The 54,016-nt window shown below is 65.1% G+C and carries 57 protein-coding genes and 1 riboswitch; of the genes, 23 read left to right on the top strand and 34 right to left on the bottom strand.

All coding sequences use genetic code 11. The features are described 5' to 3' along the window. On the bottom strand, window positions 1-826 hold an 826-nt coding region (gene gcvT / locus JDO7802_RS08755; RefSeq protein ID WP_055084568.1), incomplete at its 3' end, for a glycine cleavage system aminomethyltransferase GcvT. Window positions 827-937: 111 nt separating this feature from the next. After that, window positions 938-1,028, bottom strand: a riboswitch (glycine riboswitch). A gap of 45 nt (window positions 1,029-1,073) precedes the next feature. On the opposite strand from gcvT, the gene JDO7802_RS08750 reads away from it, so the two are divergent. Beyond that, entirely contained in the window at window positions 1,074-1,607 is a 534-nt protein-coding gene (locus JDO7802_RS08750) for a gamma-glutamylcyclotransferase family protein (RefSeq protein ID WP_306455355.1), read from the top strand. A gap of 2 nt (window positions 1,608-1,609) precedes the next feature. On the opposite strand, the gene JDO7802_RS08745 is transcribed toward JDO7802_RS08750, so the two are convergent. Further along, the gene (locus JDO7802_RS08745; protein ID WP_055084567.1) at window positions 1,610-3,613 is read right to left on the bottom strand and encodes a protein-disulfide reductase DsbD family protein; all 2,004 of its coding nucleotides are present in this window, start codon (window positions 3,611-3,613) and stop codon (window positions 1,610-1,612) included. 155 nt (window positions 3,614-3,768) lie between these two features. On the opposite strand from JDO7802_RS08745, the gene JDO7802_RS08740 reads away from it, so the two are divergent. Beyond that, window positions 3,769-4,503, top strand: coding sequence for a DsbA family protein (locus JDO7802_RS08740; RefSeq protein WP_055084565.1), 735 nt, complete (start codon window positions 3,769-3,771; stop codon window positions 4,501-4,503). On the opposite strand, the gene JDO7802_RS08735 is transcribed toward JDO7802_RS08740, so the two are convergent. From JDO7802_RS08735 to JDO7802_RS08720, 4 genes are all read right to left on the bottom strand, one after another. Further along, window positions 4,482-4,898, bottom strand: coding sequence for an ACT domain-containing protein (locus tag JDO7802_RS08735; protein ID WP_055084560.1), 417 nt, complete (start codon window positions 4,896-4,898; stop codon window positions 4,482-4,484). The two genes, JDO7802_RS08740 and JDO7802_RS08735, sit on opposite strands and share 22 nt — an antisense overlap. After that, entirely contained in the window at window positions 4,895-5,317 is a 423-nt protein-coding gene (locus tag JDO7802_RS08730; protein WP_055084558.1) for a PaaI family thioesterase, read from the bottom strand. Before JDO7802_RS08730 ends, JDO7802_RS08735 begins: the two co-directional genes overlap by 4 nt. Continuing rightward, on the bottom strand, window positions 5,314-5,793 hold the full coding sequence (locus JDO7802_RS08725) for a PaaI family thioesterase (protein ID WP_055084556.1): 480 nt from the start codon (window positions 5,791-5,793) through the stop codon (window positions 5,314-5,316). The genes JDO7802_RS08730 and JDO7802_RS08725 overlap by 4 nt, the downstream gene beginning before the upstream one ends. A gap of 66 nt (window positions 5,794-5,859) precedes the next feature. Next, complete coding sequence (locus JDO7802_RS08720) at window positions 5,860-6,723, bottom strand: methylenetetrahydrofolate reductase (protein WP_055084863.1); 864 nt, start codon at window positions 6,721-6,723, stop codon at window positions 5,860-5,862. A 103-nt stretch (window positions 6,724-6,826) separates the two neighbouring features. Between JDO7802_RS08720 and JDO7802_RS08715 the strand changes: the two genes are divergently transcribed. Then, on the top strand, window positions 6,827-7,732 hold the full coding sequence (locus JDO7802_RS08715; RefSeq protein WP_055084861.1) for a LysR family transcriptional regulator: 906 nt from the start codon (window positions 6,827-6,829) through the stop codon (window positions 7,730-7,732). Here the strand turns inward: JDO7802_RS08715 and JDO7802_RS08710 are convergent. Beyond that, window positions 7,729-8,295, bottom strand: a complete 567-nt coding sequence (locus JDO7802_RS08710) for a TetR/AcrR family transcriptional regulator (protein WP_055084554.1) — start codon at window positions 8,293-8,295, stop codon at window positions 7,729-7,731. The genes JDO7802_RS08715 and JDO7802_RS08710 overlap by 4 nt on opposite strands. A 76-nt stretch (window positions 8,296-8,371) precedes the next feature. On the opposite strand from JDO7802_RS08710, the gene JDO7802_RS08705 reads away from it, so the two are divergent. Beyond that, the gene (locus tag JDO7802_RS08705; protein WP_055084552.1) at window positions 8,372-9,040 is read left to right on the top strand and encodes a glutathione S-transferase family protein; all 669 of its coding nucleotides are present in this window, start codon (window positions 8,372-8,374) and stop codon (window positions 9,038-9,040) included. A gap of 25 nt (window positions 9,041-9,065) precedes the next feature. On the opposite strand, the gene radC is transcribed toward JDO7802_RS08705, so the two are convergent. Next, the gene (radC, locus tag JDO7802_RS08700; RefSeq protein WP_245624149.1) at window positions 9,066-10,013 is read right to left on the bottom strand and encodes a RadC family protein; all 948 of its coding nucleotides are present in this window, start codon (window positions 10,011-10,013) and stop codon (window positions 9,066-9,068) included. Window positions 10,014-10,157: 144 nt separating this feature from the next. Here radC and JDO7802_RS08695 point away from each other — a divergent pair, with 144 nt between their 5' ends. From JDO7802_RS08695 to JDO7802_RS08685, 3 genes are all read left to right on the top strand, one after another. Beyond that, window positions 10,158-10,952 (top strand): inositol monophosphatase family protein, encoded by a 795-nt coding sequence (locus tag JDO7802_RS08695; protein WP_055084549.1) that lies wholly within the window; start codon window positions 10,158-10,160, stop codon window positions 10,950-10,952. A gap of 114 nt (window positions 10,953-11,066) precedes the next feature. Next, complete coding sequence (gene deoC / locus JDO7802_RS08690) at window positions 11,067-12,020, top strand: deoxyribose-phosphate aldolase (RefSeq protein WP_055084547.1); 954 nt, start codon at window positions 11,067-11,069, stop codon at window positions 12,018-12,020. 47 nt (window positions 12,021-12,067) lie between these two features. Then, window positions 12,068-14,377: an aldehyde dehydrogenase family protein gene (locus JDO7802_RS08685; protein WP_055084546.1), complete on the top strand. Its 2,310-nt coding sequence runs from the start codon at window positions 12,068-12,070 to the stop codon at window positions 14,375-14,377. Between the two features lie 11 nt (window positions 14,378-14,388). On the opposite strand, the gene JDO7802_RS08680 is transcribed toward JDO7802_RS08685, so the two are convergent. Beyond that, window positions 14,389-15,135 carry a TSUP family transporter gene (locus JDO7802_RS08680; RefSeq protein ID WP_055084543.1) on the bottom strand — a complete coding sequence of 249 codons (747 nt, stop codon included), beginning with the start codon at window positions 15,133-15,135 and terminating at the stop codon, window positions 14,389-14,391. 48 nt (window positions 15,136-15,183) lie between these two features. Then, window positions 15,184-16,104, bottom strand: a complete 921-nt coding sequence (locus tag JDO7802_RS08675) for a hydrogen peroxide-inducible genes activator (protein ID WP_055084541.1) — start codon at window positions 16,102-16,104, stop codon at window positions 15,184-15,186. A 98-nt stretch (window positions 16,105-16,202) separates the two neighbouring features. Here JDO7802_RS08675 and JDO7802_RS08670 point away from each other — a divergent pair, with 98 nt between their 5' ends. The 8 genes from JDO7802_RS08670 (at window position 16,203) to JDO7802_RS08635 (ending at window position 23,004) form a co-directional block, all read left to right on the top strand. Further along, on the top strand, window positions 16,203-18,440 hold the full coding sequence (locus tag JDO7802_RS08670) for a putative monovalent cation/H+ antiporter subunit A (protein ID WP_055084539.1): 2,238 nt from the start codon (window positions 16,203-16,205) through the stop codon (window positions 18,438-18,440). Beyond that, on the top strand, window positions 18,437-18,856 hold the full coding sequence (locus tag JDO7802_RS08665; protein ID WP_055084537.1) for a Na+/H+ antiporter subunit B: 420 nt from the start codon (window positions 18,437-18,439) through the stop codon (window positions 18,854-18,856). Before JDO7802_RS08670 ends, JDO7802_RS08665 begins: the two co-directional genes overlap by 4 nt. A 1-nt stretch (window position 18,857) precedes the next feature. Continuing rightward, complete coding sequence (locus JDO7802_RS08660; RefSeq protein ID WP_055084535.1) at window positions 18,858-19,217, top strand: Na+/H+ antiporter subunit C; 360 nt, start codon at window positions 18,858-18,860, stop codon at window positions 19,215-19,217. Beyond that, window positions 19,214-20,722, top strand: a complete 1,509-nt coding sequence (locus tag JDO7802_RS08655) for a Na+/H+ antiporter subunit D (protein WP_055084533.1) — start codon at window positions 19,214-19,216, stop codon at window positions 20,720-20,722. The genes JDO7802_RS08660 and JDO7802_RS08655 overlap by 4 nt, the downstream gene beginning before the upstream one ends. Next, on the top strand, window positions 20,719-21,195 hold the full coding sequence (locus JDO7802_RS08650; RefSeq protein WP_055084531.1) for a Na+/H+ antiporter subunit E: 477 nt from the start codon (window positions 20,719-20,721) through the stop codon (window positions 21,193-21,195). The genes JDO7802_RS08655 and JDO7802_RS08650 overlap by 4 nt, the downstream gene beginning before the upstream one ends. Before the next feature lie 13 nt (window positions 21,196-21,208). Beyond that, the gene (locus JDO7802_RS08645; RefSeq protein ID WP_222836399.1) at window positions 21,209-21,547 is read left to right on the top strand and encodes an MrpF/PhaF family protein; all 339 of its coding nucleotides are present in this window, start codon (window positions 21,209-21,211) and stop codon (window positions 21,545-21,547) included. Further along, window positions 21,544-21,888 (top strand): monovalent cation/H(+) antiporter subunit G, encoded by a 345-nt coding sequence (gene mnhG / locus JDO7802_RS08640; RefSeq protein WP_055084529.1) that lies wholly within the window; start codon window positions 21,544-21,546, stop codon window positions 21,886-21,888. The genes JDO7802_RS08645 and mnhG overlap by 4 nt, the downstream gene beginning before the upstream one ends. A 69-nt stretch (window positions 21,889-21,957) precedes the next feature. Next, window positions 21,958-23,004 carry a type I restriction endonuclease gene (locus JDO7802_RS08635; protein WP_245624148.1) on the top strand — a complete coding sequence of 349 codons (1,047 nt, stop codon included), beginning with the start codon at window positions 21,958-21,960 and terminating at the stop codon, window positions 23,002-23,004. A 12-nt stretch (window positions 23,005-23,016) separates the two neighbouring features. On the opposite strand, the gene JDO7802_RS08630 is transcribed toward JDO7802_RS08635, so the two are convergent. The 7 genes from JDO7802_RS08630 to JDO7802_RS08600 all read right to left on the bottom strand — a co-directional run bounded on the left by JDO7802_RS08630 (window position 23,017) and on the right by JDO7802_RS08600 (window position 30,181). Then, window positions 23,017-23,667 (bottom strand): DUF1523 family protein, encoded by a 651-nt coding sequence (locus JDO7802_RS08630; protein WP_055084524.1) that lies wholly within the window; start codon window positions 23,665-23,667, stop codon window positions 23,017-23,019. An 11-nt stretch (window positions 23,668-23,678) separates the two neighbouring features. Continuing rightward, window positions 23,679-23,945, bottom strand: coding sequence for a hypothetical protein (locus tag JDO7802_RS08625; protein WP_055084522.1), 267 nt, complete (start codon window positions 23,943-23,945; stop codon window positions 23,679-23,681). Window position 23,946: 1 nt separating this feature from the next. Further along, window positions 23,947-25,266: a DUF6638 family protein gene (locus JDO7802_RS08620; protein ID WP_055084520.1), complete on the bottom strand. Its 1,320-nt coding sequence runs from the start codon at window positions 25,264-25,266 to the stop codon at window positions 23,947-23,949. 421 nt (window positions 25,267-25,687) lie between these two features. Further along, entirely contained in the window at window positions 25,688-25,999 is a 312-nt protein-coding gene (locus JDO7802_RS08615) for a hypothetical protein (protein WP_055084518.1), read from the bottom strand. After that, window positions 25,996-27,912 carry an AAA family ATPase gene (locus JDO7802_RS08610; protein ID WP_055084516.1) on the bottom strand — a complete coding sequence of 639 codons (1,917 nt, stop codon included), beginning with the start codon at window positions 27,910-27,912 and terminating at the stop codon, window positions 25,996-25,998. Before JDO7802_RS08610 ends, JDO7802_RS08615 begins: the two co-directional genes overlap by 4 nt. A gap of 33 nt (window positions 27,913-27,945) precedes the next feature. Next, complete coding sequence (locus tag JDO7802_RS08605) at window positions 27,946-29,061, bottom strand: hypothetical protein (RefSeq protein WP_055084514.1); 1,116 nt, start codon at window positions 29,059-29,061, stop codon at window positions 27,946-27,948. A 49-nt stretch (window positions 29,062-29,110) separates the two neighbouring features. After that, the gene (locus tag JDO7802_RS08600; RefSeq protein ID WP_055084512.1) at window positions 29,111-30,181 is read right to left on the bottom strand and encodes a GumC domain-containing protein; all 1,071 of its coding nucleotides are present in this window, start codon (window positions 30,179-30,181) and stop codon (window positions 29,111-29,113) included. A 126-nt stretch (window positions 30,182-30,307) separates the two neighbouring features. On the opposite strand from JDO7802_RS08600, the gene JDO7802_RS08595 reads away from it, so the two are divergent. The 7 genes from JDO7802_RS08595 to JDO7802_RS08565 all read left to right on the top strand — a co-directional run bounded on the left by JDO7802_RS08595 (window position 30,308) and on the right by JDO7802_RS08565 (window position 36,242). Next, window positions 30,308-31,576 carry an acetylornithine deacetylase/succinyl-diaminopimelate desuccinylase family protein gene (locus JDO7802_RS08595; protein WP_055084509.1) on the top strand — a complete coding sequence of 423 codons (1,269 nt, stop codon included), beginning with the start codon at window positions 30,308-30,310 and terminating at the stop codon, window positions 31,574-31,576. 36 nt (window positions 31,577-31,612) lie between these two features. Next, window positions 31,613-32,251 carry an endonuclease III domain-containing protein gene (locus tag JDO7802_RS08590; RefSeq protein WP_055084507.1) on the top strand — a complete coding sequence of 213 codons (639 nt, stop codon included), beginning with the start codon at window positions 31,613-31,615 and terminating at the stop codon, window positions 32,249-32,251. A gap of 55 nt (window positions 32,252-32,306) precedes the next feature. After that, window positions 32,307-32,753 carry a hypothetical protein gene (locus JDO7802_RS08585; protein ID WP_055084505.1) on the top strand — a complete coding sequence of 149 codons (447 nt, stop codon included), beginning with the start codon at window positions 32,307-32,309 and terminating at the stop codon, window positions 32,751-32,753. Then, window positions 32,750-33,310, top strand: coding sequence for a hypothetical protein (locus JDO7802_RS08580; RefSeq protein ID WP_055084503.1), 561 nt, complete (start codon window positions 32,750-32,752; stop codon window positions 33,308-33,310). The genes JDO7802_RS08585 and JDO7802_RS08580 overlap by 4 nt, the downstream gene beginning before the upstream one ends. After that, window positions 33,310-33,888 (top strand): SCO family protein, encoded by a 579-nt coding sequence (locus JDO7802_RS08575; RefSeq protein ID WP_055084501.1) that lies wholly within the window; start codon window positions 33,310-33,312, stop codon window positions 33,886-33,888. The genes JDO7802_RS08580 and JDO7802_RS08575 overlap by 1 nt, the downstream gene beginning before the upstream one ends. A gap of 60 nt (window positions 33,889-33,948) precedes the next feature. Beyond that, window positions 33,949-35,406 (top strand): ABC transporter substrate-binding protein, encoded by a 1,458-nt coding sequence (locus JDO7802_RS08570; RefSeq protein WP_055084499.1) that lies wholly within the window; start codon window positions 33,949-33,951, stop codon window positions 35,404-35,406. A gap of 131 nt (window positions 35,407-35,537) precedes the next feature. After that, window positions 35,538-36,242: a TspO-related membrane protein gene (locus JDO7802_RS08565; RefSeq protein WP_055084855.1), complete on the top strand. Its 705-nt coding sequence runs from the start codon at window positions 35,538-35,540 to the stop codon at window positions 36,240-36,242. On the opposite strand, the gene JDO7802_RS08560 is transcribed toward JDO7802_RS08565, so the two are convergent. Next, entirely contained in the window at window positions 36,223-37,002 is a 780-nt protein-coding gene (locus JDO7802_RS08560; protein WP_055084497.1) for an SDR family oxidoreductase, read from the bottom strand. The genes JDO7802_RS08565 and JDO7802_RS08560 overlap by 20 nt on opposite strands. A gap of 143 nt (window positions 37,003-37,145) precedes the next feature. Here JDO7802_RS08560 and JDO7802_RS08555 point away from each other — a divergent pair, with 143 nt between their 5' ends. Further along, on the top strand, window positions 37,146-38,138 hold the full coding sequence (locus tag JDO7802_RS08555) for a Hint domain-containing protein (protein ID WP_187298114.1): 993 nt from the start codon (window positions 37,146-37,148) through the stop codon (window positions 38,136-38,138). 2 nt (window positions 38,139-38,140) lie between these two features. Here JDO7802_RS08555 and JDO7802_RS08550 read toward each other — a convergent pair whose 3' ends face one another. The 16 genes from JDO7802_RS08550 to JDO7802_RS08475 all read right to left on the bottom strand — a co-directional run. After that, window positions 38,141-38,590 (bottom strand): molybdenum cofactor biosynthesis protein MoaE, encoded by a 450-nt coding sequence (locus JDO7802_RS08550; protein ID WP_055084493.1) that lies wholly within the window; start codon window positions 38,588-38,590, stop codon window positions 38,141-38,143. Then, window positions 38,590-38,835 carry a molybdopterin converting factor subunit 1 gene (gene moaD, locus JDO7802_RS08545; RefSeq protein ID WP_055084853.1) on the bottom strand — a complete coding sequence of 82 codons (246 nt, stop codon included), beginning with the start codon at window positions 38,833-38,835 and terminating at the stop codon, window positions 38,590-38,592. Before moaD ends, JDO7802_RS08550 begins: the two co-directional genes overlap by 1 nt. A gap of 2 nt (window positions 38,836-38,837) precedes the next feature. Beyond that, window positions 38,838-39,506, bottom strand: a complete 669-nt coding sequence (gene pgsA, locus JDO7802_RS08540; protein ID WP_055084490.1) for a CDP-diacylglycerol--glycerol-3-phosphate 3-phosphatidyltransferase — start codon at window positions 39,504-39,506, stop codon at window positions 38,838-38,840. 68 nt (window positions 39,507-39,574) lie between these two features. Continuing rightward, window positions 39,575-41,443, bottom strand: a complete 1,869-nt coding sequence (gene uvrC, locus JDO7802_RS08535; protein WP_055084489.1) for an excinuclease ABC subunit UvrC — start codon at window positions 41,441-41,443, stop codon at window positions 39,575-39,577. 305 nt (window positions 41,444-41,748) lie between these two features. Further along, window positions 41,749-42,519 (bottom strand): SDR family oxidoreductase, encoded by a 771-nt coding sequence (locus tag JDO7802_RS08530; RefSeq protein WP_083481088.1) that lies wholly within the window; start codon window positions 42,517-42,519, stop codon window positions 41,749-41,751. After that, the gene (locus JDO7802_RS08525; protein ID WP_055084485.1) at window positions 42,516-43,442 is read right to left on the bottom strand and encodes a calcium/sodium antiporter; all 927 of its coding nucleotides are present in this window, start codon (window positions 43,440-43,442) and stop codon (window positions 42,516-42,518) included. Before JDO7802_RS08525 ends, JDO7802_RS08530 begins: the two co-directional genes overlap by 4 nt. A gap of 6 nt (window positions 43,443-43,448) precedes the next feature. Next, window positions 43,449-43,610 carry a hypothetical protein gene (locus tag JDO7802_RS18245; RefSeq protein WP_055084483.1) on the bottom strand — a complete coding sequence of 54 codons (162 nt, stop codon included), beginning with the start codon at window positions 43,608-43,610 and terminating at the stop codon, window positions 43,449-43,451. Further along, on the bottom strand, window positions 43,610-44,416 hold the full coding sequence (locus tag JDO7802_RS08515) for a S49 family peptidase (protein WP_055084481.1): 807 nt from the start codon (window positions 44,414-44,416) through the stop codon (window positions 43,610-43,612). Before JDO7802_RS08515 ends, JDO7802_RS18245 begins: the two co-directional genes overlap by 1 nt. 62 nt (window positions 44,417-44,478) lie before the next feature. Then, window positions 44,479-45,594 carry a flagellar basal body P-ring protein FlgI gene (locus JDO7802_RS08510; RefSeq protein WP_055084851.1) on the bottom strand — a complete coding sequence of 372 codons (1,116 nt, stop codon included), beginning with the start codon at window positions 45,592-45,594 and terminating at the stop codon, window positions 44,479-44,481. A gap of 14 nt (window positions 45,595-45,608) precedes the next feature. Further along, complete coding sequence (locus JDO7802_RS08505) at window positions 45,609-46,610, bottom strand: flagellin family protein (protein WP_055084479.1); 1,002 nt, start codon at window positions 46,608-46,610, stop codon at window positions 45,609-45,611. A 1-nt stretch (window position 46,611) separates the two neighbouring features. Then, window positions 46,612-48,057, bottom strand: a complete 1,446-nt coding sequence (locus JDO7802_RS08500; protein WP_055084477.1) for a FlgK family flagellar hook-associated protein — start codon at window positions 48,055-48,057, stop codon at window positions 46,612-46,614. A gap of 27 nt (window positions 48,058-48,084) precedes the next feature. Beyond that, window positions 48,085-49,395 carry a flagellar hook protein FlgE gene (locus JDO7802_RS08495; protein WP_055084474.1) on the bottom strand — a complete coding sequence of 437 codons (1,311 nt, stop codon included), beginning with the start codon at window positions 49,393-49,395 and terminating at the stop codon, window positions 48,085-48,087. Between the two features lie 162 nt (window positions 49,396-49,557). Next, a complete protein-coding gene (locus JDO7802_RS08490) occupies window positions 49,558-50,373 on the bottom strand; it encodes an OmpA/MotB family protein (protein ID WP_055084469.1) in 816 nt (271 codons plus the stop codon). A gap of 54 nt (window positions 50,374-50,427) precedes the next feature. Further along, on the bottom strand, window positions 50,428-50,970 hold the full coding sequence (locus JDO7802_RS08485; RefSeq protein WP_055084467.1) for a PNPOx family protein: 543 nt from the start codon (window positions 50,968-50,970) through the stop codon (window positions 50,428-50,430). Beyond that, on the bottom strand, window positions 50,963-51,979 hold the full coding sequence (locus JDO7802_RS08480) for a lipocalin-like domain-containing protein (RefSeq protein ID WP_055084465.1): 1,017 nt from the start codon (window positions 51,977-51,979) through the stop codon (window positions 50,963-50,965). Before JDO7802_RS08480 ends, JDO7802_RS08485 begins: the two co-directional genes overlap by 8 nt. Then, window positions 51,969-54,016: FtsX-like permease family protein (locus tag JDO7802_RS08475; protein WP_083481087.1), on the bottom strand; the 2,048-nt coding region annotated here is incomplete at its 5' end. The genes JDO7802_RS08480 and JDO7802_RS08475, both read right to left, overlap by 11 nt.

Raw genomic sequence — 54,016 nt, 5'->3', positions numbered from 1 at the left:
CCCGGTCAGCCCCGGGAAAGCCGCCCGCGCGGGCCCCATCGGTGCGGCGGACCTTCTGGATCGCCCAGCCAAGCCCCGCCTCCACCGGCGAAATCTCGGCCGTCAGGTCCTGACCGTAAAGCGGCATCCCCGCCTCCAGCCGCAGCGAATCGCGCGCGCCCAGACCGATGGGCAGGACGTCATCGTGGGCCAGCAACGCGCGGGCAAAGGCGTCGGCATCTTCCGCAGGGACCGAAATCTCGTATGCCGTCTTCTGCTTGAAAAAAAAACGACTGATCCACAGCTCCGCGCCGTTCCAGACGAATGTGCGCACGTCCATGAACCGCATCGCGGCGACACCGGGCACCATCGCCTCCAGCACCGCCTCCGCCGCCGGGCCCTGCAGGGCCAGCAACGCGCGATCGTCGAGCAGGTCGACCGAAAGATCCGGCAGGCCGGCGGCCAGGATCTCCATATCGAGATGTTTCATCGCGCCGTTCACCACCAACAACAGGTGATCGCCCCGGTTCGCCACCATCAGGTCGTCTGCCACGCCGCCATTCGGCAGCATCAGCAAGCCGTAGCGTTGACGCCCCTCGACCAACCCCTGAACGTCGATCGGCAGCATGGTTTCCAGCGCCGCCGCCGCTCCGCCGCCGCGGACGACGACCTGACCCATGTGGGACACATCGAACAGGCCCGCCCTGGCGCGCACGTGCAGATGTTCGGCCATCACACCCGCCGGATACTGAACCGGCATGGAGTAGCCCGCGAAGGGCACCATCTTGCCGCCGAAGTCGGCGTGTAGGCCATCCAGCGGCAGCGTCTTCAGGGTCAGATCATCCACGTCGGCACCTCCAAGGGGTCGCGCGCGACCCGTTTCGATGCCCCCTCTGTCCTGTCGCCTGAGATCGCTATCCCTTCGGCGGCCCCGATCCGGGGCACTCTCCAGAGTGTCTTTGCACGTCAGGTCCGTTTGCCTGAGAGTTTACCGGGGCGGTTGCTCCTTCGGCCCTGTCCGTGGGATCAGAGTCTCCCGGACGTGCGCGTTTCCGATACGAAACATGCGCCTCGCGATCAAGAGAAGAATACGCATGACGACGATGAACCGCTTCTTCGGCTATGGCAGCCTGGTAAACACGCAGACCCATGCCTATCCGGGCACCGCGCGCATGACGGTGACGGGCTGGCGGCGGGTCTGGCGGGCGACGCCGATCAACCATGTCGCCTATCTGACCGGAGAGCCTGCGACCGGCGTGCGCATCGACGGGCTGGCAGCGGACGTGCCCGCGGGCGATTGGTCGGCGCTGGACACGCGGGAAACGGGATATTTGCGCAGCGCCTTGCCCGAAGGTCCGCAGATCTATCACATCCCCCACGACCTGCACGGCACGCCCGACGACATCCGCCCGATCCTGCTCAGCTATCTCGACGTGGTGGTCCAGGGTTTCCTGCGCGAATTCGGCGAAGACGGCGTGGCGCGGTTTTTCGACACGACCGCCGGTTGGACCACGCCGGTGCGCAACGACCGGGCCGCACCGGAATATCCGCGCGCGCAGATCTTGTCGTCGGACGAAACGGCATTGGTCAACGACCATCTGACCCGCGTCGGCGCGTCCCTGCTCTGACGTCAGCCGCCGGCCGTCGCGATCGCGTCCAGAACGGCAGTATCGGTCAGCAGTTCGGGCAGGACGATGCCCTGCGGCGCACCGGGGCCATAGACCGCGTCGAAGGGAATGCCGAAGCGGTCGTTGCGCCGCAGGTAATCGGCGATGGCATCATCGGGCCGTGTCCAGTCGGCCTGCAACGCCACCGTCCCGGCCAGCGCCGTGGCCACGGCACCCCGGTCCAGCACCAGTCGCTTGTTGGCCTTGCAGGTCAGGCACCAGTCGGCGGTGACGTCCACGAAGACGACATTTCCGGCGGCCACCTCCTGCATGATGCGCGCCTCCTCGAAGACGGCCCATCCGGCATCGACGGCGGTCGCCGGCCGGTCCGGCGCGGGCACGACGACGGCGGCCAGCATCACCGCCGCCAGCCCGCCCGCCACGACCGCGCCCGCCCAGCGACGTGCCGCCAGCGCGACCAGCAGCCCGGCGGCCAAACCGCCCACAATCAGGGCGTTCGTCCAGCCCGCGCTGCCCGCCAGAACCGTCACCAGCCAGACCGCCGTCAGCAACAGCACACCGCCCAGGATGCGCTGCACGGTCACCATCCACGCGCCGGGCCGCGGCAGCCGTCGGATCAGACCGGGACGGATGGCAACCGCCAGATAGGGCGCGGCCAAGCCCAGTCCCATCGCCGCGAAGACCGCCACGATCTGCGCCGGGCCGTGGGTCAGCGCATAGGTCACGGCCGTCCCGATGAATGGCGCGGAACAGGGCGTGGCCATGACGGCGGCGAACATTCCGGTGGCGAAATCGCCGCCCCAGCCGCCGCGCCCTTCGGTCCGCGCCATCGTCGTCATCGCCCCCGACGACAGGCCGACATGGAAGAAACCGAACATGCTGGCGGCGAAGACCACGATCAACCCGATCATCAGCGCCAGGAAGACCGGCTGCTGGAACTGCACGCCCCAACCGACGGCCATCCCCGCCGCCTTGGCCGCGATCACGACCCCGGCAAGCCCGACGAAGAACACCATCACACCGGCCACCGAGGCCAGGAACCCGGCCCGCACCTGCGCCACGCTGCGATTGCGCGCCTGCAACGCTCCGGCCAGCTTCATCGACAGGACCGGCAGGACGCAGGGCATCACGTTCAGGATCAGCCCGCCCAAAGCCGCCACCAGCACCATCCACCACAGCGCCGCACCCGACGCAGGGACCGCGGGCGCGGTCGCGGACAGGGTCGCATCCAGCGTCGCCGCCCGTGCCCCGTCCGTCAGGGTCAGCGTCAGCGGGCCGTCGCCCGGGGACAGGACCGGCAGGATGGCGTGCAACGTGCGGCCCCCATCGGCGAGCGTAAGCGCCGGCTTGCCGAACGAGGCCCAATCGCCATGTTCGGGAAAAATGTCGGGGGACGAGAATGGCGTATCGGAGGTGGCGAGGACCGTCAGTGCGGTTTCGTCCAGATGTACGGATTGCAGCATCAGGCCGGCCTGCGCCCCCGTGCCCGGCACCTTGGCGATCCAATCGGACAGCGTGGCGGCTGTCCTTGCGTCGATGCCCCCGCCGGCGGGCAAATCCAGCGCGATCTCCAGCGTTTCGGGCACGCAGATCTCGGCGCAGACCAGCAGGTTTGCCCGCAGGTCAAGACGCGCAGGCACGCCCGGCTCCTCCAACACCACGGTCAGGGGATAGACGACCTCCTCACCGTAGCCGAAGTTCTGGATGTCGAAGGCCTCGAACCGGGTGGGCGCGGGATAGGACAGGGTGACCGACGCGATGTTCCGCGACCCCTCCCAGTTCAGGTCGGGCGGCAGGCCGACTTCGCCCGGACTGCGCCAGTATGTCTTCCATCCGTCGTCGAGGACGACGTGCAGACCGGCCGATACCGTCGCCCCGCCCGGCCCCACGCCGTTCTCGACCGACATCAGACGGCCCTCGACGGCATTGCCGCGCACGACGTCGGACGTGGCGGCGGCCAGTGGCGTGGCAAGGATCAGGGCAAGGCAGGTCAACAGGCGGAGCATGTGATTGCAATAGGCGTCGCAACGCCGGGGAGCGAGGGGGCGGGACGGTATTTGACACGAACGTGACCATTCGCCCCGTCGATCCAAGGTTGCGCCCGCCCCCTCCGCGCGTCACCTTCGTCACGACTCCGTGACCTCCGCCCGAAGGACAGCCCATGCGCGCGCCGAACCTCCCGTTTCTTGCCACACTTGCCGTGACCTGTGCTGTCGCAGCACCCGTATCTGCGCAGCAGCTGACCCCGGAAGACGTGAAGGAGTTGGCGCTCGAGGCAATCTTGGAAAACCCCGACATCATCATGGAAGCCGTCGCCATCCTGCAGGCGCGCGACGCCGCCGAAGCCGAAGCGCAGGCCCAGGCGACCCTGTCGTCCAGCCGCGATACGCTGACCAACGACCCCAATGCGCCGGTGGTCGGCAACCCGAACGGGTCGGTCACGGTGGTGGAATTCTTCGACTACAATTGCGGGTTCTGTCGCCGTGCGGGTCCGGAACTGGAGGCGCTGATGGCCGCCGATCCGGACGTTCGCGTGGTATACCGCGAATGGCCGATCCTGTCGGAAGGATCGGTCTTCGGGGCGCGCGCCGCGCTGGCCGCGCGCGCGCAGGACAAATACGAAGAAATGCACAAGGCGCTGATGGGGTCGAACACCCGCATCGAGGAAGCGACGGTCATGCAGATCGCCGTCGAACTCGGCCTCGACGTCGACAGATTGCGCACCGACATGGACAGCGACGCCGTCAACGAACACATCGACACCACCCGCCGCCTGGCCGAATCGCTGGGCTTCACCGGCACCCCCAGCTTCGTCATCGGCGACACCCGCGTTCCCGGTTTCGTGGAGGCGGATCGTCTGCAGGAAATCGTGGATCAGGTCCGCGACGACGGCTGACCTTCGGCCCGCATCGCACGCAGGACGCGCATCGCGTCTTCGGCCCGGTCCGCCGGGATGAACAGATGGTCGTGAAAGAACCCCGCCACCGGGTTCACGCCCATCCCCTCTGCCGCCAGCCGGGTGGCAATCGGGGCGAGGAACCCCACGGCCTCCAGCGCCGAATGGACGTTCAGCGTAATCATTCGCGACGGGAAAACACCGTCCAGCCCTTCGGCCTGCGCGACCGCCTCGGTCACGATCAGGGTTGTCCCCTCCGCTTCCTCGAACCGCAAAATGGCGTCGAGGCGTGCGGCGCGGGTCCGGTCGGGCAGGGTCACGAACAGCCAGATGTCATCGCCCAGCACCGGCTCCATCCCCGCGAACAGGACGGCAAGGTCGTATTCCCCGGTCATGTCGCGGCCACGGGGACCATCGTGCCCAGCGCGGTCGCCACATGCGCCCCGTCGTCGCCGTGCACGTCGGCGGCCACCGCGATCAGCCGCCGCCCCGGCCGGATCACCCGGCCCGTCGCCACCAACCGGCCCCGCGCCGGGGCCAGAAGGGAAATGCGGAACTCGCTCGTCACCACCTCAAAGCCCTCCTCCATCGTCGTCAAGGCGGCGTAGCCTGCCGCGGAATCGGCCAAGGAGAACGTCAGCCCCGCATGCCCCACTCCGTGCTGTTGCGCGCTGCGCGGCGAGACGGTGGCGGCGATCCGCACCTCGCCCTCGATCACTTTTTCCAAGGTTGCGCCCAATGTGCGCATCAGGCCCTGCCGGGCAAAGCTGTCCGTGATGCGCGCCGGCGTCGCGTCGAAATCGAAGACGCTCATGCGGTGCCATCCATGATCAGGCAGGTCGTCGAACCGGTGGCATAGAGCGTGCCGTCCGCCGCGCCACGAATGGTGCCGTCGGCCACACCCGTCGACCGCCCACCGTGGCGAACGACGCCTTCGGCCAGGATTTCCGTGCCCAGCGGGATCGCGCGGACGATATTCACCTTGTATTCCAGCGTGGTATAGACGCGGCCCTTCGGCACGGTCGTCATGACGGCACAGGCCATCGCGCTGTCCAGCAACGTGCCGTACCAGCCGCCGTGCACGGACCCCAGCGGATTGGTATGATCGAAGGTGGGCGTGCCGGTGAACACGACGCGGCCCGCCTCGACCCCCGTCACGCAGTAGCCCAGAACACGCCCGATGGGCGGTTGTGGCAGGGTGCCGTCGCGCATCGCCTCCATGAAGTGCAGACCCGACAGCGACAGGACCCGATCTCGACTGGCAAGATCGTCGGACGACGTGGCGAACATGAAACCTCCGGGGCGGCGTGTGCTTTGCCAACCCTAGCCGCCCCGATCTTTGGGGGGAAGCAGGCGTCAGGCCACGTCGCGCAGCGCGGGCCGCGGGGCAAGACCCAAGGCGGTGCAGACATCGCGGGTCAGTTCGGGGCGGTTGAGGGTGTAGAAGTGCAGATGTTCGCATCCTTCCCCGACCAACGCGTCGGCCAGTTCGGCAGCCTGCGCGATGGCCAGCAGGTCGGCCCGATCGTCGCGCAGCGCCACGTCGAAAGCCGCGCGCAGGTCGTCGGGGATGACGGCGCCGCAGGCATCGGCGAACCGCGACGCCTTGGCCCAGTCTTCGATCGGCATCAGCCCCGGCACGATCGGCGCATCGATGCCCCCAGCCGCGCAGCGGTCGCGGAATCGCAGGAACGTGTCGGCGTCGAAGAAGAACTGGGTGATCGCCTCGGACGCGCCGGCGTCGATCTTGGCACGCAGCCAGTCGATGTCAGCCCCCGCGTCGGTCGCCTCGGGATGCACGTCGGGATAGGCACCCACCCGCACCGTGAACCCCTCGTCCGCCAGCGCGCCGATCAATTCGACCGACGTGCGGAAGCCGTCGGGATGCGGCACGAAACCGTCCGCGCCCTTGGGCGGGTCGCCCCGCAGCGCCACGATGTCCCGGACGCCTGCCTTGCGGAAATCGCGCGCCACGTTCAGCGTTTCCTCCCGGCTGGCGTCCACGCACGTCAAATGGCCGGCCACGCGCAAGTCGAATGCCTGGCCCAGCGCGCCCACAGCCTCGCGGGTCAGGTCACGGGTCGTGCCGCCCGCACCATAGGTGACCGACACCCATTCGGGGGCCAGCGGGGCCAGCGTGCTGACGCAATCCCACAGCCGGAACGACCCGGCGAGCGATTTGGGCGGAAAGAATTCGAACGACACCTTGGGCGCGGACATCATGGGGCTCCTTTGCAGTTGAACCCTTGTCGGCGATTGCGGTTTCGTGAGACAGGCTCATAATCCTCATCATCAACATGAGCCGACGCCGATGGCCGCCAGATTGCACCTCGAATTCCGCCACCTGCGCACCATCCGGGCAATCCACGATTGCGGTGGTCTGGCGCGCGCGGCGGAGCGGCTGAACATCACGCAATCCGCCTTATCCCATCAAGTGAAGAACCTGGAGGAGCAGATCGGGATGGAGCTGTTCGTGCGCCGCTCCAAGCCGATGACGCTGTCCGCAGCCGGCCAGCGGCTGTTGCGGTTGGCCAACGAAGTCCTGCCGCAGGTGGAGGCGGTCGAGATGGATTTCGACGGCCTGAAGACCGGGCGCACGGGCCGGTTGCACATCGCCATCGAATGCCACGCCTGTTTCGAATGGCTGTTTCCCGTGCTGGAGCAGTTCCGCCGCGCCTGGCCCGACGTCGATGTCGACATCCGCCCCGGCCTGCAGTTCCAGGCCCTGCCCGCCCTGCAAAAGGAGGAAGTGGACCTTGTCGTCTCCTCCGATCCCGCCGACCTGGCCGGCGTTGAATTCGCGCCGCTGTTCGATTACGAGCCGGTCTTCCTCGCCTCCGCCGCCCATCCGCTGGCGGCGAAGGATTTCGTCGTAGCCGAAGATTTCGCGGGCCAGACCCTGATCACCTATCCGGTCGAACGGCCCCGCCTCGACATCTTTTCCCAATTGCTGACCCCTGCCGGCGTCGAACCGGCGGCCATCCGGCAGGTCGAACTGACGGCCGTGATCCTGCTTCTGGTCGCATCGAACCGCGGCGTCGCCGTCCTGCCCGACTGGGTCGTGCGGGAGGTGCGCTACAATTCGGACTACGTGACCCGGCCCCTGACCGAACGCGGTGTGACGCGCAGGCTCTATGCCGCGATCCGACAGACGGATGCGGCGAAACCGTTCATGTCGCACGTCCTGCGGCTGATGCGGACCGAACCGCTCAAGCTGCAGCGCGGCTAGATCAGCCGGTCGAGCGCGGCGCGCAAAGGCTCCGCCCCCAGACCCGCCCGCGCCGCCGCCGACAGACCCATCATCGCGACCGAAATCGCCATCACCTCGGCCTCCGCTTCCGGGCGTGTGGCCCCCAGGGCGATGGCCCGCGCGATCATGCCCGCGCGCCGGGCGGCCACCAGGTCCGACAGGGCATCGCGCAGATCCGGGTCCGCCGTACTGCTCAGGGTGCTTATGACCAGACAGCCCAGCCCGGCATCCCGCAGATAAAGATCCAGCGCCGCCGTCAGGACACGCCGCCTGAGATCGGGCAGGTCCGTCGCCTGCGCGATGGCCGCGTCGTACACCGCCGCCGTTCCCGCGCCGTACCGCGCAACGGCCCGGTCGAAAAGGTCGCGCTTGGAGCCATAGGCGGCATAGAGGCTGGGCGGTTTCACCCCCATAAGCGCGCACAGATCTGCCACGCCGACCGCATCGAACCCCCGCTGCGCAAAGGCGCGCAGGGCGATATCCAATCCCGTTTCCGCATCGAAGGCGCGCGGTCGACCCCGCTTTCTTTCTGTAGCGATCATTATCTTATCCTTGACCTCACCCGATTAAAGTAGCACCCGTTACACATCTTCTCAACCGACAGGCCCGGAGGCCCCGATGAAAGTCTTTTTCCACACTACGCCGAACCCCTTCAAAGTCGCGCTGATGATCGAGGAGCTGGGTCTTGCGCCCGACATCGTGCCCGTCGACACCCGCAAAGGGGAGCAGCACGCCGCCGACTTTCTGGCCGTGAACCCCAACGCCAAGCTGCCGGCGATCGAAGACGACGGTCAGGCCGTGTTCGATTCCGGCGCGATCCTGCTCTACCTCGCGCAGAAGCATGGGAAATTCCTGCCCGCCGAAGGGGCCGCGATGGGCGAGATGTTGTCGTGGTTCTTCTTCGTCGCTTCGGGCGTTGGGCCCTATTCGGGTCAGGCGGTTCATTTCACCCGCGTCCACACCGACAGCGACTACGCCACCAACCGTTACGCCAAAGAGATCGCGCGCCATTACCGGGTTCTGGACGACCGTCTGGCATCGTCCCCCTGGCTGGGCGGCGCAGATTACGGGATTGCCGACATGGCGCTTTGGGGCTGGGTCCGCGCGGCCGGCTTCGTGATGGAGAAGGACGGCGGCCTGACCAATTATCCCAAAGTCCAGGCCTGGTTCGACAAGGTCAACGCCCGTCCCGCCGCCACAAAAGCGGGCGACTGGGCCACGAAGTTCCAGTTCAAGGGCGAAATGGACGAGGCCGCGATGCGTGCGATGTTCCCGCAGAACTTCTGACGTGGCGGGGGCGGTGCGCCGCCCCCTAGTCCTCGATCAGGCCCAGCGACCGGAACGACACTTCCTCGTCCTTGCCGATGATCATGTGGTCGTGGATCACGATGTCCAACGCGCCACAGGCGGCAACTACCTTTGCCGTCATCTCGATGTCGGCGCGGCTTGGCGTCGGGTCGCCCGACGGATGGTTGTGAACGAGGATCAACGCGCAGGCGTTCAGTTCCAGCGCGCGGCGCGCGATTTCCCTCGGATAGACGGGCACGTGATCGACCGTCCCCTCGGCCTGCGCCTCGTCGGCGATGACGCGGTTGCGCCGGTCGAGGAACAGAACGCGGAACTGCTCGGTGTCGCGGTGCGCCATCGTCGTGCGGCAATAGCCCACGACGTCGGACCACGACGACAGGATCTCGCGGTCCAGAATCTTCGCCTGCCCCATGCGGTGCGCGAAGGCCTCGGCGATGCGCAGCTGCAGGAAGACCTTGGCCGTCGCCCCCTCGACCCGCAGGATATTGCGCTCGGACGCGGCGACGACACCGTTCAGATCCCCGAAAGCGGCCAGCAGGCGTTTGGCCAGCGGTTTCACGTCGATCCGGTCGATCGCGTTGAACAGCATCAGCTCCAGCAGTTCGTATTCGGGCATCGGCGCATGGCCGCCCGACAGGAAACGTTTGCGCAACCGCTCCCGGTGTCCCCAATAATGGGGCCGCATCGACCCGTCGGGCTGCTGAACCAGACCGCCACCGGCGCTTTCGCTGTCCGACAGACGAGACCGTGGCTGCCACCGCGGGGGCGTCGCTGGCTGCGTAACCGTTCCCGAAGGCGGCATCCGCGCCTCCAGATCGGAAAGGCCTTGCTGCGGTGCCTCCCGGAAACCGGGGGCCGATGGGTAGGTCGGGATCTCGGGGCGTTTGCCGCCCGACAGGCGGTCCTGAACCAGGCCGGTCAGGCGCGAGAACGTGGAGCCGTGGTGTTTCATCGATCCCTCCCCCAAGGTTCATTTTTGCGGATGCTAGGCCGAAAATGGTAAACGACCGGTTAACGCCAAGGGGCGCACGGGGGCTGGTCCCGCGTCGCGACCTCCGTTAAAGGCAGCGTCTGATCGAACCCCCGGAGCGACGAGATGCAGCAAGGCAGCGCGAACCTGAATGTGATGACCAAGGCCGCGCGCAAGGCCGGTCGCAGTCTTCTCAAGGACTTCGGTGAGGTCGAGAACCTGCAGACGGGCCTGAAGGCCCCGCGCGATTTCGTAACCAAGGCCGCCGCGTCCGCCGACGAGATCATTCGCGAAGACCTGTCCCACGCCCGTCCGAATTACGGCTGGAAGGCCGCCAGCGGAGAGAGCGAGGGCACCGACCCCACCCGCCACTGGGTCATCACACCGCTGGATGGCACCGCGAACTTTCTGCACGGCATGCCCCACTGGGCCGTCTCCATCGCGCTGCAGCACAAGGGCGACATCGTCAGCGCCGTCACCTATGACCCGCTGCGCGACGAATTGTTCTGGGCCGAAAAGGGTACCGGGGCCTGGCTCGACGGGCGCACGCGTCTTCGCGTGGCCGGGCGCATCTCCCTGATCGACTGCCTGTTCGCGACCAATGTTCCGGCGGCGAACGAGAAATACCTGCCCGCCGCCATCAAGGACCTGGCCCAACTGATGCCCGTGACCGCCGGCGTGCGCCAATCGGGTGTTCCGTCGCTCGACATGTGCCATGTCGCCGCCGGTCGCCTTGACGGGTTCTGGCAGCGCGGGCTTAACCTGTGGGATCTTGCGACCGGCACCCTGGTCCTGCGCGAAGCGGGCGGCTTCGTCGAACCCCTGCGCCCCGGACAGACCCTGTTGACCCACGGCCACGTCGTCGCCGCATCGTCGGCCATCTTCGACAGGTTCGCCGGCACCCTTCGCACCGCCGACTGACCGGGCAGCGGGGCGGCACCGCCACCGTCGCGCGGCAGCCGCGTCACGGTTGCACTCCCCCGGGGGGCGTGGCACGTCTTTTTCCCTGATGCTGCCCAAACCGACGGATCGCGCGTGACTGCAACCGACCTGCCCCGCAACGCCGGCTTGCCCTTCGACCCCGCGGTCGTCGCGGAGGTGCGCGTGAATACATCGGCCGTCGAACGGCGCGCCGCGACCCTGCCCGCGCGCCGGTCGCTCAAGAAGGACCATCAGGCCGCCTGGTTGGCCCGCGCGGTCAGCATGATCGATTTGACCACGCTGTCGGGCGACGACACGCCGGGTCGGGTGCGTCGTCTGTGTGCCAAGGCGCTGCAACCCGTGCGCCCCGACCTGCTGGACGCGATCGGCCTGCCCGATCTGACCACCGGCGCGGTCTGCGTGTATCATGAGATGGTGCCGACGGCCGTGGACGCCGTGCAGGGCCGCATTCCTGTTGCCGCCGTGTCGACCGGGTTTCCGGCCGGCCTGTCGCCGTTCCACCTGCGCCTGCGCGAGATCGAGGAGAGCGTCGCCGCCGGTGCCACCGAGATCGACATCGTCATCTCCCGCCGCCACGTCCTGACCGGCGACTGGCAGGCCCTTTATGACGAGACGGCGCAGATGCGCGCGGCCTGCGGCACGGCGCACATGAAGGCGATCCTGGCCACCGGCGAGCTTGGCACGCTCAAGAACGTGGCCCGCGCCAGCATGGTCACGATGATGGCCGGATCGGACTTCATCAAGACATCGACCGGCAAGGAAAGCGTCAACGCCACCCTGCCCGTCAGCCTGATCATGATGCGCGCGATCCGGTCCTTCGAGGCGATGAGCGGATTCAAGGTCGGCTACAAACCGGCGGGCGGCGTGTCCAAATCGAAAGACGCGATCACCTATCTGGCGCTTCTGAAGGAAGAACTGGGCGACCGCTGGCTGCGCCCCGACCTGTTCCGCTTCGGCGCTTCGTCCCTGCTGGGGGATATCGAGCGGCAGTTGGAGCATCACGTCACGGGCCGGTATTCGGCCGGTCACCGGCATCCCGCAGGCTGAAACGGACCGGCACGCCCGGCGATTTGAAAAAGCAGAGAAGGCGCAAAATGACCGTGGCCGACATCTTTGAAAGCATGGACTGGAGTCCTGCCCCCGAAAGCCGGACCGAAGCCGACGACTGGCTTGACACCCACGGGCGCGCCTTTGGACATTTCATCGATGGCAAGCGGCAAAAGCCCGGTACGACCTTCGACACCGTGAACCCCGCGACGGGCGAAACGCTGGCGCAGGTCACGCAAGGGACCGAGGCGGATGTGGCGCAGGCCGTCAAAGCCGCGCGCAAGGCCGCCAAGGGTTGGGCGGCCACATCGGACCATGACCGGGCGCGCGTTCTTTATGCCATCGCGCGGGGGTTGCAAAAGCACGCGCGGCTGTTCGCCGTTATGGAAACGCTCGACACCGGTAAACCGATCCGCGAATCCCGCGACATCGACGTCGCCAAGGCCGCGCGGCATTTCTACCATCACGCGGGCCATGCGGCGTTGCGCAGCGAAACCATGCCGAACGCAGAACCCTGGGGCGTCTGCGGCCAGATCGTGCCGTGGAATTTTCCGCTGCTGATGCTGTCGTGGAAGATCGCGCCGGCGCTGGCCATGGGCAACACGGTCGTGTTGAAGCCCGCCGAATGGACACCCCTGACCGCGCTGGCCTTTACCGACATCTGCACGTCCGCGGGCGTGCCGCCGGGCGTGGTCAACATCGTGACGGGCGATGGGGACACGGGGGCCGCGCTGGTCGCCAGCCCGATCGACAAGCTGGCCTTCACCGGGTCCACTGAAGTGGGCCGCGTCCTGCGCCGGGAGACGGCGGGCCGCGCCATGGGCCTGACGCTGGAGCTGGGCGGCAAGAGCCCCTACGTCGTGTTCGAAGATGCCGACATCGACTCCGCTGTCGAAGGGATCGTGGATGCGATCTGGTTCAACGGCGGTCAGGTCTGCTGCGCCGGGTCCCGCCTGTTGGTGCAGGAAGGCATCGCGGAGGATTTCCACGCCCGCCTGAAGGCACGCATGGCCAAGATCCGCGTCGGCGATCCATTGGACAAATCGGTCGACATGGGCGCGATGGTCCACGCCGATCACCGCGCCAACGTTCTTGCGATTCTGGAGCGTACGTCCGGCACCGTGACGCGCGGCACCTGCCCCGACGGATGCTATCTGCCGCCGATCCTGGTGACCGATCTGCACGGGGCAGATCCCCTGATGGCCGAGGAGGTTTTCGGCCCCGTCCTGGCCACCACCACGTTCCGCACCCCGGCCGAAGCGGTGCAGCTGGCCAATGACACGCGGTTCGGACTGGCCGCCTCCGTCTGGTCGCAGGACATCGACGTGGCCTTGCACACCGCACCGCGCATCAAGGCGGGCGTCGTCTGGGTGAACGGGGCCAACATGCTGGACGCTGCGGCCCCCTTCGGTGGCATGCGGGAATCCGGTTTCGGGCGCGAGGGCGGCATTGCCGGCTTGGGCGCCTATGTCCGCCCCGCGGTGGGCAAGGCGCTTGCGAAGCTAAGTTCTTCGGGTGGCGCGCAGGTGGTGTTGTCCGACGTCGACCGCTCCCCCAAGATGTTCGTCGGCGGCAAGCAGGTCCGGCCCGACGGCGGTTACACCCGACCCGTTATCGGGCCCAAGGGCACCGTCGGAGACGTCGGCGTCGCGAACCGCAAGGACGTGCGCAATGCCGTCGACGCGGCCCGGACGGCGGCGTCCTGGGCCGGATCGACCGGGCATATGCGGGCCCAGATCCTGTATTATCTGGCGGAAAATCTGTCGGCGCGGGCGGATGAATTCGATGCTCGCCTGACGGCGCAGACCGGGGCCAAGGGCGAAACGACGGAGGCGGTGCGCCACCTGTTCCGCTGGGCCGCCTGGGCCGACAAGCACGATGGTCGGACGCTGGGTGTGCCGATGGGCGGGCTGGCCCTGACGCTGAACCCCGCGATGGGCGTGATCGGGGCGTTTGCGTCCGAAGACCGTCCGTTGGTGGCGTTGGCGCAGGTGATCGGCGCGGCATTGGCGACGGGCAACCGCCTGGTCCTGGTCGCCCCTGAAAGCGCACCGCTGACTGCGACCGACCTGGTACAGGTGATCGAGACATCGGACGTGCCGGGCGGCGTCATCAACATCCTGACCGGCGACCATGCGGAACTTGCGCCGCATCTGGCGGGGCATATGGACGTCGATGCCGTCTGGAGTTTCTCCTCGGCCGATATCGCGGCGACGGTGGAACGCGAAGCGGCGGTGGACCTGAAACGCACTTGGGTCAACGACGGGCGGTCGCGCGACTGGACGGCGACGGATGCCGCGCCGTTCCTGAATGCGGCGACCGATGTGCAGACGATCTGGATCCCGTTCGGCGTCTGAGCCACGCCGCGCTATACGATCGTCCGCAGCAGGCTGAGGCTGGCCAGACCGATCAGCAGGCACAGCGCGAAGGGTTTGTAATAGGGCTCCAACGTCGGATTGAACATCCGCTTGCCCAAAATGACACCCGCGGCACAGGGCCCGGCGAGGATGGCGCCGCGCGCAAAGGCCTGGCCGGTCATCACGCCGTAGCCCAGCAACCACATCAGCGAAAAGACCGACGAGACGAATAGGAACAGGACCAGAGAGCCGCGCATCACCCGCGCCGGCCGGTCCTGTGCCAAGACGTAAAGCGCCACGACCATGCCGCCGATGGACGCGATGCCGGTCACGATGCCAGCGATCAGGCCCGTGGCATACAGGCCGCCATCCGTGGCGAGGACCGCAAGGCGGATGCGGGCGAGTTGCAGGACGGCCAGGGTGACCAGGACGGTCAGGGCCAGAACCCGCGTCGCGTCGACCGGCAGGGTCGTCGTCAAATAAAGCCCCAGCGGCACCCCAAGCGCCGAGGTGAAGGCCAGACCGAACGCGATGCGCCGATCCGCATCCGCCACCCCGCCCCGCACCATCAATAGGGACGCCGTCATTTCCAGCACCCAGCAGATCGGGATCAGCTGCGCGGGCGGCACGATCAGCACGGCCGACGCCATCACGAGAGCGGAAAGCGCAAAGCCGGAAAATCCGCGCACCAGACCGGCGGCGAAAGCAATGGCCGCCAGCAGGGCAAGGTCGGCGGGGAGCAGATCGAGGTCGGCCATTCGATCAACCTGCCCCGTCCGTATCGGCAACGATAGGGCCAGTTCGGATTAGTCGATGACCCGCACTTCGGGTGCGGTGCGCCGCAACGTGTCGCGGATGGCGGCGGCCAGTGCGCGATACGCATCACCCTGCGCGGATGTCTGTCGCCAGACCATGCCGATGTCCCGCCCTGGCGCGGGATCGGACAGCGGGCGGGCAGTCACGAGATCTTCCCGCGCCACCTCCGAGCGGACGTAGAGCGCGGGCAGGACCGACAGGCCCAGCCCGGTCGCCACCATCTGCCGCAGGGTGTCGAGCGACGTACCCTCGTAGTCGAGCGACAGGACGGCCCCCGTTTCAGTGCACAGGTCGGCCACGGTGTCGTGCAGCCGGTGCCCCGCCTCCAACGTCATCACCGTCTCGCCGCGCAGGGCGGCGCGGTCGACGACGGCATTCGCCGTCAACGGATGATCCGACGGCAGCACCACCAGGAGCGGTTCGTGGAACAGCGGCGCCACCTGCAGCGTCGGATCGTCGAGCGGGGTCGGAAAGAACAGCAGGTCGAGCGTGCCGGCGCGCATCCGGGTCAACAGGTCCAGCGCCGTGCCTTCGCGGACATAGAATTTCAGCTTGGGATAGGACGCATGAAGCGTCGGAATCACGAGGGGCAGGAAATAGGACCCGAGGGAGCCGACGACGCCCACCCGGATCGTCGCCGCCAGCGGATCCGCCCCCGATCGGGCCAGCGTCGCGATATCGGCGGCATCGCGCAGAAGACCCCGCGCGCGCGTGGCGATGTCATGCCCGATCGGCGTCAGCGTCACGCCGGAGCGGGACCGTTCGACCAGTTGCACGCCCAATTTCTCCTCCAACTCGCGCAGTTGGGTGGACAGGGTCGGCTGGGTCACGTGCACCGACTCGGCGGCGCGGCGGAAGTGCAGCGTGTCGGCGACCGCGACGAGGTAGCGAAATTGTTGCAATGTCGGCATTTTCGGCGCGATAGCTCCTGTCTATCGAAGTTAAGATAGTCGGGTGACTTGAACAATCAAAGCTTTCGTTTATTTCCTGCCCAAGCAAAGAGGGCCGGATGGCGAATACGCATACAGACAGTCGCTTTCTGGGCGGGCCCGCCGGATGGATCTCCATCCTGTTGCCCTTGGCCCTGTTCGGTTGGTTCGCGCAGCATATTCCCGCCGTGGCCACCGGCGAGGTCCTTGTCTGGCGGCTGGACTGGGTTCCGTCGCTGGGCGTGTCGCTGGGCATATTGCTGGACGGGCTGTCACTGACCTTCGCGCTGCTGATCACGGGGATCGGGACGCTGGTGACGCTCTATGCGTCCAGCTATCTGGTCGGACACGTACACTACACGCGTTTCGTCTGCTATCTGATGGTGTTCATGGTCGGAATGCTGGGGCTGGTTCTGTCGGACAACCTGCTGGCATTGTTCGTGTTTTGGGAAGTGACGACGGTGTCGTCCTACCTGCTGATCGGGTTCGACGCGGATGCCGCCAAGGCCCGGCGCAACGCGCTTCAGGCGCTGGTCGTGACGGGCATGGGGGCACTGGCGTTCCTAGCCGGGATCATCGTGCTGGGCACGGCGGCGGGCACCTTCGAGATTTCCGCGATCGAGGGGACGCTGACCGATCATCCGATGTATCTGGCGATCTTCTGGCTGTTCATCGCGGGGGCCTTCACCAAGTCGGCCCAGGTGCCGTTCCACTTCTGGCTGCCCAACGCCATGGCCGCGCCGACACCGGTCAGCGCCTATTTGCATTCGGCGACGATGGTGAAGGGCGGCGTTTACCTGTTGGCGCGGATGAACCCGACCCTTGGTGGGACCGACATCTGGTTCTGGACGCTGGTGATTGCGGGCGGCGTGACGGCGGTCTTCGCGTCGCTGGTCGCGATCCGGCAAACCGATATCAAACAGATCCTGGCCTACACCACATTGATGGCACTTGGCACGCTGGTGATGTTTATCGGGGTCGGCACGCCCTATGCCATCGAGGCGGCGATGACCTTCCTTATCGTGCACAGCTTCTACAAGGCGGCACTGTTCCTGATGATCGGCGTGGTCGATCACGGCACCGGCACGCGCGACGCGACGGTGTTGCGCGGATTGGGGCGAGCAATGCCGGTCACGATGCTGGTGGCGATGGTCGCGGCGGCCAGCATGGCCGGTTTGCCACCCCTGTTCGGCTTCATCGGCAAGGAGTTCATGTACAAGGCCGCGCTGGACGCGCCCGCGATGATCTGGGTGCTGGGCTGCATCTTTTCCGCGTCGGTCCTGATGTTCGTCGCCGGTGGTATCGTCGCGTTTCGTCCCTTCGTGGGCAAGCTGGCGGAAACGCCGGTCAAGGCGCACGAGGGGCCCTGGCCGATGTTGGTCGGGCCGGTCCTGCTGGCGGGCATGGGTCTGACGTTCGGCGTGATGCCGGACTGGGCCGAAACGCTGGTCCGCCCGGCGGCCGCGGCCGTGGCCGGCGGGCCCGTCGAGGTCGATCTCTACCTCTTCAAGGAGGTAAACACCGCCTTCCTTCTGTCGCTGGCGACCTTTGGCGTCGGGTTCCTGCTGTATCTGGTTCACGGACGGCTGCGGGCCGGCCTGTCGCGGTTCAAGGCACGGTTCGATCCCGGCTGGGACCGGTTGATGGACGGGGTTGCCGCCGGGTCGAAGGGCCTGACCGGGATGATCCAGACCGGCAAGTTGCGCCGCTACATCTTCGTGACGTTTCTCGCGCTTGCGCTGGCCATGGCGGCGTCGGTCTGGCGGGCGGATCTGACGCCGGTGATCCCGCCGTTGGACGATCTGCAGTTCAAGCATTGGGCCGTCCTGATCTTCATCGTGGCCGGTGCCTTGCTTACGGCGGTCACCAATTCGCGAATGACGGCGGTGGCTTCACTTGGCGTGGTCGGCATCGGCGTGGCGCTCATCTTCATCATCTTCGGCGCGCCCGACGTCGCGATCACGCAGCTTTTGGTCGAGGTTCTGCAGGTGGTTCTGGTCGCGGTGGCGATGCTCAAGCTGCCGTATCTCAACCGTGAATACGTCAAGACCGTGCGCGGCCTGGACCTGATCCTGGCGCTGTCCGTCGGGGCGTTGACGACCGTGATCATGCTGGCCGTGCAGGCCGCGCCGATCGACATGGAACTGACCCGCTTCTTCGAGGAGGCTTCGGCCCCCCTCGCCTACGGGCGCAACATCGTGAACGTAATCCTGGTCGATTTCCGCGCGCTGGACACGTTCGGGGAAATCGCTGTCGTCGCCATCGCGGCGCTCGGGGCCTATGCGCTGCTCAAGGGCACGCGGAGGCCGACGCCATGACCTCCCTGATCGTGCGCGCGGCGACGCGCCTCCTTGTCGGGCTGCTCCTGATGTTTTCGATCTGGATGCTACTGCGGGGCCACAACGAACCCGGCGGCGGGTTCATCGGCGGGTTGATCGGCGCGACGGGGTTCATCCTCTATGCCGTGGCCCACGGCAGCAAGGCGGCCCGCGTCGCCCTTCGGATCGACCCGCAAACGATTGCGATGGCGGGGCTTGGCCTTGCCCTTCTGGCCGGTCTGGCCGGGTTCATTCCCGGCGATGGCCTGTTCGCAGGGCAATGGCTGTTCATCGGGGCCACCGAGACGGACAAGGGCACGCCGCTGTCGACGATCCTCGTGTTCGATATTGGCGTCTATCTGGTGGTGCTGGGCGCGGTTCTGACGATGGTCTTCGCGCTGGAAGAAGAGGTCTGAGATGGAATTCCTGATCGCCCTCATGGTCGGCGCACTGGTCGCCGCGGCCGTCTATCTGATGCTGGCGCGCAATGTGCTGCGCTTCCTGTTCGGCCTGATCCTGATCTCCAATGCTGCCAACCTGTTGATCTTCGCGTCCGGCGGATTGACGCCCGAGGCCCCGCCGCTGATTGCGTATGGTGCCGATGCGCCGCCGCCGGGCGTGGCGAACGCGCTGCCGCAGGCGTTGGTGCTGACGGCGATCGTCATCGGTTTCGGCCTGTTCGCGTTTGCCCTGGTGCTGGTGTACCGCGCCTACCAGACGATGGGCACGCTCGATTCCGACGACATGCGCCTGGCCGAGCCGGAGGAGAAGCCTTGAGCGACGTTCTCCTGCCGCTGCCAATCCTGATCGCCTTCGTCACGGCCATCCTGGCGTTCTTCTTTCGCAAGGGGACGGAGGCGCGGTGGATCTCGGTCGCCGGGTCGGCCTGCATGCTGGTCGCGGCGGGAATGCTTCTGTCGCGGGTGCTGACCGATGGGATACAGGCCGCGCAGATGGGCACCTGGGCCGCGCCGTTCGGCATCACGCTGGTGGCCGACACCCTGTCGGCCGTCATGGTCGTCATCACCGGGATCACCGCGCTGGCGGTGTCGATCTATGCTGTGGGCGACGTGACTGAAGATATGGAGCATGTCGGCTATCACACCTTGTTCCAGGTCCTGATCGCCGGGGTCACCGGGGCCTTCCTGACCGGCGATCTGTTCAACCTCTATGTCTGGTTCGAGGTGATGCTGATCGCCTCTTTCGGCCTTCTGGTGATGGGCGGCAGACGCGTCCAAATGGATGCGGGCATCAAATACGTCACGCTGAACCTGATCTCGACCATCCTGTTTCTGTCCGGGATCGGGTTGCTCTACGGCGTAACGGGCACGCTGAACATGGCCGACCTGCACTACAAGGTGCAGGATGCGGACCCCGGTCTGGTCACGGTGATAGCGACGATGTTCCTGGTGGGGTTCGGGATCAAATCGGCGGTCTTCCCGCTCTTCTTCTGGCTGCCGGCAGCGTACCATACGCCCGCATTCTCCGTCTCGGCGGTCTTCGCGGGATTGCTCACCAAGGTCGGCGTTTATGCGATGATGCGGATGTTCACGCTGGTTTTCACGCAGGACATCGGCTGGACCCACGGGCTGATGTTGTGGGTCGCAGTCGCGACGATGATCACCGGCGTTCTGGGGGCGGCGGCGCAGACCGATTTCCGCCGCATCCTGTCGTTCCACATCGTCAGTCAGATCGGGTATATGGTACTGGGCCTGGCGCTTTACACCCCGCTCGCCGTGACCGGCGCGGTGTTCTATCTGGTCCACCACATCATCGTGAAGGCGAACCTGTTTCTGGTCGCAGGGGTGACGAACCGCATCGCCGGCTCGACCGAGATCGACCACATCGGCGGTCTCTACAAGGGCGCGCCGCTGCTGGCCTTCCTGTTCCTGATCCCCGCCTTCTCGCTGGCCGGATTTCCGCCGCTGTCGGGCTTCTGGGCGAAATACGTTCTGGTAAAAGCGTCGCTCGACCTGGAGTTATGGCTTGTGGCCGCGGCCGCATTGGCCGTTGGCCTGATGACGATCTATTCCATGACGAAGATCTGGGGACGCGCCTTTTGGAAGCCGCATCCCGGTGCGATCGTGCCGTCGCTGTCGACCTTGCCCGCAGGGGATCGCTTTGCGATGCTGGCCCCGATCGCCGGGCTGGCGACGCTGACCGTGATCATCGGCCTGTTTCCCGAACCCTTCGTCGGCATCGCCACCCGGGCGGCAGAAGACCTACTTGATCCGACGGCCTATCTGACGGCGGTCCTGGGCGCGCCGGAGGCGGTGCAATGAGTGTCTTTCTCCTCAATCTGCTGCTGGCCGTGGCCTGGGCCGCGCTGACGGGGCAATTTACACTGGGTGGACTGGGCATCGGGTTCGTTGTCGGGTTCGTCGCGTTGTGGGTGATCCAACCGCTGTTCGGCGAGCCGGGGAATTACTTCGTCCGCGTTTGGCGCTGGCTGAAGCTGCTGGTGCTGTTCCACTACGAACTCGTCGTCTCCTCCGTCTCCGTGGCGTGGGACGTGCTGACGCCCCGCCACCGCGCCCGCCCCGGCATCATCTGCATCCCGCTCAAGGCGAAGGGCGAGGCAGAGGTGCTGCTGGTCACCAATCTGATCTCACTCACTCCCGGCACGCTCAGCCTCGACGTGACCGAGGACTGCAATACGCTGGTCATCCACGCCATGTTCGCCGACGATCCCGAAAAGATCGCGGCGAACATCGAGAACGGAATGGAACGCTGGGTGCGGGAGGCACTGGAATGAGGGGGACGCCGACATGACGCTGATCGAACAGATGCCGATCCTGAACGCCTCGGTGCAGATCTCCTTCGTGCTCGTGATGGCCGCCATCCTCCTGGCGATGGTGCGGCTCATCAAGGGTCCGTCCCTGCCGGACCGGGTCGTCGCGCTCGACACGATGACGGTGCTGATCGTTGCGTTCTGCGGCCTCTACGCCATCGACACCGGGACGACGACCTTTCTCGACGTGGCCGTCGTGACGGCGCTGATCGGCTTTTTCGCCACCGTCGCTCTCGCCCGCTTCGTGGAGCGGAAGGTCAGGCGCCCCGACGCCGCACACCTGCACCGCGCCGACGACCACGGAGGCCCCCCATGATCCTGGAACTCTTCCTGTCGTTCTGCGTCCTGTCGGGCGGGTTTTTCGCCTTCATCGCGGGTCTTGGCATCCTGCGCCTGCCGGACGTTCTGATCCGGATGCATGCGACGACCAAGGCCGGCACGCTGGCCAGCGGCCTGATCATGCTGGCCGTCGCCGCCGGTTTCGCCGACGCGCCCACCGTGGCCCGCGCGATCGCCATCGTCGTGTTCCTGCTGATCACGGCCCCGGTCGGCGCGCATATGATCGGCCGCGCCGCGTTCCGGTCGGGCGTGCCGCTGTGGGGGCCGACGACGGTCGACCCGGACGCCAAGGCAAAACTGGGAGTGCGGGACGACTGACCTTCCGGGCGGCCGTGTTGACAGCGCAACGCTTGCATAGCCATAGTTTTGAAAACTATGGAGATTACGTTGAGCAATCTGGATCAGGCGCTGTCGCAACTCGCAAAACGGGTCGAATTGCACGCAGCCACCATCGGGACCGAGGAAGCGGCGAAAACCTCCGTTGTTCTGCCGTTTCTGCAAGCTTTGGGGTACGATGTGTTCAACCCCGCCGAAGTCGTGCCCGAGTACACCGCCGACGCGGTTGGCAAAAAGGGTGAGAAGGTCGATTACGCCGTGATGCGCGATGGCGAGGTGTCGATCCTGATCGAGTGCAAAGGCATGTCGACGACATTGTCGGAAAAGCACCTTGCCCAGCTCTACCGCTATTTCAGCGTGACCAAAGCCCGTTTCGCGGTTCTCACCAACGGGCGGGAGTTCAGGTTTCATTCCGACCTGGAGGAGGCAAACAAGCTGGACCGGAGACCGTTCTTCACCTTCGATCTGCTCGACTACTCCGCGCAGGCCGTCGCCGAGTTGGAGAAGTTCGCACGCGACGGGTTCGATCTGGACAACATTTTGGCACAGGCGGAACGCCTGAAATACGTATCAGCCATCAAGAAGACGTTGACCACATGGATGGCAGAGCCGTCGGACGGGTTGGTCAAGTTGGTGGCCTCCGACGTCTATGACGGGCGTCTCAACTCCGAGATCCGGGCGATGATCGCGTCCGGGATCGGCATGGCCCTGACCGATATCGTTCGTGATCGGGTCCGGTCGCGGTTGAACACCGCGCTGGACGACACGCCCAGCGAACAGGCGGCGGCCCAACCCCTTGCCAAGGCCGAGACCGTCACGACCGAGGCGGAGATAGAGGGCTGGCTGACGGTCAAGACCCTGCTGCGCGGAACGGTCGCCGGAGACAGGATCGTCCTGCGCGACGCCAAGAGCTACTGCGCGATCCTGCTCGACGACAACAATCGCAAGCCGTTGCTGCGCCTGCACTTCAACCGGAGCCAGAAATTCGTGGGGTTGTTCGACGGAGAGGCCGAGGACCGTCAGCCGATCAATTCACTCGACGATATGCTGGGCTTCGCCGAAAGGCTGCGGGCCACGGCGCTGAAATACGCCGCCTGAGCAAACGCCCATTCAGTTCCGCGGCTTGCTCTTCCAAGTGTCGAGCCAGGCGCGGACCCCCTTGCGCCGCGCGGACACGGCATTGCCGGCATCGTCCCACGCCTCCCCCGCATCTTCCAGGATCGGGTCAATGCGATTGCGGCGAAAGCGAATGATGCGAACCGTGATCGCCCAGACGATCGCCGCAAGGATGGTCAGAAAAATGATGTTGAACCACGGGATCGTCGTCGCGTCCGGCCCATCGACCGGGCGCACGCCCACCGCGTTGGGGAAGATCGTAAGGAGTTCCGAACGCCAGCCGTAATGTGTCAGCGCCACCCATTGCGGCGCGGCAGAGGTAGAGGTCAGATCCCGCGCTTCGGCCTGAAGGTTCGAGGAGTCGAGCTTGAAGTACGGCGGCCAGCCCCACCCCGTATCCTCGTTGCGATAGACCGACGGACGCCCGCCTTCGCGCACCGTTTCGATGAAACGCACGTCGCGCGTCGTCAGGCCCGTCGTGCCGACGTCGGGCGAGGCCCAGAAAATCGAATTCTCGCCGAAATCGATACGGCGGTTTTCCGTGCCGACGATGCGCACGATATCGGTCTGCGGCAGGGTGTAGTGCAAAAACGCGCCGACGATCGCCGCGACCAGAAGCAGGAATATCCATTTCACATAGGTCATCGGGCGGCCTCTCAGGCGTAGTTCACGAAGTAGATCAATGCGCAGATGGTGCCGATGGGCACGATATACACCCCCCAGAGCAATTTGCGGCGCAGGCTACCCTGATAGTCGCGGATGCCGATTTCGACATAACGTTCACGCGGCAGGGGCGGCTGCTCGGCCTCCCACTCGGCCTCCAGCCGGTCGCGTTCGCCCGCGCGCAGATAAAAGACGAGCGCCCAGTAAACGATCGTCAGCAAAACCATCAGCACGACGAAAAGACGTAACAGACCGAACATATTATCCCCAGGGCCCCCTGTTTGCGATGGGCCAGCCTTCGCGCTTTACCTTCGGCATGTCGGCCGGCACATCCGCCGCATACAGATGCTTCCACACCCCCGCCTTATCGGCAGCATAGTCGCGCGCCAGGCGTTCCGCGACCCACTCCTTCAACGCCTCTGGCATGGCGCGGTAGCGGGCGTAGAAAAGCGGCTTGTGGCAGATATGAAGTTGCCGAAAATCCTGCGGGGCAAGTTCGGCAAGGACCATGTTCACCAGATCGCGCAACGGCCCTGGGGCGGCGCGCATCGTGTGGAAATATGCCGGATTGCTGCTGTCGATCCGGGGCCAGTCGCCGCGCCCTTCCGCCCAGGCCAGCATCGCACCCAGCGCATTGACCGCCACCGGCAGTGCATCGGCGTGGGTCTGCATGGCGCGGCGCAGGGCGCGGTCGTCGGTGCGGTCCGGCAGGTGGCCCGCGTGGCCCAAGGCGTCGATGGCCAGATGCTCCAGTTTTTCGCGCAGGATGCCGGCGGCGGCCTCCCCCCGTCCCTCCACGATGGGCTGTAGCAGGCCGTTGCGCACGAAGAACGTGGCGACGGCGTTCGTGTCCGTCACGTCGATCATGTCGATACCGGACGCGTCGAATGGCAATGCCGCAAGAACGGCCGGATGTTCGACCGAGCGGAAGACATACAGACCGCCGTGGTGCGACGTCCAGAAATCGTCCTGCCGGAAATTGGGCGTCTGGAAGGTGACGGGTGCGCGGGTCACATCGCCCGTCGTGCGCGCCAGGCCGATCATCTGCGCGACCAATACGTCGTCCCACCATGCGTCGGGATCTTCGTTGAAACGCGTGATGAGCGTGTCGAGCTTGGCCGCGTCGCGCACGATACCGGTCGTCGTATCGGCCTCGACCGTGACGGAACGTATATCGAGAAGCGATTGCGGGTGCGGCACGGAATAGACCGAATTCTGCAACTCGCCGGCCACGGCATCGCGGGCGGTCAGACGAAACAGCTGCGCCTCGTTCGCATCGATGAAGTCGCGGATGATGGTGGCCGAGGTGGAGAACTTCATTTCCAGCAAGGGCGCGTTGCGCTGCTGCGTCGACAGCAGAATGATCTGCCGGTTGCAGCCACCGGGATTGAGATAGCCCATGTCGTCCAGCTCGTCCCCGACCTCGGGGGAGAAGCCAGACAGGTCGATATGGAAGTGGTCGAGTGTCGTTCGCTTGCCGGAGAGATGTTCGAGCGCACGGTTGTAGCGTTCGACCAGAGCGGGGGAGGAAACCTCGAAGAGACCGGCGAACATGAGGCCGTGGCGAATGAGGCGGTTCATCAGTGAAATTCTCCCCACGGCGCCTGATCGACTTCACCGCGACGTTTAAAATCTGCGTCGTCGTCTCCAGTGGAAGGCAGGCGCGCAGCACCTTCGTGGTATCCTGTCCATAGCCCCAACCCAGCCCACGTGTACGGAATACGATCCCAGTCGGCCTTCGTCCAAGTCCTAGGTAGGCGCGAGACGCCCCAAAACGTCATTGGTATCCACCCGATGAGCGACCGCGCCGTAGAAACTAGCGCGTCTCCAGAACTTGCATGAGTGATCTGATGGTAGGTGAATAATTCGACCAAAGTTACACAGGACAGAACCGAAATACCGTTGCTGACCAATCCGAAGGCCGTCCGGGGGAGAAAAGGTGCGATAAAGCGTGGTGCGTAGAAGCACAGGGCCAACAAGAAGGAGAATGCAAAGAACCCACTCACCACACCGCCTCCTTCCAGCCCTTCGGAATGTTCGCCAGCGACAGCACCATCACCGGTCCCCAGACCAACGCTGCGCGGGCGGACAGCACGACGAAATGCCAGGGGGCCGCGTCCAGCACCGCCTCTCCGGCCTGCCCATAGAGGACGTAGAACCCGAGCGCCGACACGACGGTCAGCGCGACCGCAGACAATACGCCGATCAGCAGAAGCCAGAACACCCCTTCCGGCAGTACTTTAGATAGCACCCAGGGTACGACCCAAGCCGTCAGGGCCAGAAGGGCGAGGGGGAGGACGACCGTCGCGATCATGCCTTCCCAGCCATGTAGCGCCGTTTGGCTTCCTCCATCCGGCCCATGTCGCGAACCGCCGTCTCGATAGCGGCCTCATCGGACTTATCGGCATAGCGGAATTCGGAATCGGCGTAGCGGTTCACCTCCTGGATCACCATCTCGGTGGTGATCGGCACGCGCATTTCGCCCACCATCTCCATCTTGGTATCGTAGGGTCTATGCATGAAGGTCGCGGGGTCCTCGAACCAGGCATCGGGCAGTTCGACATCCATCGCGCGGACTTTTACAGCGTCGGTGATGTTCTTGATCGCGCGCCCGGTGAAACGTTCGTCGGCGGCCTGAATACCTTTGAGATAGGTGCCGATCCTGGCGATCGTGTCCAGCTCACCGATCTTGCCGCGGACGTCGTCGAATACCTCGGCCAGCTTCTGTTCCGCCGGGCGAGAATGCTTGGCGAAACTCTCGGCCACCGCGCGGGTCAATTCCTGCGCGGCGAACAGATCGTGGTCGCCCAGCGGGATGTCGTGCCGCTTGCCCAGAAGCAGCGAAAGGATGTCGATGTAATCGTCCCGCGTTTGCGGCCCGTCCACCAGAAACCGCGCGCCCGCCCGCTGGCGCAGGGCGTCGTCCACGTTCTCGGGGTAGTTGGAGAACATGCCGAAGGTGCAGTTGCCCCGCACGACGGTGTTCGCGCCCGCGAAACTCTCCATCAGAACGGAAGTGATCTCCAACTGGCCCGCACTGGCCTGCCGGTCGCCGCGCTTGCCCGCCAATTGGTCGATGTCGTCGATGGTTCCGAAACCGATCACGTTCGGGTCGAGCACGCCGTTGATGAAGGCCTTGGCGTTCTGCGCCGACTTGCCCTGATAACTGTCGATGCTGTCGGTCGACAGGTTTTCGTACCGGAACGGATAGCCCGCCACGTCGCAATAGCCGTGGATCAGTCCGGCCATCATCTGGATCAGCGTGGTCTTGCCCGTCCCCGGCGCGCCGTCGCCCATGAAGGTGAAGATGAAGCCGCCCAGGTCGGCGAAGGGGTTCAGCTTGCGCTCGAAATCATAGGCCATCAGCATCTTCGACAGCTTGAGCGCCTGATGCTTGGCGATGTGGTTGCCCACGACTTCATGCGGTTTCTTGAACTGCATCACGAGCGGTTTGCCGGCCGCGCGCAGGGCCGGGGCAAAACCGTTCAGGCTCAGGTCGTCGGCTTCGATCCGGTAGGAGACGTCGGCGAAGATCGCACTGCGCGCGGCATTGCGCGCCCGGTCGGCCAAACGGTCGAGCAGAACCTCGCATTGCGCGGCAAGCGTGGCGACAAGGCGTTCCTCCTCCACCCCCGAAAGCCGCTGGTCGATTTCCCAGAGCAGACCTTCGAGCATGATCTGCGCGTTGTCGGCCAGAACCTCCTCGGGGGACGGCACCTCGACCGAGATGGATCCGCGCAGGGGCGAGATCAGAAAAGCGGTGGCGTTGGCGAAGACATGACCCACGGCCAGCGCCTCGGCCTCCAACAATTCGGTGAATTTCGCGCGGTCGGCATCGGGCAGGCGTCCGGCCAGGTTCGCGGCCTTGAGCGCGTCCAAACCCGATCGGTCCTCCAACTTGGCCCCGACGGCCAGCGCGATCGCAAGCGCGCGGCGCATCGCCTGCAATACCTGCGCACGGGCGGGTGTGACAAGGCCGTCGCCCTCCACCGTATCGCGCAGATGGACCCCGGCGGACGGCACCGTCCGGCGCGTGACCAGGCCGGGCGTGGTGGACCGAAACCGCGACCGCGTGCCGATCCCGGGCGACCGCTCGACGCGCGGGGCGTCGGACGCCTTGCCAAAGCGAGGGGCGTGATCGAACCCCGACAGCAGCGCAAGCGCCGCGTCATAGCGGGCCGTGATCTCGGCTTCGGTCAGTTCCATTGCGTCACCCGACAGGCTCATGTCGCGTCCTTCCTTGCGTCCAATTCCATGCCATCAATCCGCGCGCCACAGACGCCCGTCCCCGACGACGTATTTCACGACATCCGAAAACCCCGGTGCCGGCGTTTCCGTCAACGCCTGATAAACGCGTTCAGGCAAAATCGCGGCCCGTTCGATCCGGGTGGCCCCGGTGTTGCCCGCGTGCATATCGGGCAGGTCCCAGATCTGTTTTTCGACCGAGGAGAACCAGCCGGCCCGTTCCTGCGTCGTGTCGCGGGACACCAGCGTCTCCAACGTCCAGGCCAGCGCCCAATCCTCGCCCGCCGGGGCGCGCGCGGCCTCCAGCACCTTGCCCAGCCCTTCGGTCTGCAGGGTGAAGGCCGACGAATACATCGGGCCGACCGTCAATCGTTGCAGGCGCTTGGGGTGGATATCCTCGAAATCGTCGTCGAAGCCGGTGGCGACCGTCACCAGTTTGAGGTCCGGCAGGGCCTGGGCCATCAGATGGCCCCTGACCCGCGTCATCCGGGCGAAGTCGCCGGGCAATTGACGACCGCCCACATCCTCCACCTCCATCAACCAGATCACCGGCAGGTTCCGCTGCCCGTCCCAGGCCGACCAATGCAGAAGATGCCGCGTCCCCGACCCCGGCAGCACCTGCATCCGCACGTCGTTGCGCGGCCAGAACAGATCCTTTTGCCGAAGTTCATCGAGGTAGAGCCGCTGGGACATCGCGTATTGCAGATGGGTCGGAATGCGCCGTTCGCCCACGATGGTCTGGATCATCTGACGTTTGAGTTCGGCGACGTCCGGCAGGCGCGCAAGCGCGTCGTCCGCCTGTGCCGCGTCCGACGCCATGGACAGCAGTTCCTGCAAGACCGGGAAACCGGATGCGTGCCGATCCACCATGAGCGATCCGAGAAAGACGCCGGTGTCGCGCCCCGTCATCAGATACTTGTGGCTGAGCGCGCGGAACGTGTGGCCCAGCGCATCCAGATGCCCGCCCACAACGACCAGTTCGGCGCGGGTCAGGCGGCCATCGCGCTCCATCTCGCCGGCGATGCGCGGCAGGTATTCGAGGATCTTCTCGAACTTGGCGAAATACCTCCGGGCCTGCCGGTTTTCCTGCAGGCCCGAATGGTCGCGGACAAGATCGACCTTCAGCGACATCCGGTCCGTCCCGACTGACGGCCCGCGACGAACAGGTGCGGCACGCGGCTCACCCCCCGTAGAGGTTCTTGTCATGCTTCTCCACGATGGCACCGAAGCGGCGGGCGAAGCGTTCGTCGGCCTTCTGCTTGGCCTCCAGGACGTCGCGGGCGAAAACCATATGATCCTCGTGCGCTTCCAGCATCTCGGCCATGCGGGTGTTGGTGGCGGCCCCGATGGCGGCCATGGCCTGCTGCGCCTCCTGATCGGTCTTGACCCCGATCTCGTTGATGCGGTGGGCGACGTCCTGCTGCTGGGCGGTCTTGAGCGACTTCGACAGCGCGTCGTAGAGCACAACACGCTGCTTGGTGTCCGTGGCCAGCTTGTTGATCAGCACCATCTGGGTCGCCGCCTGGTTCTGAAGGCTGTCGACCCAGGTCTTGCCCTTCTCGATATAGCGTTCCAGCGTTTGCGAGCGGGCAAGGGCCACCTGCTCGGCCTGGACAAGCTCGTTGTGGCGGGTGTTGGCCTCGGCCAGATCGGTCTCCAGCTGGGTGCGTTTGGATGCGTCCTGTTCGACGCTGATCTTATTCTCCAGATCAATCAGGCGGGGGTCCATCGCCGTGATCTCGGAACGGATACGCTCCAGCTCGGAGACGGCGGCCTCGCGGTCGACCAATGTCGCGCTCAGGTTGGTTTCGACCCGCGCTTTCTGATCGTTGAGCGTCGCCAGCTGCCCCTCGAGCAACTTGGTGATGGTGTCGGATTTGGAGATCAGGTCCTGCAGCTTGTCGTCGATCGACGCGGAGCGCAAACGCTCCTGGCGCATCGACTCGGACTTACCGCGGGCAAAGATGCCGATGAAGCTCTCCATCCCGGTCTTGGTCCGCATCTCGTCGAAATCCTTGGAGAATCCGGCGGTCACATCGTCCAGACCCATGATGAGTTCCGCGATGTTCGCATTCATCAGATCGGTGTGGGCGTGTACCTCTTCCAGGGTGGCATTCTCGACGTCGATGGAAATCCCCTGGTCGAGCTTGGAGCGCGCGGCCTCGATCCGGCTGGTCACCTCCACGATCTTCGACTGTGCCTGGGCGACCTGCGCCTGGCTTTCCTTCACTTGGGTCTCGAAATTGGCCACCGGATGCGTCCCCTCTTTGAATCATTTGTCGTTCTATAGCTGACAGATGGGGACGATTTCGTGTCGCGGGAGTGGTCAAGCCATCGGAAAGCCCCCAATGTTGCCAAGCCGCCACGAGGAGACGACATGGACCGCCTGTTGACCGAGATCGAAACCCGACGCGCGGCGCTTGTCTCCTGCACTCAGGATTTGATCCAAATTCCGACGCTGAACCCGCCGGGCCGACGTTACCGCGACATCTGTGACTGGGTCGGACATCGCATGGGCGCACAGGGCTGGCAGGTCCAAATGGTGCGGGCCGAAGGCGCACCGGGCGACAGCGACCGGTATCCGCGCTGGAACGTGATCTGTCGGCTGGAAGGGTCGCGTCCCGGCGAATGCGTCCATTTCAACAGCCACCACGACGTCGTTGCCGTGGGCCACGGCTGGACGAAGGACCCGTTCGGTGCGGAACATTCGGACGGGCGCGTCTGGGGGCGCGGGGCCTGCGATATGAAGGGCGGGCTGGCGACCAGCATCGTGGCCGCCGAAGCCTTCGTCGCCCTGCGGCCAGACTTTGCGGGCGCAATCGAGATTTCGGCGACCGCGGACGAGGAATCGGGCGGTTTCGGCGGCGTGGCATACCTTGCGCAGAAGGGGTTCTTCGACCCGGCCCGCGTGCAGCATGTCATCATTCCCGAACCGCTCAACAAGGATCGTATCTGTCTGGGCCATCGCGGCGTCTGGTGGGCGGAGATCGAGACGAATGGGCGCATCGCCCACGGCTCCATGCCGTTTCTGGGCGATTGCGCGGTGCGGCACATGGGTGCCGTCCTCGACGAAATGGAGGCGACGCTGTTTCCCCTGCTGGCCGGCAAGCGGACCGAGATGCCCGTGGTGCCCGACGGGGCCAAGCAATCGACGCTGAACATCAACGCCATCCACGGAGGCGAGCCGGTGCAGGATGCCGATTACACCGGCCTGCCATCGGCCTGCGTGCCGGACCGTTGCACCCTGACGATTGACCGGCGTTTCCTCATTGAGGAGGACATCGCCGACGTGAAGCGCGAAGTGACGCAAATGATGGAGCGGATCCGGGAAAAGCGCCCTGATTTCCGCTACGAAATCCGCGATCTGTTCGAGGTGCAGCCCAGCATGACCTCCGAAGACGCGCCCGTCGTGCGCACGGTCGAGGCCGCGATCCGCGAGGTGATGGGCAAGTCGGCGGAATTTGTCGTCAGCCCCGGCACCTACGACCAAAAACATATCGACCGGATCGGGCGGTTGAAGAACTGCATCGCCTATGGGCCCGGCATTCTGGACCTGGCGCATCAGCCCGACGAATGGATCGGCGTAGATGACATGATGGACGCGGGCAAGGTGATGGCGCTGACCCTGGCCAAACTGCTGACGTGACTTGCGGCGCAGGCCATCCGGCTTAAATCGTCGCCCATGTTGACGGAAGACCGGATCATCGACGCCATGACCCGCCTGCGCGCCGCGATGCCGGACGTCAGGCCGCCGTCGTCCAAGGGCGGGCGCGACCCGTTCCGTTCGGTCGTGTCCTGCATGCTGTCGGCCCAATCGCTGGACCGCAACACGGCCGCCGCATCCAAGGCGCTATTCGCGCTGGCCGATACGCCGCAGGACATCCTGCGTTTGTCGGACGAGACGATCACGGCGGCAATCCGGCCCGCGGGCCTCTACAACGTCAAATGCCGCAACCTGCGCAAGATGTGCGCCGCGTTGTTGGAAGATCACGACGGTATCGTGCCGACGACGCGCAAGGGCCTGATGTCGCTGCCCGGTGTGGGTCGCAAATGCGCGGACATCGTGCTGCATTTCACATTCGGTCAGGCGACCGTGGCCGTCGACACCCATGTTCACCGGGTTTGCAACCGCCTTGGCCTTGCGACGGGCAAGACCGAGGAACAGACGGCCACGTCGCTGGAGGCGCGGCTTCCCGCGGCGTTCCTGCCCGACGGCCATGTCCTGCTTTTGACCCACGGCAAGCGGACCTGCCGGGCCCGCGCGCCCAGGTGCGACACCTGCCTTCTGGCCGATCTGTGCGAAGCCATCGGAAAATCGTGATTTGCCAGATCGCGCCGCCCCTGCGTCAACTTCGAAGAATGAGAAGGAGACGATTATGCGCGCACTCATTCCCCTGCTGTTCCTTGCCGCCCCGGTCCATGCGGCCGACGGCGAGCGGGTTCAGATCACCGGCGAAGTGATCGACACCTGGTGCTATTTCTCGGGCGTGATGGGCGGGCCGGACGCCGTCGTCGGTTCCGCGCATCATACCTGCGCCCTCTGGTGCAGCGCGGGCGGCATCCCGGTTGGCCTGCTGGCCCCCGACGGCACGGTGTACATGGTGCTCAAGATGGACGGCGACGATACCACGGCCGGCGGGGACACAAGCCTGCACATCGCATCCCACACGATCGAGGCGGACGGCATGCTCTATCGCCGCGACGGACTGAATTATCTCGTGGTCGAGGAGATCACGGCCGACCGCGATATCGTCAATGCGACGCACGAAGATTTCGGGGTGATCCCCGGTTTCGCCATCCCGAATTCGGAGGCACCGGAATGATCCGCCTCGCCCTGATTGCCGCGCTCGCCGCCGCGCCCGCCATCGCCCAGGATTTCTCCGACGGGTCGGAGGCCCGCGAATGGGGCCTGTTCGGCGAGAAGAAGGCCCTTTTCACCGCCGTCGTCCGCGACCCGCTGTGCGTCCTGACCGGCGACTGTGCCGACGATTGCGGCGGCGGTGCGCGTCAGGTCGTGCTGATCCGGCAGGAGGACAATGCGATGGTCTTCCCACTCAAGAACGCGCAGTCGGCCTTCAACGGGGCCGTGGCCGACCTGGCCCCCTTCTGCGGCCAGAAGATCGAGGTCGATGGTCTGCTGATCGACGACCCGGAAATCGGCGCGACGAATGTGTATCTGGTGCAGCGGCTTCGCCCCGAAGGGGGCGACTGGCAGCGCGCGAACACCTGGACCGACGATTGGGCGGCAAAGAACCCAGGTGCCGAAGGATCGGGCCCATGGTTTCGCCGCGATCCGCGCATTCTGAACGAGATCGAGCAGGAGGGGTATCTGGGCCTCGGCCCCGACGTCGATCAGGCGTTCTTCAAGGATTGGTTCTGATGCGCACCGCGATCCTGGCGTGCCTGCTGGCCCTTCCGGCGATCGCGCAGCAGGCCACGCTGGAGGCACCCCTGCCCGACACGCTTTTCCCGTCGAATTTCGGGGGGGATTACGTGCTGACCGACCACTATGGCAACGCCCGCACACAGGCCGACCCCGACGGTCGACTGCAACTGCTGTTTTTCGGTTATGCCACCTGCGAAGCGATCTGCACCGTCGCCCTGCCGATCATGTCGGACATGACACGAGATCTGTCGGCCCGTGGCATCGAGGTCACGCCGCTGGTCATCACCGTCGATCCGGAAACCGATACGGTCGAGACGATGGGACCCGCGTTGGAAACCTTTGCACCCGGTCTGACCGGGCTGACGGGATCACAGACAGATCTGGCCCGCGTGCGCGATCTGTTTCACGTCGAACGGACGTTGCTTTTTACCGACCCGCGCGGTGTGGACGTCTATGCCCATGGCTCGCACATCTTCGTCATGGATGGCGACGGCGGGTTCTTGACCCTGCTTCCGCCGATCCTGTCGACCGATCGGATGGTGGAGATCGTAGAAAGCTATGCCGCTGGGTAGTGTCTTGCCCCCTGCCCGCGTCGATGCCTTACTGGCACCGATTTACGGAAGGAAGACCCCATGCTCATCAGAACCACGGCCGCGCTTGCCCTGCTGACCACGACCGCGATGGCGCAGCAGACCGACATCACCATCGGCATGCAGTTGGAGCCGCCGAACCTTGACCCCACCGGCGGGGCGGCCGCGGCGATCGACGAAGTGGTCTATGCCAACCTTTTCGAAGGGCTGACGCGCTTCGGCCCCGACGGATCGGTGCAACCGGCGCTGGCGCAAAGCTGGGACGTGTCCGACGATGGCACCGTCTGGACCTTTGCGTTGCACAACGGCGTCACCTTCCACGACGGCAGCGCAATGGACGCGGACGATGTCGTCTTTTCGCTGGACCGGGCCCGCGCCGACGACAGCACGAACGCGCAAAAGGCCCTGTTCGACGGCATCGAAAGCGTCGAAGCGGTTGATCCCGCGACGGTGAAGATCACCCTGTCGGCCCCGAACGGGAACCTGGGCTTCAACCTGGCGTGGGGGGACGCTGTGATCGTGGCCCCCGAAACCGCCGAAACCAACGCGACGATGCCGGTGGGCACCGGGCCGTTCCGGTTCGGGCAATGGGTGCAGGGCGACCGGGTGGACCTGACGGCATACGACGCATATTGGGGCGACGCCCCCGCGCTGACGGACGCGACGTTCAAATTCGTCTCGGATCCCAACGCCGCCTTTGCCGCGATGATGGCCGGGGACATCGACGCCTTTCCGAATTTCCCGGCCCCCGAAACGTTGTCGAATTTCGCGGCCGACCCTCGCTTCACCGTCATCGTCGGATCGACCGAAGGCGAGACGATCCTTGGCATCAACAACGTCGCAATTCCGGATGTGAAGGTGCGGCAGGCCATCGCCCATGCGATCGACCGGCAAGCCGTGATCGACGGCGCGATGTTCGGATACGGCACGCCCATCGGCACGCATTTCGCGCCGCACAACCCCGATTACGTCGACCTGACCGGCCAGTCCGCCTATGATCCCGCCAAGGCGAAGGCCCTTCTAGAGGAGGCGGGCGCGACCGATCTGACCCTGCGCCTGATGCTGCCGCCCCCCGTCTATGCCCGGCGTGGCGGAGAGATCATCGCAAGCCAGCTTCGCGAAGTCGGGATCGAGACGGAGATTTCCAATCTGGAATGGGCGCAATGGCTGGAACAGGTGTTCCGCGGCAAGGATTTCGACCTGACCATCGTCAGCCATACCGAGCCTGCGGACATCAACATCTACGCCCGGCCCGATTATTATTTCCAATACGACAACGCGGATTTCCAGAACCTGATGGAGCGTATCGAGACAACAACGGACGCGGGCGAACGAACGGCCATGCTGCAACAGGCGCAGCAGGTCATCGCGGACGACGCCGTGAACGCCTATCTGTTCCAACTGGCCAAGACGGGCGTCGCCGACGCGCGGATCGACGGACTTTGGGAAAATGCGCCAACACAGGCGAACGACCTCACGGGCGTCAGCTGGTCCGAGTGATCGCAGGCGGCCCCGTCATCCGTGCGAAGGTGCGAATGACGGGGCCGCTGCCGCGTCGGCCGAACGCCATGCCGGGGTGTTTCCAGGGCCGCCCCTCTGGCGTCGGGGTAGAAACAGGTTAGATGCGGGGGATGAAAATACGTGCCCTTCTCGTTCTTGTCCTGTCCATCGCATTCGCGGTCTCACCGTTTTTCGTAGACGGCTTTGCGGGGTTCGATCCCGACCAGTTCCCCGTCCCCATCGAAGAACCGCCCGTCCAGCCCGCAGGATATGCCTTCGCGATCTGGGGGCCCATCTATCTGTGGCTGATCGCCATGGCGGTGTTCGGCCTGTGGAAACGTGCGGACGACCCGGCATGGGACGCGACACGCCTGCCCCTGATCGTCAGTCTAGGGGTCGGGACGTCGTGGCTGGCCGTTGCCGTCGCCTCGCCGATCTGGGCGACCGTCCTGATCTGGGTGATGCTCATCGCGGCATTGCTGGCACTGCTCAAGACGCCCGGGCACGATCTTTGGCTGTTGCGCGCGCCTGTGGGGCTCTATGCCGGTTGGCTTACGGCCGCCAGCTGCGTTTCGATCGGGATCAACCTGCCGGGTTTCGGCGTCGCCCCCTTCGGGCCGGTCGGCTGGGCGATCGTCGCGCTGGCGATCGCGCTGGCCATCAGCGTCGCGATCCTGAAGGCGCGCGCCAGCCTGATGTACGGGGTCGCCGTGACATGGGCCCTGGTGGGTGTCTTCGTCCAGAACGGGACTACGCTGGTCGGCCTGTTCGGCATCGGGGCGGCCCTTTGCGTGGCCGCCCTGACGGCATGGCAGATCAGATCGTCGCGTTCGTAGCGCCGCCATCAAGAAGGATATTCTGCCCCACCATGAAGCCCGCATGCTGCGAGCACATGAAGGCGCAGGTCTGCCCGAATTCCGCCGCGGTGCCATAGCGGCGGGCGGGGATCGTTTCCTGCCGCTGTTCCCGCGCGTCGTCGGTGCTGATGTTCTGCGCGCGGCTGACGCCTTCGTCCAGTGACTTGGCCCTGTCCGTTGCGTGGATGCCGGGCAGCAGATTATTGATCGTCACGCCCGCGGGGGCGACCTGACGCGCGGTTCCCGCAACATACCCCGTCAGACCCGTGCGTGCCGCGTTGGACAGCCCCAGCACCGCGATCGGTGCCTTGACGGATTGCGACGTGATGTTGACCACGCGGCCCCAGCCCCGGTCCATCATGCCGGGCAAACACGCCTTCATCAGCGCAATCGGCGTCAGCATGTTCGCATCGAGGGCCGCGATGAAATCGTCCCGCGTCCAGTCCGACCACAACCCCGGAGGAGGCCCGCCCGCATTGGTCACCAGGATGTCAGGGCTGTCGGCGGCGGCAAGGACCTGCGCCTGCCCCTCGGGCGTGGTGACGTCGGCGGCGACGGTCGTGACCTCCACGCCGTAGCGCGACCGGATGTCGGCGGCGGCAGCCTCCAACGCCTCGGCCCCGCGGGCGTTCATGACAAGGTCCACACCAGCTTCGGCCAACGCCTGTGCACACCCCAGCCCCAAACCCTTGGACGATGCGCAGACCAACGCGCGTTTTCCCGTGATGCCCAGATCCATCGTGTATCCTCCCTTTTGTCGGGTGGCCTTAGCACCTGCGACATCGGGGATCACCTTCGGAACCGGCGAATCTGATAAGAAATTTCATGGAACGACCGTTCCTTCGCCCTGTTTTCGTCCTGCCCGGAGGCCATATTCAACAGATGGCCGATATCCTGCCCCCCCTTTCGACGCTGAGCCGATGCACCGTCTATCCCGCCGAAGCGCTGAGGGTGGAGATGGGGGCCTTGATGGGCGATGCGATCGGCACGCTGTCCGAGGTGGTGGCGGGCGACGTCTACACGCTCGACGATCGGGCCCGCCCATCGGAGCTGATCCTGACGCAGGAAGGCGGCGACACGGTCGTGGCGGCGGCATCTTCCGTCGGCAAGGCCGGGCAGATCGTCCTGCCGCTGGCGCGTCATCAGATCATGGGGGAACGCGGCGGCACGGTCGAGGTTCTGGTCCTGGATCTGGAGGGGACGCGCCTGGCCCTGCCCCTGGGGCCGCTGTCTGCGTCGGACGAATATAGCCTGATCGCCTCGGCCGAGATCGAGGGGGAGCTGTCGAGCGTCGCACAGGTCAGCTTTACGCGGGGCACCCGCGTCACGATGGCGAACGGTCTGCAAACGCCGGTCGAGGATCTTAAGCAGGGCGATCGCGTCCTGACCCGGGATCACGGGCCGCAGCCGGTTCGCTGGATCGGGATGCAGACCGTCCGGGCCGAAGGTTCGAACGCGCCCATCATCATCGCGCAGGACGCCCTGAACAACGCCGAGGAGTTGTGCCTTTCCCCGGATCATCGGTTGTTCATCTACCAGCGGACCGACACTCTGGGGGCCGGACGTGCCGAAGTGCTGGTCCGGGCGCGGCATCTGGTCAACGGCGACAACATTACCCGCGCTGCGGCCGGGCATGTCGACTATTTCCACCTTCTGTTCGATGCGCACGAAATCATCTATGTCGCCGGCATCCCGGCCGAGAGCCTGCTGGTTTCGCCAGAAGTGCTTGCCGGGCTGGGCGAGGATCTTGCCGGTGAGCTTCGGGGATCGCTCGGCGATCTGAGCCAGGTGCCGCACCACGGTGTCGAGGCGACGGCGGCCGATCTGGATGGATTGGACACCGCCCATCTGTTGCGCCGTGCGTCGCCGCGCTGACGTCAGACCCAGCGGTCCAGCGCCGCCTCGTCGCTGTCCTTCGACGCGACCCACTCCGCCCCATCCTCCCGCACTTCCTTCTTCCAGAACGGTGCGCGGGATTTCAGGTAGTCCATCAGGAACGACGCCGACTCGAACGCCGCATCGCGGTGTCGCGCAGCTGTCCCGACCATCATGATCCGCGCGCCCGGGATCAGCCGCCCATGTCGGTGGATCACTGTCACCGCCGAAAGGGACCAGCGATCGGCCGCGTCCTGCGCGATATCGGTCAGGGCGCGTTCGGTCATGCCGGGATAATGCTCGATCTCCATATGCCGAAGGCCGCCGGCCACGTCGCGGACCCGCCCGGTGAAGGTTACGACGGCCCCCGTGTCGGGGCCCGTTTCCAGCCGTTCCGCCTCCACCCCGAGGTCGAAGTCATCCTGGGACACGATGATCCGAAGATCGACCATCAGCCCCCCGTCATCGGCGGAAAGAACGCCACTTCCCGCGCGCCCGCCAGCGACGCGTCGAGATCGACGAGCACCTGATCCACGGCGCAGCGCACGGCGGACATATCGGAAAATGCGGTGTCGTACCGGTCTTCGCGCGCCCGCAGCTGCGCGATCAAATCGGCGACCGTGGCGGCGTTGGTTTCAACATCCTCGCGCCCGATCCCGATCCGTTCGCGCAGCCAGGCGAAATAAAGGATTTGCACGGTCACTGCGGTCGGTCCGCCAGATGAGGTTTCGACTTCGCGAAGTAATCCCACCCGGTCAGCGCCGTAAGCGCCGCCGCGACCCACAACAGCAGAACCCCGGCGTAGAAAGTCGCATCACGGGCCCAAAGCAGAAGACCCAGAGACAACTCGTCCGCGACCTCCCCGCTCAGGATGTTTTCGATCATCTCTTCGTCCATACCCTGCACGCGTTCGGCGAAGTGATGCTCGAATATACCGGTCGAGAAAAGCACGGACAGCGCAACCATCTGCGCCGTCGTCTTCCACTTGGCCAGCTGCGTCACCTTCAGCAGACCAGCCGTGTTGCCGAGGAATTCGCGCAGGCCGCTGACGAAGACTTCCCGGAACAGGATGATCGTCGCGGGCAGCAGGATCCAGGGATTCATCCCCGAAAAACCGGTAATGACCAACAGCGCGATCACCACCATCGCCTTGTCGGCGATTGGGTCGAGCATCGCGCCGAAACGGCTTTCCTGGTTCCATTCCCGCGCGATCCAGCCGTCGAACCAATCGGTCACGGCCGCCGTCACGAATAGGACCAACGCGTACCAATCCGCCCAGGGCCGGGCAAAGAACAGGAACATGATGGCGACGCCGGGGGCGGCAAACAATCGCAGGACCGTCAGGATATTAGGGATCGTCCAGGTCATATCGGCATTCCTAACGCGCCGGCCGACGCGGCACCATAAAGATTACACGTGCCGATCGGAGAATTCCGTCACCCCTTGTCGTGGAAATGCGCGTGGATCTTCTCGGCGAGGGCTTCCGAAATTCCTTCCACCGCTTTCATATCCGCCAGAGCAGCGCGCGAGACCGCCTTGGCCGACCCGAAATGCTTGAGCAGCGCGCGCTTGCGCCCCGGTCCGACTCCGGCGATTTCGTCTAGCGGATTGGCGATCAGGGCCTTGGCCCGCTTGGCCCGGTGCGTTCCAATCGCGAAGCGGTGCGCCTCGTCGCGCAGGCGCTGGATGAAGTACAAGACGGGATCGTTGCGTTGCAGCGCGAACGGCCGCTGGCCAGTGCGATAGAATTCCTCCTTGCCGTGGTCCCGGTCGACGCCTTTCGCGACCCCGACCATTGCGACATCCTCCACGTTCAGCGTGCGCAGGATTTCGCGCACCGCCGACACCTGGCCCGCGCCGCCGTCGATCAGCAGAAGGTCGGGCCAAAGCTCCGACTTGCGATCGGGATCCTCCTTGAGCAGCCGCTTGAAGCGTCGTGTCAGCACCTCTTTCATCATTCCGAAATCGTCGCCGGGTGTGATCTCGGTGTCGCGGATGTTGAACTTCCGGTACTGCGATTTTTCCAGCCCGTCCGTTCCGGAAACGATCATCGCACCGACGGCGTGGCTGCCTTGGATGTGCGAGTTGTCGTAAACCTCGATCCGGCGGGGCGGAGCCGGCAGATCGAATGCCTCCGCGATACCCCGAAGCAGGCGTGTCTGCGTCGCACTTTCCGACATCTTGCGACCTAGGCTTTCGCGGGCGTTGCGGATGGCCCCCTCCACCAATTCCGATTTCTCGCCGCGTTGTGGGACAAGGATCTGCACCTTGCGCCCGGCCTTGGTCGACAGCGCCTCCGCGATCAGGTCCTCCTCCTCGACCCCATGAGACAGAAGCAGCATGCGCGGCGGTTCCTTGTTGTCGTAGAACTGGCCCAGGAACGCTTCCATCACCTCGGCCGGCGACATGTCATCGGCCACGCGCGGATAGACGTCGACATTGCCCCAGTTCTGGTTCGCGCGGATGAAGAAGACCTGAATGCAGGCTTGGCCGCCGTCCATGTGCAGGCCGACGACATCCGCTTCGGGCACGCCCTGCGGGTTCACGCCCTGCACCGATTGGACGTTGGTCAACGCCTTTATCCGGTCGCGCAGGGCGGCGGCACGCTCAAACTCCATTTCTTCCGAGGCGGTCGTCATCTCCTCGGCCAGCTTTTCCTGAATGCCCGTCGTCTCGCCGCGCAGGAACCGCTCGGCATCCTTCACCGATTCCGCGTAGTCATCGGGGCTGATAAAGCCGACGCAGGGGGCGCTGCACCGTTTGATCTGATAATTCAGGCAAGGCCGCGTACGTCCCTCGAAATCGCTGTCCGAACAATTGCGCAGCAGGAAGACGCGCTGCAACTGGTTGAGCACACGATTCACCGCCCCCGCACTGGCGAAGGGGCCGAAGTACTGTCCCTTCCCCTTTTTGCCGCGGTGCTTGCGGACCTGCGGAAACGTATGGGCGGTCGTCACCTCGATATTGGGGAAACTCTTGTCGTCGCGCAAAAGAACGTTGTAGCGCGGCTTGAGCTGCTTGATCAGATTCTGTTCGAGAAGAAGCGCTTCGAGTTCCGTCTGCGTCGTCAGGACCATCATCGACGCAGTCTCGGAAATCATCCGCGCGATCCGACCGGAATGCCCCTGCAACCGCGTGTAGTTCGCCACCCGGTTCTTCAGATTCCGCGCCTTTCCGACGTAAAGAACCCGGTTCTCGCCATCCAGCATCCGGTACACCCCCGGGGAGCCGTCGAGCGTGCGCAGGAACCGTTTTATCACGGTCGGGCCGGTCGGCTTGGCGGTCTGGTCTGACGTTTCGGTCATCGACGTGTGATTCCCCCCGGCGCTGCCCCGGATTGTATTCAGGTTCAAGGGCCGCGCGACGGCCCCTCCATGTGGATAACACTGGGGGCGGAATTGCGAAGCCCCTGTCCAACAAAGCAGATTTTACATTTCCGTCATATTCGTCGCCGATATGAGAAATCCTCAATATACTGAGAAAACTACATTATTTCTGCAACACCGTTCTCTGTGGTGTGTTTTTCCGCTCCTCGCGCCGTCAAATTGTCAGATCGAGGCTCAGGTGGACAAACTTCGGCGAAGTTCCCCTGCGGCATGACAGATCCAACTTACTCGATGCCTTGAACATCAGGGGTTTGCCAACCCAGGTGCTGTCCCCCGTCGACGCAGATGAGCTGCCCCGTCACTGACTTCGCGCCCAGAATATAGGCTAGGGCCGCGGTGATGTCATCGACGTCGGCCCCCCGTCCCAGGACCGTCGCCGCCCGTTGCGCGGCGAAATGGGCTGCAGATTGGCGTTCCCCGCGCAGGGTCGGACCGGGCCCGATCGCGTTCACGCGGATCGCGGGTGCCAATGCCTGCGCAGTGGTTTGCGTCAGGGTCCACAGACCGGCCTTGGCCAGGGTGTAGGTCATGAATTCGGGGGTCAGTTTGCGCACCCGCTGATCCACCATGTTGATGATATTTCCGGACGCAAGCGGCTCCCCGTCGGACGCGGCGGCGGGGGCTTGGGCGGCGAAGGCCTGCGTCAGGATAAGGGGCGCACGCAGGTTCGACCCGAAATGACGGTCCCAGCTTTGGCGCGTCGCAGACCTGATCGTATCATGCTCGAAAATCGAGGCGTTGTTGACCAACACCGTGACCGGACCGCCCAGGGCGTCGCGGGCCCGCCCGACCAGCGCCTCGCAGGCGGTAACGTCAAGCAGATCGGCCTGCAGCGTCGCGGCGCGACAACCCGCCGCCTCCACGGCGCTGGCCGTTTCCGCGGCACCTTCGTCACTGGACGCGAAATGAACGGCGACGTCGTGGCCCAGCTGCGCCAGCCTGACGGCCATCGCGGCCCCCAGCCGCCCCCCGGCACCGGTAACCAGTGCCCTCAAGACAAAGCCCACGCCAAATAGGCGAGATACAGACCCGACAAACCGATACCCCAGCCGCGCGTGATATCGCGCCCCAGAAAGACGAAAGGTACCAGCAAAAGCGTCGCGCCCAGCATGACCCACAGGTCCTTGGCCAGAAATCCGGGATCGACAGGCACCGGCCCGACAAGGACGGCAACCCCCATGATCCCCAGAAGGTTGAACAGGTTCGATCCGATCACGTTGCCCAGGGCCACGTCCGCATGGCGCCGGATCGCCGCCATCACGGTCGTCGCCAGTTCCGGCAACGATGTTCCGATCGCGACAAGGGTCAGGCCGATCACCGTTTCACTGACGCCATATGCCCGCGCGATGGAGGTGGACCCTTCGACCAGAAGGCTCGCGCCGATCGGCAAACCAACCAATCCCAGCGCCAGATAGATGCCCATCTTCCATCCGGACAGGCCTGGCTCCGCCCCTTCGACTTCGATTTCTTCTCCGCGCGAGGCCATGAAGGTCGCCGTCAGGACCGTGGCCAACGCGGTCAAAAGAACGATCCCGTGCCACCATACGATCGTTCCGGTCAGGCAGAACCCGATGAACAAGACCGTGGCGGCCAGCATGTAGAGATAGTCGCGGCGCGTGTCGTGACCGGCGGTATGCATCACCGCGATCAGCGCAGGTATCCCCAGGACGAGAAGGACATTCGCCGTGTTCGACCCGACGACATTGCCAAGTGCCAGCCCGGGTGCCCCGTCCAGAATCGCCTGCACGCTGACCAGAAGTTCGGGGGCCGACGTCCCGAACGCCACGACCGTCAGGCTCACGACCAGAGCTGGAATACCCAGGCGGAGCGCCAGATTGACGGCCCCTTTTACCAGCGTGTCACCCGCAAGGATCAGGATCACCAGACCCACAGCGACCATCAGAAATTCGAGAGCCATACCGCGTCAGACCTTGCCGCAGGGACACGGGCCGCGTCCGACGCGGGGTACGCCGCAGGTGCGGCATTTGCGTGATCCGATGCGCGCACCACTGGGAAATCGCAACCGTCCGAACATGGCAAGGACGGCAATCCCGATCAGGAAAAGCGTGACGATCTTGAAAATCATCAGAGGCCGAACCGGGCCCAGGCCGAACGATCCTCGACGGATTGAAGTGCGTCTCCCAATATTCCGGGCACCAGCCGCTGCAACAGCGGACGCCGCTGACCGACGTACGACAGGCGGACCTTCTCGCCGTAAAGCTCCTGCAGCTTCGGCACCATATGGGCGACCCCGTCGACCAGCCCGACCTCGACGGCACGTTTGCCGACAAAAATTTCTCCGGTGAACAGATCGCGATCCGTCGAGAGCTTCGACCCCCGCCGATCCTTGACGTGAGCGATGAAATGTTCGTGGATCTGCGCTTGTAGGGCCTTGAGGCGCTCCACGTCCTCCGCGCGCTCGGGGCGAAAGGGATCGAGCATGGACTTGTCCTCGCCGGCGGTATGAACACGCCGCTCGACCCCGTATCGCGCCAAGAGTTCGGGAAAACCGAAACTTGCCGAGATGACGCCGATACTTCCGGTGATCGAACTTTCGTCGACCCAAATGTCATCCGCCGCAGCTGCGAGCCAATAGCCGCCGGACGCGGCGACATCCTCGACGAAAGCGTGGACCGGACGGGACAATTCGTCAGCCAAGCGGCGGATCTGCGCGCCGATCAGCGCGGACTGAACGGGCGAGCCACCGGGAGAGTTGATCGCCAAGGCAACCGCATCGGGCTTACCCTTTCGAAACACACGCTCGATGAGCGGCGCAAAGGATGAATGACTTAGGCCGGCCCGGCCGCCCGCCCCCGAGATTACCCCTTGCAGGCGCAGCACGGACACGCGTTTGGCATTCGGACGAAAAGGGCGGGACAGGCGGTTCAACATCCAACCGGATGTATAGGCCGACCCTCCGGGGAACAAGGCGCGCGGCGCGCTTTTGCCCTCCGCTATCTCACGATGAACTCCGCGTGCAGCGCCCCGGCGGCCTTGATGCTCTTGAGGATGTCGATCATGTCCCGCGCCGAGACGCCAAGCGCATTCAACCCTGCGATCACGTCGGATAGGGTCGTACCGCCGGAGACGAGCGCAAGACCCGGACCCGGCTCCTCCTGCAAGGCAACCCCGGTGCGCGGCACGACCACGGTTTCGCCTTCGGAGAAGGGGTTCGGCTGCACCACGACCGGGGCCTCCTCGATCCGCAAGGTCAGGTTGTTTTGCGACACGGCCACTTCGGAAATGCGCACGGTGCTGCCCATGACGATCGTGCCGGACGCTTGGTCGACGACAACGCGCGCGCGTTGTTCGGGCGTGACTGACACGTTCTCGATCGCGCTGAGTGCGTGGGCGGGGGACGATCGCCCCGTCCGCGAGATGTCGAGCAACACCGTACCGGCATCCAACATGCGCGCGACGCTGCGCCCGATTTCGCGGTTGATGGCGGTCTCCACGCGCAGCGCGGTGGTAAAATCGGGGTTGCGCAGTGCGAGCCGAATCTGAGTCATCGTCGAAAAGTCAAAATCGACCTCCCGCTCGACCCGCGCACCCGCCGGAACGACGCCGGCGGTCGGCACACCCTCGATGACGGTCGCTGCGTCCCCGGTGGCCGACACGCCGCCGGCGATGATCGTCCCCTGTGCTACGGCATAGATTTCCCCGTCCGCCGCAGTCAGGGGCGTCATGACCAATGTGCCCCCAAGCAGGCTATCCGCGTCACCGATTGCGGAAACCGTCGCATCGATCCGCCCCCCCGACCGTGCGAACGGCGGCAGTGCGGCGGTAACGATCACTGCCGCTACATTTCTCGGTCGAAACTGCTCACCGGTGACGTTCACCCCCAGGCGTTCCAAAATATTGCTCATGATTTCTTCGGTAAACGGCGCGTTGCGCAGACCGTCCCCGGTTCCGTTCAATCCGACGACAAGACCGTAGCCGACGAGGTCATTGCCCCGCACACCGTCGAATTCCACGAGGTCCTTGATCCTGATTGACTGCGCCTGAACGGGGCCGGGAATGGCCCAGACGGTGCCGAGGACCAACAAGACCAATGCTGCAGCCCTCGGCATTCTGCCGACCAAGCTCATCGCAGATAGTCCGTGAGCTTGAGCTGCGACCGTCTTGCGGTTACGGCATAGATGGTCTCAAGACGCGACATTTCGTTCTGCAATCGGTTCGCCACGTCGAAGGGGTCGGTTCCAACGGCGTCCGTTCGACGCGCTTCCAGACGGGTCCGGTCGTCCGTGAGACGCTCCGACAGAAGGTTCAGGCGCGCCTCCACGCTGCCGAGGCCACCGCGCATGGCTGCAAGTTCGGAGCCCGCTGCGACCGACCGGCGCGGCAACTCCAAAGCAAGCGCCTGACGATCATCCGCGGATATAAGGAAACCAGCATCCGGCAGTGCCGCGATCAGAGCGGCCTGTTTCAGAGCGTCGCGGATCGCCGGATCCCCCGCCTCGACCGGAACATCGACGGCTGCCCCCTCCCCCAGGGGAAATTTTACGGGTTGCGCTGGATAAGGCGAAAGGGCCGAAATCTCTATCGCACCGCCCGGAGCGAAATAGTCATCGAATGCCTGCAACATCGTGGCGATGTCCGGAGCCGTTTGCGCCAGCAACGACGTCTCCGCACGAAGCACGGCGATGTCGTAGGGTGGGGTCCCCGTCGCATCGCCATTGGCAAAGATCGCCCGTCCGGCATCGGATGTGCCTAGGATCGCGGCGATATCGGCGAGAGCAGACTGGCCCGAGCCGCCGAGGTTCGCGATGGCACGTGGATCGGGCGATGACAGCGCGACCGTCAAACCGTCTGCTAGGCCCTTGCCGATCGCGTCGATCGCACCCAAGGAGCCTTGTGCGATGTCCGTCCAGATGGACGCGCGCGAAAGCGCATCCTGTCGGGCATCGATCGTGCGCAACTCGTGGGCGACACGCGAATAGGACGAAAAATCGCTGCTCAGGGCCCTGCCAGTATCGAACTGTCGTCCCGTCGCCAGTTCCTGCGTAAGATGATCCATCCTCACGCGCGTGTCGGAAGAGAAATCCCGCTGCGTGAAGAGGGGAAGAAGGAATCCATCGGTCAGCATCTCAGATCTCCGTCAATCGGTTCATCATGTCGCTCACGGCCTGGATGATCCGAGCATTGGCCGCATACGCCTGCTCAATCTCGATCAGCCGACGCATCTCGTCGTCCACGTCGACCGCACCTCCGTCTCGCCGATCGACAAGCCCTTGGGCTTCGGCCGCGCTGAATGCGAGCCGATCCTCGTTTTTCAGGCGGTCGGCCGAAAACATGGATTTAAGGGCTGCCGCGTGGCCGACGATATCGGTTGAATTATCCGGCAATCCGGCAAGTGCGGGCGGCGCGCGATCCGCCATCGCCGTACCATATCGCAGCAAAAGACCGGCTTCACCGCCCGCACCCAGAACGGCGGCCCCCAATCCATCGCGAAGCCGCCAGACGTCTCCTCCGGCACTCGGCAACACCAGCGTGTTCACGCCAATCCGACCGGCGAGACCAGCGTCGGGCGTGGCGGCGAGAATGCCACCAGACTCGGTGAAAAGACCCGGGGCGGCCGCAGCTCGCGTCGGATCGACAGCGGGATCCTCGAACCGGTCGATAAGATCGGCTGCAAGGCTGTCGAGCCGCGCGGTCGCATCGGGCGCGGTGATATCGCGCAAATCGAACAGGGCGGCGAGGCCGCCGCCGGGAATGCCCGATGATCCTCCGGACACCGCGACGGCGCGGCCATTCACGGTCAAGCCGGAGAGTTGCGTCGGAAAGCTCATTTCCGGCGTCAGCGGCGCGCGCGAGGAAAAGCCGAGTTCGGCAGGACGCCCGTCGAGAAGCATGACGCCACCAGATGACACGAGCGCAATGCTCCCGTCGTCACGTGGCAATTCGCGAAGCGGAATTTGGAGCGATACACGGTCGATCAGAACGGTCCTCTGATCCATCAGATCGGCGGTATTATGACCCCCCAGGCTCTGACGTCTGATATCCGTGTTTAACCGAGCGACGTCGGCCAGATCGGAATTCAGCTGCGTCACCGCCTTGCCGATGTCCTGATCCGCGTTTTGACGCGCTTCGGTTACCCCGTCGTCCAGATCGTTCAGAAGCGTCGACAGGTCGACTGCGGCTTCGGCGATCTCCTGCAATCTGACCTGGGATTGCGGCTCGGCGGCCCCTGCGACAAACGCGGCGTCGAGGCGGGCGAGACGGTCCTGGAGGCTTCCGGTCTTGTCCGGATCCCCAATCGCAGCGTCGATCCGCCCGAAGAAGGACGAGGTCACCTCGTCTCCCGCCTGACGGGATTGGGACTCCCGTCGAAAGGCCGTCAGACGTGGATCGACATCGCGGGACACTGAAGACGTCGAACCGGGGCTTCCGACGCTGGGGCCGCCGACCTCCAGTTCCCGGCGCGCATACCCAGCGCGATCGGAATTCGCCACGTTCTGTGCGACCGTTTCCGCGCGGCGGGCGCTCAGGTCGAGGCCCGCGACGGCGACGTTCAGGGACGACGAAAGGCTCATGCGAATTCTCCGGGGTTAGGCTGGCGATCAGCGTTTGATGTTGGTGGTTTCCTGCAACATCTCGTCCACGGTCTGGATGACCTTGGCATTCGAGTTGTAGGCCCGTTGCGTCTGGATCAGCTGCGTAAGCTCGGAGGCGACATCGGTCGCGCTTTCCTCGCGCGAGAAACCGATTACATCGCCAACCGGCCCGTCGCCTGCGTTCCAAAGATAGAACGCGCCGCTGTCGGAGGAGACTTGGTAGGTCTGATTGGCGAGGGGCTTGAGGCCGTTAGCATTCGGCACGTCGACGATCGGGATCTGATAGAGTGTCTTGGTGAACCCACTGTCGTAGATCGCCGTCAGCATTCCCAGGGCATCGACCTCGATCGACGCGAGATTACCGACAGGGGAGCCGTTCTTCGTCACCGAAAGCGGCGCGAACGTGTCAGACAACTGCGAAAGGCCGCGCGCCTCGAAGGGGCGACCGATGTCGACCTCCAGCGGGCCGCTTTGAACGGTCACGTCGATCAGACCGGTTGCCGGGTCATAGCTACCGATCGAGCCGGGCACGACCGATGCGATGGTGCCGCCGAAGTCGCGTGTATCATCGAAGGTGATCGTGAATTCCCCAACCAATGCCCCGGCCTGCGCCTCGTCGTTGATCGTGACCGTCCATTCGTTCGTCGCGGCGGTGTCAGGGGCCACGGGAAGGGTCGGGGTGAAATTGATGTCGAGGTTCTGCGCCTGCCCCATGTTGCCGAAGTACTCCAGCGCCATGACACGTGGGTCGCCCGATGCATCGGCCGCCGTATCGGTCGCGGGCAGGTTCACGCCAAGTGAGATGCGGGTGGTCGCGTCACCTTCGAATTGATTGGCGTCGACGCGCACCGGCTGCAGCCCCCCGACGGTGTCGCGCGGAAAGCCCGGAATGTTTCCGTCCTGATTGGCGGGCCATCCCAGAAGGGCCTGGCCACTTGCGCTCCGCAGGATGCCGTTCGCATCGGCCCTGAACGATCCGGTCGACGTCATGCGAAGGGGATAGTCACCATTTCCCGCAATCGCCGACGTGATCGGTGTCACCGGCAACATGCCGCGCCCGGTGACCGACAGGTCGGTGGGGTTGTTCGTTGTGATGAGCGTGCCGCGCTGCTCGACCGCCCGGCTGGTCGTGACCCGGACGCCCCCGGCGGAATAGGCCCCCCGGCTTTGGTCAAGAACGAGGGAGTGAAAGTCCGCGACCGATCGCTTGTACCCGAAGGTCGCCGAATTCGCGATGTTGTCCGATATCGTGGCAAGCCGACTGGCATTGACGTTCAGGCCGGTGACACCGGCATTCAGGGAGGAGGAAATCGTCATTGCGATCCTTTCTGGAAAACATCTCGGGGTGCGGGCAATTGTCTGGGCGTCCACGCCGCGTCACGGCATCCTTCCCACCGCAAGGTTAAGACCCGGCTAACGTCCGGGTTATTTTCCAGGGCGACTTCGGCCGATGAAGAGTCAAATTCTTCGTGGTTTCGATCATCGCCACGCCTCCCGCGGGGGGACGGTGGTCCGCAGAACCACCAGTTCGATCCGGTCGTTGCGCGCGGACAGCGGGTTCGCCGCGACGGGTCGATGATCCGCATGACCGGTGACCCGGACGATGCGACGTGACGACAGCCCCAATTCGGGCAGGGTTCGACGGATGATATCGGCGCGCTGTTGCGTGACCGGCCAGACCTGCGGGTCCCGCGTGACAAGCGGCTCCGACGCGGCGAACGCCTCGATGGCGAGAGCGTTGGGCAGATCGGAAAGTTCGGGCACCACGGATGCGAGCAAATCCCGCATGAGCGGCGTCGGCGCATCGTTTGTGAACAACGGCGATCCGGGCAATGCAAAGAATTCGAGCACCAGACCCTGATCCGTCAGCCGGACCGTCACATGTCTCAGGATATCCTTGTCGATAAGGCTGTCACCGCCCTTGCCCATAATCGCCGCTTCCAATGCGGCGAGCGTCGCGTCCTCTTCGGTGGTTCCGTTGGCGTTGGTGGGCGCGATGCCACCACGCCCCATCTGGATCCGACTGGCGTCGGCGGACATCGACCGACCGCCGAGGGCCCCGTCCCCACCGCCCGAAGTCGGGCTGAACGCGATGGTCGGGCTGAAGTAGTCGGCCAGCCCCTTGCGCTGCTTGTCGGTGGTCGCGTTGAGCAGCCACATGAGCATGAAGAACGCCATCATCGCGGTCACGAAGTCGGCGTAGGCGACCTTCCACGCGCCACCGTGGTGTCCCCCGGCGATGATCTTCTTCCGCTTGATGATGATCGGTCGTGTGTTGTCGTCCTTGCCAGCCATGCGCAGCCCTCCGACGCAGGGGTCTAGGCCCCAAACGTGAAAAAGCGGTTAGCGTCAGGGGGCGACCCACCGCCCCGACGGTCCGTCGAATTTCGCACGGCGATGGGGATCGTGAGCGAGGGAGACGACGTCCATCCGCTCGACCTGACCGGACAGGGCCACAAATCGATCACGTTGCGGCGTGCGCGTCACGACCTCCGGGCGGTCCACCGGCGTGCCGGGTGCAGGGTCGGTCCCGTAGTTCAAACGCGCCTCTGGCGGGATTCGCGCCCACCGCGCCTGATCCGCGGGGATGAGCGTCAGATGAACCGCAAGCCTGACCTGCAACTGGGTCGCCTGATCCCACAGCAGGATTTCGCCGCGCGGGTCATGTTCCACCGCGCGCACCTTCGCCGTGCGCAGATCCGAATGAACCTCGACTGTCATCGCGTCGCGATCGGCGGCGCGCAGGCCAACGGTCCGGGCCTGTGCCCCCAATGGCCCGACGGTGGCCAGCGTCACGAAGCGGAAGGGGTCATCCGATTGCGCGACACCGCGATCCAGCCTGTCCCAGACGTGGGACCAGAGGGTCGCAAGGTTCAGAAACGGGTCACTCATAGCCGGTCATTTCGAGGAATCCCGTGGCCGCGTGAGTTCCCGTCGCCGTCACCGGTCCTTCCCAATAAGGGAAAAGCGTCCCCTGCCAACTGTCGTCGTTCACCGCGCGGACGGTCAGGTCGATGTCCTGTGCCGGCAGCGCCAGACGCCAGTCCACCGGAACGTCGCGGCCTTCGACGGATGCCGTGCGAAGCGGTGCCAGATCCAGCGCGTCGCCGTAGTAGGGCGTCAGCGTGCCGTCCGGTGCGATATGCGACGCATAGTGAAACCCCTCCCCGCCGCGCAGGGCGAACGCCATCAAGCGCGTCCCATCGTCCAGATGCAGCGAAAACCAGTCCCACCCCTCCTGATCGCCTTCCAGCGGTTGCGAGGACCATTCGCGGTCGAGCCATCCCTTGCCCGACACCTGGACGGGACCGTCGGGCAGATCCAGCGTACCCGTCACGGTGTAGAAAGGCTGCGAATAATAGTAACTGGCCTGCCCCGCCGATGACTTTATCGAAAACCCGCCATCACCGTGAAACACCAACGGGCCTTCGGCGGTCAGCGTCAGATCGTACGCCGCCTCCGACGTCGCGGCCCGCAGCGTCAGGTCGTCGAAGGTCGGCCCCGCCAGACGCCAGTCGTCGATCCAGGCGGCAAACGGGTCCGGCGTGACCCCGGCCTGACCGACGCCGCCACGGGCGAACCGCTCCCCACTGTAATGCTCTTCCGGGGTTGTCAGCCCGAAATGACCCATCCAGACCTGCGGCCCCTCGGGCGTCAGCGCCGACCGGAACAAGGTGTATTGCACACCGTAAGAGGTGCCCGCTTCGTCCTGCAAGGCTGCCGTCAGATACCACCATTCGATGCGATAGTCGGGATGCGGTCCGTGATCGGCGGGAAAGTCGAACGACGGATCGGGCGTGGGCAGGGCGAAACCGTCACCGCCCTGTCCCAGACCGGCAAATCCCTGCGCGTGGACCGGCATGGCAATCAACAGGCCGAACAAGATAATTCTAACGTTCATGCGCGAAGACCTTCACGAGATCGGCGGGGGCCATCCGCCACAGACGCCATGCCGGCAGCAGGGCCGCCAGCCCCGCGGCCACCATCGCGGCCAAGGCCAACACGACCCAGCTTTGCGGATCGGGCAGCAGGGGCAGTCGCCAGCCAAACGCCTGCACGTTGACAACTGCCAGCAGGACCCAGGCGAGCGCGACACCGGTCGGAACCGCCAGGATGGCGGTGAACGCCGCGAGCAGAAGCGCACGGACGATGTCTGCCTGCGCCAATCGCGCGCGTGTCAGGCCCAGGGCCCAGACCGGCGCGACCTGTGGCACGCGCATCGTGCCCAACGTCGTCAGCGACGCCCAGAGCGCGAAGGCCGCCACGCCAAGCGTCAGGACGTTGAGTGCGGCGGTCACCGCAAATGTCTGCTCGAAGATGCCGAGGGCGGCAGCTTTGACGGCACCCTGTTCCTCGATCCGGTCGGGGGGCAGGTCAAAACGATCGGACAAATCCGCCACCAAGGGTCCGGCAAGAGCGGGGTCGAGCCTTAGCCCAAATGTCAGGAACTGCGCCTCGGGAAAGACCTCGACGAAGGTGTCTTCGTTGAGGATCGCCTGCCCCTTCGGATTGCCGTAGTCGGAATACACGCCCAGGATCGTGCGCGTTCCGCCCTGACTTAGATCGACGGTATCGCCGGCCCAAAGCCCTTCCCGCCGGGCCAATTGTTCGTTGACCAGCGCGCCCTTTCCTGCGGCAAGCCGGTCCCAGGCGTCCGGCACCGCGTCCAGCATTGGCCAGTTATCGCGGAATGTCGCGTGATCGGTCTGCGAAAAGATTTCGCCGGGGGCTCCTTCCAGCGTGGCGGGGGCCAGCGTGACCGGCAGGACCGCATCGACGCGGCCGTCGAGAAACGCACGCATCTCAGCCGCCTGCGCCTCATCGGAGGCATAAAGATAGACTTCCGCTGCAAGTCGCTGATCCAGCCATCCGGTGAAGGTCGCGCGGAAACTGCCGACCATCGTGCCCACGCCGATGTTCGCGGCCAGCGCCAGAAGCAATGCCATGAGCGCGAGGCTGAGCGCCGGGACCTGTTGACGCGCGTCGGCCCAAAGCCACTGCGCAACCGCGCCCTTCGCCGCCCTGCTGCCAAAATCAAGGACCAGCGACAGAAGCGGCGGCAGAACAAGCGCCACGCCCAGAAGAAGTGCGCCCAGACACAGAAAGCCCACGACCAGGCCCGTGCCGAACAGGGCAAGCAGTGCGGAAAGACCCAAAAGGCCCGCACCGCCAAAGGCTTGCCGGCGCAGCGTGGCGGCCCGCGCCCGCGCCCAGGCGCGCGGCATTGCCGGGGCAAGCACGGGAAGGCGGGCGAGTTGCCACAGGCTCTGGCCGCCGGCGACGGCAAGCCCGATGCCCGCCATGGCAAAGCCCGACAGCCACCAGACCGGGGACAGCGAAAGCTGCCCCGCGACGCCTGCCCCATACAGACCGGACAGCGTTGCCGCCACGCCCGGCAGCAGAAGCGCCGCGACGAGATAGCCGAGCAGGATGCCCAGCGTTCCGGCGACCAAGGTAAAGGCCACAAGCTCCACCGCCAGCAACATCGTCAACCGCGACGCCGGAAGGCCCAGCGCGCGCAACGTGCGGAACAGCGGGCGACGCTGCTCGAACGCCAGACCGATGGCGGCGTGGACGATGAACAGCCCGACTGCAAAAGCCAGAAGGCCGAAAGCCGTCAGGTTCAGGTGAAAACTATCCGTCAGGCGGGCAACGTCGGCACCGCCCTGCGGCTCCACGATGCGGGACCCGGGGATCAGCGTCGGAAGCGGGGTCAGCCCGTCGCGCGCCCCCGGAAGGATCAGCAAACGACTGATCCGCTGCGTGCCAAGAATATCCTGCGCCGCGGCGATATCGGCCAGCAGAAGGCCGGGGGCCAGATCGGGGGCGACACGCACGTCGGGCAGACCGTCCGGCAAGTCGGTATCCGTCGCGGCAAACACGAATGCCCCGGTCAGAAACCCAGTCAGGTCGTTTTCGGGGCTCAGGTCGGGCGTGG

Origin of the sequence: Jannaschia donghaensis (assembly GCF_001403795.1) — a bacterium.
Lineage (GTDB): Bacteria > Pseudomonadota > Alphaproteobacteria > Rhodobacterales > Rhodobacteraceae > Jannaschia > Jannaschia donghaensis.
The sequence above is the reverse complement of the archived record's forward strand: the minus strand, read 5'-3'. Positions and strand labels throughout refer to the sequence as shown.

What these genes read in the sequence shown, in the direction of transcription:
- uvrC (WP_055084489.1), bottom strand. Translation starts at nt 41,443, where the DNA reads ATGACCGAAACGTCAGACCAGACCGCCAAGCCGACCGGCCCGACCGTG.
- JDO7802_RS08625 (WP_055084522.1), bottom strand. Translation starts at nt 23,945, where the DNA reads ATGTTCGGTCTGTTACGTCTTTTCGTCGTGCTGATGGTTTTGCTGACG.
- JDO7802_RS08525 (WP_055084485.1), bottom strand. Translation starts at nt 43,442, where the DNA reads ATGGCTCTCGAATTTCTGATGGTCGCTGTGGGTCTGGTGATCCTGATC.
- JDO7802_RS08485 (WP_055084467.1), bottom strand. Translation starts at nt 50,970, where the DNA reads ATGAGTGACCCGTTTCTGAACCTTGCGACCCTCTGGTCCCACGTCTGG.
- JDO7802_RS08630 (WP_055084524.1), bottom strand. Translation starts at nt 23,667, where the DNA reads ATGACCTATGTGAAATGGATATTCCTGCTTCTGGTCGCGGCGATCGTC.
- JDO7802_RS08620 (WP_055084520.1), bottom strand. Translation starts at nt 25,266, where the DNA reads ATGAACCGCCTCATTCGCCACGGCCTCATGTTCGCCGGTCTCTTCGAG.
- JDO7802_RS08720 (WP_055084863.1), bottom strand. Translation starts at nt 6,723, where the DNA reads ATGTCCGCGCCCAAGGTGTCGTTCGAATTCTTTCCGCCCAAATCGCTC.
- JDO7802_RS08705 (WP_055084552.1), top strand. Translation starts at nt 8,372, where the DNA reads ATGAAAGTCTTTTTCCACACTACGCCGAACCCCTTCAAAGTCGCGCTG.
- JDO7802_RS08605 (WP_055084514.1), bottom strand. Translation starts at nt 29,061, where the DNA reads ATGTCGCTGAAGGTCGATCTTGTCCGCGACCATTCGGGCCTGCAGGAA.
- JDO7802_RS08585 (WP_055084505.1), top strand. Translation starts at nt 32,307, where the DNA reads ATGCGCGCACTCATTCCCCTGCTGTTCCTTGCCGCCCCGGTCCATGCG.
- JDO7802_RS08480 (WP_055084465.1), bottom strand. Translation starts at nt 51,979, where the DNA reads ATGAACGTTAGAATTATCTTGTTCGGCCTGTTGATTGCCATGCCGGTC.
- JDO7802_RS08495 (WP_055084474.1), bottom strand. Translation starts at nt 49,395, where the DNA reads ATGACGATTTCCTCCTCCCTGAATGCCGGTGTCACCGGCCTGAACGTC.
- JDO7802_RS08740 (WP_055084565.1), top strand. Translation starts at nt 3,769, where the DNA reads ATGCGCGCGCCGAACCTCCCGTTTCTTGCCACACTTGCCGTGACCTGT.
- JDO7802_RS08685 (WP_055084546.1), top strand. Translation starts at nt 12,068, where the DNA reads ATGACCGTGGCCGACATCTTTGAAAGCATGGACTGGAGTCCTGCCCCC.
- JDO7802_RS08670 (WP_055084539.1), top strand. Translation starts at nt 16,203, where the DNA reads ATGGCGAATACGCATACAGACAGTCGCTTTCTGGGCGGGCCCGCCGGA.
- JDO7802_RS08595 (WP_055084509.1), top strand. Translation starts at nt 30,308, where the DNA reads ATGGACCGCCTGTTGACCGAGATCGAAACCCGACGCGCGGCGCTTGTC.
- JDO7802_RS08675 (WP_055084541.1), bottom strand. Translation starts at nt 16,104, where the DNA reads ATGCCGACATTGCAACAATTTCGCTACCTCGTCGCGGTCGCCGACACG.
- pgsA (WP_055084490.1), bottom strand. Translation starts at nt 39,506, where the DNA reads ATGACCTGGACGATCCCTAATATCCTGACGGTCCTGCGATTGTTTGCC.
- JDO7802_RS08695 (WP_055084549.1), top strand. Translation starts at nt 10,158, where the DNA reads ATGCAGCAAGGCAGCGCGAACCTGAATGTGATGACCAAGGCCGCGCGC.
- JDO7802_RS08725 (WP_055084556.1), bottom strand. Translation starts at nt 5,793, where the DNA reads ATGTTCGCCACGTCGTCCGACGATCTTGCCAGTCGAGATCGGGTCCTG.
- JDO7802_RS08610 (WP_055084516.1), bottom strand. Translation starts at nt 27,912, where the DNA reads ATGAGCCTGTCGGGTGACGCAATGGAACTGACCGAAGCCGAGATCACG.
- JDO7802_RS08550 (WP_055084493.1), bottom strand. Translation starts at nt 38,590, where the DNA reads ATGGTCGATCTTCGGATCATCGTGTCCCAGGATGACTTCGACCTCGGG.
- JDO7802_RS08735 (WP_055084560.1), bottom strand. Translation starts at nt 4,898, where the DNA reads ATGACCGGGGAATACGACCTTGCCGTCCTGTTCGCGGGGATGGAGCCG.
- JDO7802_RS08660 (WP_055084535.1), top strand. Translation starts at nt 18,858, where the DNA reads ATGGAATTCCTGATCGCCCTCATGGTCGGCGCACTGGTCGCCGCGGCC.
- JDO7802_RS08730 (WP_055084558.1), bottom strand. Translation starts at nt 5,317, where the DNA reads ATGAGCGTCTTCGATTTCGACGCGACGCCGGCGCGCATCACGGACAGC.
- JDO7802_RS08505 (WP_055084479.1), bottom strand. Translation starts at nt 46,610, where the DNA reads ATGCTGACCGATGGATTCCTTCTTCCCCTCTTCACGCAGCGGGATTTC.
- JDO7802_RS08750 (WP_306455355.1), top strand. Translation starts at nt 1,074, where the DNA reads ATGACGACGATGAACCGCTTCTTCGGCTATGGCAGCCTGGTAAACACG.
- mnhG (WP_055084529.1), top strand. Translation starts at nt 21,544, where the DNA reads ATGATCCTGGAACTCTTCCTGTCGTTCTGCGTCCTGTCGGGCGGGTTT.
- JDO7802_RS08590 (WP_055084507.1), top strand. Translation starts at nt 31,613, where the DNA reads ATGTTGACGGAAGACCGGATCATCGACGCCATGACCCGCCTGCGCGCC.
- radC (WP_245624149.1), bottom strand. Translation starts at nt 10,013, where the DNA reads ATGAAACACCACGGCTCCACGTTCTCGCGCCTGACCGGCCTGGTTCAG.
- JDO7802_RS08745 (WP_055084567.1), bottom strand. Translation starts at nt 3,613, where the DNA reads ATGCTCCGCCTGTTGACCTGCCTTGCCCTGATCCTTGCCACGCCACTG.
- JDO7802_RS08710 (WP_055084554.1), bottom strand. Translation starts at nt 8,295, where the DNA reads ATGATCGCTACAGAAAGAAAGCGGGGTCGACCGCGCGCCTTCGATGCG.
- JDO7802_RS08555 (WP_187298114.1), top strand. Translation starts at nt 37,146, where the DNA reads ATGGCCGATATCCTGCCCCCCCTTTCGACGCTGAGCCGATGCACCGTC.
- JDO7802_RS08560 (WP_055084497.1), bottom strand. Translation starts at nt 37,002, where the DNA reads ATGGATCTGGGCATCACGGGAAAACGCGCGTTGGTCTGCGCATCGTCC.
- JDO7802_RS08645 (WP_222836399.1), top strand. Translation starts at nt 21,209, where the DNA reads ATGACGCTGATCGAACAGATGCCGATCCTGAACGCCTCGGTGCAGATC.
- JDO7802_RS08680 (WP_055084543.1), bottom strand. Translation starts at nt 15,135, where the DNA reads ATGGCCGACCTCGATCTGCTCCCCGCCGACCTTGCCCTGCTGGCGGCC.
- JDO7802_RS08650 (WP_055084531.1), top strand. Translation starts at nt 20,719, where the DNA reads ATGAGTGTCTTTCTCCTCAATCTGCTGCTGGCCGTGGCCTGGGCCGCG.
- JDO7802_RS08500 (WP_055084477.1), bottom strand. Translation starts at nt 48,057, where the DNA reads ATGAGCCTTTCGTCGTCCCTGAACGTCGCCGTCGCGGGCCTCGACCTG.
- JDO7802_RS08665 (WP_055084537.1), top strand. Translation starts at nt 18,437, where the DNA reads ATGACCTCCCTGATCGTGCGCGCGGCGACGCGCCTCCTTGTCGGGCTG.
- JDO7802_RS18245 (WP_055084483.1), bottom strand. Translation starts at nt 43,610, where the DNA reads ATGATTTTCAAGATCGTCACGCTTTTCCTGATCGGGATTGCCGTCCTT.
- JDO7802_RS08615 (WP_055084518.1), bottom strand. Translation starts at nt 25,999, where the DNA reads ATGATCGCGACGGTCGTCCTCCCCCTCGCCCTTCTGGCCCTGACGGCT.
- JDO7802_RS08575 (WP_055084501.1), top strand. Translation starts at nt 33,310, where the DNA reads ATGCGCACCGCGATCCTGGCGTGCCTGCTGGCCCTTCCGGCGATCGCG.
- JDO7802_RS08490 (WP_055084469.1), bottom strand. Translation starts at nt 50,373, where the DNA reads ATGGCTGGCAAGGACGACAACACACGACCGATCATCATCAAGCGGAAG.
- JDO7802_RS08570 (WP_055084499.1), top strand. Translation starts at nt 33,949, where the DNA reads ATGCTCATCAGAACCACGGCCGCGCTTGCCCTGCTGACCACGACCGCG.
- JDO7802_RS08565 (WP_055084855.1), top strand. Translation starts at nt 35,538, where the DNA reads ATGAAAATACGTGCCCTTCTCGTTCTTGTCCTGTCCATCGCATTCGCG.
- JDO7802_RS08515 (WP_055084481.1), bottom strand. Translation starts at nt 44,416, where the DNA reads ATGTTGAACCGCCTGTCCCGCCCTTTTCGTCCGAATGCCAAACGCGTG.
- JDO7802_RS08510 (WP_055084851.1), bottom strand. Translation starts at nt 45,594, where the DNA reads ATGCCGAGGGCTGCAGCATTGGTCTTGTTGGTCCTCGGCACCGTCTGG.
- JDO7802_RS08580 (WP_055084503.1), top strand. Translation starts at nt 32,750, where the DNA reads ATGATCCGCCTCGCCCTGATTGCCGCGCTCGCCGCCGCGCCCGCCATC.